The organism is Prevotella sp. P6B4, assembly GCF_000619985.1.
GTDB lineage: Bacteria > Bacteroidota > Bacteroidia > Bacteroidales > Bacteroidaceae > Prevotella.
This window is the reverse complement of record NZ_JHVE01000002.1, coordinates 1-57671: the sequence shown is the minus strand read 5'-3', so window position 1 is coordinate 57671 and position 57671 is coordinate 1. Positions and strand designations below refer to the sequence as shown.

Sequence of the window (57671 nt, the reverse complement as noted above, 5' to 3'; positions counted from 1 at the left end):
TGCTGATATTCATCCTTATCGAACATCTCGATAGGACTACCACCCATAGCCACAGCCACCACACCTACTTTGGTATCCTGAGGCAACGCAGCCACCATGGTGCGACCGAAATAGTCGCTCATACCTAACTTACCCGTAGGACTCACAATGGGGCAACTGGCTGTGTACCAATTGCCCATTGTTCTTTGAAGATTAGTAAAGTTGGTGGTAGCCAACATCTGGAAACGCGGGTCCACAACATCATCAGCCGGTGATTCCCACTGGGCATTGCCCTCCATGTTTGACTGACCAAAACAAAGATAGATATAGAAATGTGGATCCACTTCAGCCTGCACGCCCATGCCGGCGAGCATCATACAAAGTGTTATAATCGTTTTTCTCATTTTAAGTAATTCAATCTTACACCCTATTTAAACTGCCAGTAGTCCAGACGTACATCGCCACTGGTCTTACCGAAACAGAGATACAGGTCGTGAACACCTGTTGCATTCTTCACCTTGCCGCTGAAGGCACGATACTTCTCAACCGAACCGGTCTTACCGATGGTCACGGTACCTATCACGGGACCGTTGTTGCTGTCCAGACGCAGGGTGATGGTCGTGGTACCATTGGCAGCAGCTACCATCTGGAACTGCTTAGCGCCCTTACTACCGAAGTCAACACCACGCAACTTGATATACTCGCCATCGTTGATATCGAAGATATACATATTCTTCTTACCTGTCGAGGTAGGCATATCAGCCACTACACCTGTATTCTCGATACCCATCTTGGCACTCTTCAGCCCGAAGCCCCAAGCCATGGTCTCAGCCTCTACACGCTGATAAGGATTCAGCCAGTGTAGCTGTTTCATAGGCTGCTGGTCTAACCAGTAAGGAATCTCCTGGATAGTACCATCAGCATTGTAGGTAATCTCCTGAGCTGACACCGAACGACGCTCGTGGTGAACGAAAGTCTCCAGATGCATCAGGTCGTAGTTCTGCCCGAACACATACGAATGACCCTTATAATCTACGATACCAGGATGATTACCACGGTCGCGCTGGGTTGGCTTCATAATATAGCCTTTCCACTCCCAAGGACCGGTAGGACTATCGCTCATAGCATAGCCTAAAGCCTCAGGACAGCAAGTTGATGCGAAACCAAGATAATAATGACCATTACGCTTGTAGAACCAAGGACCCTCCTGATAGTTGGGGATGTGCGGCAACTGGTGTACCTCGCTGGTGAGCGAAGTCATGTCCTGACCTAACTTAGCCCAGAAGGTATGTGGGTTTCCCCAGTACATATAGGCCTGACCGTCATCGTCGGTATAAACCGATGGATCGATATCATACCAGTTCTCCTGATTCCAAACTAGTGGTTTTCCAAGGGGATCCTTGAAGGGACCGTAAGGCGAGTCTGCCTCCAGCACACCGATACCATGACCATGCAACGGGGCATAGAGGTAATATTTCCCATTACGTTCTACGGTCTGAATGGCCCAGGCTCCGTTCTCACGACCACGCCAAGGGAAATCCTTCAGCGAAGCCACAGCGCCATGCTCAGTCCAGTTCACCATATCAGTTGTGCTCCACAACAGCCAGTCATACATAAAGAAACCAGCCGAGCTCTTCTCGTTTACATCGGGGATATCCTCAGGCGAAGCATCGTGCGAAGTATAGAGGAACAAGGTGTCGCCCACTACCAGTGGTGAGGGGTCGGCGGTATACTTGGTCTGGAATAATGGCATGTTCACCTGCTCCAGTCCACGCATCTCCCACCAGTCGAAATTAAAGAGTTTCGGTCCCTTACGGCCTTTGAACACCAGATATACATCGGCTGTTGCAGGCAGATTCAAGCCAGAGATGGTACGTGTAGGAGCATCGATATCGGTAAGGGTTGAATAGTCCAGATCAACGGTAATAGTCTGCCATTTCTCCCAGCCACCTGTACCAGGCACATTCAGTGTACCCAGACATCTGCCACCGATACTATCGAGATGAATCTCAATCTGTCCGCCACGCAGTCCGCTGGCCACACGGGCCGTGAAAGTACGTGGATACTTATTGGCAAACGCCACGTTCTGCAGTTTAATATAATCGCCATTGTGTATATCGCTGACATATACGCCCACTTCGTCGTTCTGCTCAGTCTTAACGCCCTTTGAGAAAGCCATCGTCTCGGCCTCAACCTTACGATAAGGGTTAAACACAGCAACAGGCTTCACACCTGCATCGGTAGGCATGATCTTCGGGAAGCTGCCATCGGCATTGTATTTAAACTCCTCGACAGCCACACTACGACCGAATCCGCCGCCCTTGGGCAACTTACCGGTGTGGTAGAAGAAATAGCTATGCCCCTTGAAGTCGGCAACACCGCAGTGGTTAGTAAACGAGTTGGTATCGCACAATGGCATAATCTCACCGGCATACTTCCATGGTCCTAAGGGCGATGGCGCCGTGCTGTACGAGATATGCTCGGGCACACCGCCAGCAGCATACAACAGCTGATACGTGCCGTTGCGCTTGGTGAGCCAAGGGCCTTCTACATAACTATCTTTATATGTCTTACCCTTCTCGCGCTCCTTCATCATCGGACCGCCGAAGGCTTCTTCCGTCATAGGCAGTTTGCCCAATTCACCGCTATACGATATCATGTCGCGGTTCAGCTTCAGGTAGTAGCACTGTGGATTTCCCCACATCAGCCAAGCTTGTCCGTCATCATCAATCAGCACGGTGGGGTCGATATGATCCCAACTGCCGTTCTCGAACAAGGGCTTACCCAAGGCATCCTTGAAAGGACCAGTAGGACTGTCGCTCACTGCCACGCCGATGGCCATGCCATTCGATATCCTGGAATGAGCGCAGATATACCAATAGAACTTTCCATCGCGCTCGATGGTCTGCCCGGCCCAGGCACGGTCGTCGGCCCATGAGAAGGTCTCCAAGGCTAATGGCGAACCATGGTCCTGCCAGTTTACCATATCCTGAGTAGAATACACACGCCACTCCTGCATCCAGAAGAAGTCGGCGTTATCCTCATCATGCCCAGTGTACACATACATTGTTCCGTTATGTACCAATGGTGCTGGGTCGCTGGTGTACCACGTCTGCACGAAGGGGTTCTGTGCCATCGCGCTCGTAGTTAGCAGCATGGCAGCTGCTAAAGTTTTTGTTGTCTTGATCATTCTTTTTACCGTTTTATAAGTTTTCTGCTGCAAAGATACATCAAAAACACGACACTGCGTTTTGGAAATGTATCATTTTCTTTGCGAAACGTTACATTATGATATTAGGCTTACAACTGATTATCAACAAGATATACATCGGCTATAAACGTAGGGGGTTATTCCCTACGTTTATTACTTTCAATCTTTCGTCCCATCTCACGGGCATCTGTTTTCACCGGTGCCGATGTGAAATCGGGGGTATTATACGAGTACATCAAACGACGATAATACTGTTTGGGATTACGTTGCGGCAACAGGAATGGTTTAGTAAGTCGTCCCTTTTCATCGATAGACGAGAAATAAAGACGTGTGTACAAGCCATCATCGCGACGACTGGTGAACAAAAACCAGCGACTGTTTCTGCTCCAGTTATGCAGACTCTCCGAACGCATGCTGTTCACTCCCGCCATAGGGCTTGTCGCACCAGTCTGAAGATCAAGCAGATAGAGATCGGCTTCTGGGTGCCATACAGAGAAGTAGCCATAGTCCAGCTGGGTGTACATCAGGTACTTGCCATCATACGAAGGTCGAGGCCACGTCACACTCTTTCCAGTCTTGTCGGCATTCACCAGTGTATCCACCTCAGCGCCAATCTTACCGGTTTTCTCGTCAAAAGCCACACGACAAAGACTGTACTTCACCTGCTGATAGCCCTTGGGATAGTCGCCACATCGGGTAGTGGTAAAATAGAGCCACTTGCCATCGGGCGAGAAGGCTGGCGTGTTTTCCGCCCACGCCGATGTCATGATAAGCGTATCTTTGAGAACCTCATGACGCTCCATATCATAGACAAACACATCCGACGAGCTGTCGAATACTTCTATACGCTTGTTGTTGCCGGTATGAAACATCTGTGCCGTTTTATTGGTCGAGAAAGCACAATAACGGCCACTGGGATGCCAGTAGGGATAGACCATTGAGCCACCAAGACTGTCGTTACGCGCCTTGAGAAGTTCATCCTTTCCATGCTGATGAACCACGGTGGCACCATGCTCGCCTCTGACATGGAACACATACTGGTCAGGATTGCTGCGATTAGCCGTATGGCAGTTCATGCATTGGCCGTGAACCTGCGAGTTCTCCAGCATAGCGGTTTCCGTAAAGTCGGAGAGACAACGCTGATAAAGCCCCATATGTCCATAGAGTGCATAGCTGGGAGCAATACGGCGATAGGTAACGCCCCACTCATCAAGCGGATTCGGACTGACCTCGATGGTAAAGTCATGATACTGATACCATATGCCCTCTTTGCGTGCCGTCACAGATACCTGCAAACGGCTGCCCTTGTTGGCCTTCAACAGCTGATGCCACGCATCGATGTCAAAATCAGCAAAGGCACCTTCCGCATGTATCGAACCTCCTTTTTCACCTTTCACATCTACATAGATATCGGTAAAGGCATCATCAGCCATAGAGAAATTCAGCGGTGCGATATCCACAGGCACCGTTACTCCGATATAATCCGGATAGATAGCAGGCTGCTGGTTCACCTGCTGCACATGCTCAGGATGCAGACTACATGCCGACACGAGCAGTGCCAGCAAAGTCATCAAAGCCCATCTGTTTATCTTCTTCATATCACTATTCATCTAAAAGAAATTCACATCAACTGTCTGACCATAGATATCCTGCAACGGACCATAGAACGGCACCTGCTTGATTGTTTCGGGATGCGTAGCCAACTCTCTCATCTGCTTAGCCCAGTTACGATAGAACAAGGTCGACTCCAACAAAGAGATGTATTTCAACGCTACTTCATACTGCCCTGTAATCAGGCTTGTCTCTACCAGTCGCGACAGTTCACGACCGCTCATATTATAGTTCGAAGTACTCTCCAGCACCTCAAAGGCAGCACGCTGCGAGATATTCGGGAAACCCATGTGAAGATAGACATCGCTCATCATCATAGCAGCCATGCCACTGGTCAGCACCTCGTAAGTATGCAACAGATTCTCTTTCAGATCATCACTGGATATCTGCTTCAGGTAATACTTAGCCAAACGTACCACGTTTTTGCAAGCCAACGACTGCGGCTCCTGTTCGTTCGACTTCCTGACAATCCCAGTCCAGTCTTTCATACGCAGAAGACGGTCGTACACCATCTCCTCATCGATGCCATACTTGCCTCGCTGAATCATCTGGTAGTCCAACCCTTTGAACAGATTCGCCAAAGAATACGGCACGAGATATGAACTACCGATGATACATGCCAGCAACAACAGGCCCATAGCCGAAGTCTGCGCTGCAACAACTATCCTGCTGCGAGGAACGGAAAGCCATCTGAGATGATATAACGGCAGCAGTACGATGACAGGCCCTGCCAGCCAGTAGCCTATTGGCACCAGCAGACACGATACCATCAAGGCCGCCACTTTCCGATGAGGCAATAACAACATCAGCGACAATGTCAACAGAAGACCTGCAGGCAGTGTCATGGAGAAATCCAGATCGCACAACAGATAACATAGCACAACCGAGGGCAAGAATGATATGGGGAAAAGAATCTTTTCGCTGACAGCAGGCAGACAACGTTTCAGCAACACACCGAAAACCTGTTGAATGGCAACCAACAGGATAGCAGAGAGCAAGGCTCCCAGCGTTACGAAACGAAAGAACTGCACTAAGAACTCCCCAATATAACGCGCTATTCCTCCAGGTACTGCCAACCGTTCCATCAGATAATCGTCCTGATAGAGGAACAGCTGAAAAGACTCACGTTCCAACACCACTTCCGGTCGTACATACCCCCAGAAGCAGAACACCGCTATACCAAAGAGGGCTGTCAGATATAGTTTCCAATTCTTTTTCATCATGTCACTCAGTTATCTAATAGTTACTTGCTGTCGTTTGCCATCAACCACCTGTCTATGAACCAGGGTGTTGGTCAATCTTCTCCTCCTGTCCCAGATAGGTCTCTGCCTCCTCAGCCCAGCCGCTATAAAACAGACTATGCTTCAAGAGTGCCAGATGCTTCCTGGCAAGATTGTATTTACCATTGATGATATAACACTCAGCTATGCGCTGGGTGAAACGGCCGCTCTTCCGACCGTTATTGATCGACTCCTGCATATCGAACATGTAACGCTGAGCTGAATTCACCATTCCCAGACGGAAGAAAGCCTCGGCAGCAGGGATATTCGAGAAGGGGTTGCGCACCATGTTCATCAACAAGGCATCGATACCACTCTGATAGAAGTCGAACATACGGTCGGCCAACTGTCGGCGCTCTGCCAATGCCAGGTTAACACTGTTCGACCAGAATGCTGTTTCCACCGTCTTCTGCTCTGCCCGCTGAATGATATCATCCCAATGCTCGTTCCTGATCTGATAATCCTGCCAAACCAGCTCATACCGTTCGTCGGCATAGCCACGCGTTACAGCCAACCAGCCTAACACCACAACGGCAACAGCCTGAACAGGCCACTTGACAACCTGAGTAAGACGGAATCTGTCGGCCAGTACACATAACAGCACCGATAAGGGGACAATCCATAACATCGGCACCATCGACGGACTGCGATAATAGCCCATGGAGCCTATCACCGATTGCAAGGGCACCTGCGCGAGCACCGAATGCCACAGTAGCAGTTGTACGGCCAGCAACCATATAGGCAACCAAGCAAAACGCTTGTAATCCACAACGATTCGCAGTGCCACATACAGCCAAGCCATAGGACCAATCAGCCAATAAGTCAGAGGCACCAGGACCAGTTCCTTACAGATATCCAACCAACGATTAGCCAAACGGATCTTAGCCACCGCCATAGCTGCTATCATAGCGATAGGGAATGAAAGCAGCACATCCAGATCGCCCATGGCCCAAAAGAGCAGGACGGTTGGAATCATACTCATCAGGAAAGTCTCAGCCCTTAACCAGTTAGCCACCACTCGTTGATAGCCGATATAGAGGCCAGCCAGAATCATGGCGCCCAACCATGGCAGATAATAGAACTGTACGATACCCGTCTCTATCCATTCGACCAATCCAGCAGGACGACTCAGGCAATCCAGTAGATAGTCTGGTGTCCACAAAAACAGCTGATATTGCTCTGCATAGGATAGTGCATGGGGCAGATATCCTCCCCAGAACAAGAAGACAAAAGTGCCAAGAAAAACTGACAAAACCCAGTTCTTTTTGGCTACCATCTGGAGATATCTGGTGATGTATTCCGACTTCATAAAACCAATCTTTCCAAAAACCCTGCAAAATTACATATTTTTATTGAATCCACCAAGAAAAAAGCCTGGACTTTCACAAGCCCAGGCCCCATAACAATGTAAAGTTCTAAAATTATCCGCCCCACCAAACGAGGCGGATAAGATTTATTTACCACTCAAACCATCAGCAAAACCTGCATAGGTATGCTTGCGGTAATAGTCTTTATCCCACAGTCCCACTGGGCTGTTAGCACGCCAGCCGCTGTCAGCAGGGCTGTCGGTAGCGCACCACTGGGTGATACCCCACTGCTGGGCAGCAGGAACCACTGAGAGATAAGTCTTAATAATCCATGTGTAGTAAGCAGCCATAGCCTTGTGCTGCTCCTCGGTAACGAGTGCGGTAGCCACATCGTTGCCATCGGCATCAACCAAGCCCATATCAAGCTCAGAGATACGAACCAGCTTACCGCTCTCAGCCATCAGTTTGAAGGCATTCTCAACGGCTTTCTGCTTGCTCTCCTGAGTCTTTGGATCGAGGTAGTAAGAGATGTGCATCTGGGTTCCGATACCATCGATCTTAGTCACGCCATCAGCCTCCCATTCCTTGATCCACTGGATCAGGCTCTTCAGCTTAGCATTGCCATCCCAGTCACTCTCGAGGTTGTAGTCGTTGATGAACAACTTCACATCCTCAGGACCATACTTACGAGCCAGCTTAACAGCGGTACGTACATAGTCGAGGTCGCCCAGGTAGTTCTGCCAGAAGAAGTCGTTATCATTGTCGCTCTCGTGCTGCAGGTCGTACTTACCGTCACCATCCTTGTCAGCACCCGAGATAGCCTCGTTAACAACATCCCAAGCCTTCACCTTGCCATCACAAGCTTCCATCATACCAGAGATCCACTTGTCCATAGCCCAAGTCAGGGTATCCTTCTTCTCCTGATCACTTAATGGAAGGCTTGACATTGCTAATGTTTCAAGACCAAATGAAGGTCCCTGCCAGTTATTTGCCCAACCTGCAATGCTTCCAGAAGTAAAGTCGACATTAGCCATTAACTCCTTATTGGTTTCTACCTCTATACAAGAGATTGTCTGGATATAAAGTTTGCCTTTCAGCTTTCCAAAAACAAACTGCAGTTTATCATGATCGAATGCAGCGTTGAATTCCCATACATATTCAGCAAACTTGGTTCCTACTGTTTTTTCCTCAAGATACTGTACATCATTACTACCACCCCACTGGTTCTTATTAGGGCTAGCATCCCAGATAGGCCAAAGTCCAACGGCACCTCCATTCTCTGTCTGGGCAGTAATTGTTATAACATATTTACCACCCTTCTTCATTGGTGTAGGAAGCGAATAGACTGCCTGAGAATCCCAACTGTTAGCCTTACCATCTCCATTATTATAGGTCAGACATGGCACGCCAACAGGAGGAGCGACTGAAGCAATAGCAAATGATGGACCTTGCCAGTTATTTGACCATCCCTGAAGATCGCCATCAAAAGAACCATTCTCTGCCATTTCCACCTCAGAACCTTTTTCCTTAATAGACAGGTCATCAAAGGCAATCTTTCCTTTCAATTTACCAAAAACGAACTGAAGCTTATCATGAGAGAATGCAGCATCAAACTCCCAACTATATTCAGTAAAATCCGTACCTACGGTATATGTAGCAAGATACTGTACATCATTACTACCACCCCACTGGTTTTTATTAGGACTGGCTTCCCATATTGGCCACAAAGCCAAATCTCCGCCTTCATCAGACTTCACCTTAACTTTTACAACATAAGTCTTGCCTTTCACCATTGGAGTTGGAAGTGCATAAATTGCCTGAGAATCCCAAGAATTAGCCTTGCCTTCTCCATTATTATACTCCAAGAAACGATTGGCCTGACCATCAGACTCTAAAGGTCTATCCTTTATTAAGCTATTCAGCCATTTTGCGGGCTGCTGAGCGTGCCATGCCAAGGTGTGGCCATACACACTCAAACCTGCATCAGTAGCGGTATTGACATAATCTGTTACAGTTCCAAAGTCCATATCGCCATTATCCTTGACGATAGAACCCATTTTCATTGCATTCCCAGCTACTGTCTCTGTAAAGTTTGAATTAACCAGGGCATAAACAAGCCCTTTGTTCATATAATCACTGACAGTTGTACCAATACCCAGTTTGAAGTTGTCATTGGTTACATATTCTTTCAGAGGCTGGTAGTCATTGAGGTAAGCATATTCCGCTATGCGGTCAGGGCGTCCGACCTCATAGTTGTGGTCGAACTCGTCAGCACAGGAAGCCAAGAAAATGGCTCCCAATGCTGATATGATGATTTGCTTCTTCATTTTGATTCTGTTTTTAATCATTATTTAATAAACTCCTCGGTCGTTACACCGCTACGCTGCCAAACCAGCTTCTCGTGAACACTGGTCTTGATAGGATTGCCAAGCTCGTCAGTAGCGTTGAAGTCCACGGCATACTCCAGCTCCATGAGGTCGCGGTCCTTGTTGTTCCAAGAGGCCTTAGCGCCATTGTCAGTCCAAGAACCGTTACCAGTAGCTGTTGTAGCGGCATTAGCGGATGTAATCACGCACTTGTCGTCAGCACTGAAGGTGAGCTTCAGTGTGGTGGTGAAAGTCTTTGAAACGGTCTCCACCTCAGTGGTTTTGTTACCATCCTTATCACGCTTGTACTGCTTGTAGTTCTTCTCAGTGTAAGAGATAGGATACTCACAAGTAGTCATCGATGTGCAGTTGATGGTAGCTGTACCAGCCTTCTCGATGTTGTCGATGCTGGTGTTGCCATGAGTGAGGTAAGTGCCTGCATACTTGTTCTGGTACTTCACACAATAGAGCACATAGTCCATAGGCAGAACCTCCCACTGAGACTTGTCGGTACGTACCTCCTTACCACCTTCCTTGAGCTCACCAGTCAGGATCTTACCGAATCCTTTCTGTGAAGTCATCACAAGGGGAATCACATAAGTAGCCTTTGAGGCGTCGGGGTCGTTGAAGAAGGCATCAGTCAACTGGACAGTGGTCGTACCGTTGAAAGAACCTTTAAACTCCAGATTGGTGGTCGACAGTGAGTAATACTCTGTTGGCATAACCTTCACAGGACGACCGTCGCTGAAGGTCAGGCCCTCCACGAGGGTGGGGTCAACAGCCACCTGCGCACTACCATTGCTGCCACTGTAAGAGCCACCAAAGGTAGCCTTAATCAAGCACTGGTGGTTCTTGTCGAGGGTGGTGTCATACTCATCATCACCGAGGATGATGGTACGCACGGGCGACTGATAAGGGAAGTAAACCGAGGTACCACCTTCGTAGTCGGGGAAAGTAGCATCGCCGTTCTCGCAAGAGGTCAGGCTTGCGCTGACAGCACAACTAACCAGACCAAAGGCGAAGAACTTCTTCATATTTTTAATATTCATAATTCTATTGTCTTTTTAGATTTTACATTGTTGTTATTTCCAGCCGTCGTTCTGCTGCAGGGCGCTGTACTTCAGCACCTCACTGTAGGGAATAGGGCCATAGATCATATAGTCATCGTACTTTCTTGGCTCAACATCGATGGGGCTATAGGTGGTCTCACCAGTAGCAGTGGTGGTGATGCTCACACCCTTGGCACCTTCGGTGAGGTTAGCCTTCCAACGACGCAGATCCCAGAAGCGGTGGTTCTCGAAGCAGAGCTCCAGACGACGCTCGTTACGAATCAGCTCGCGCATCTTGTCCTTGTCGTTCTTGATGCTCTCCAGATATGGATCCTGCCAGCCTGCCTCGTGAACACGGGCACGGATAGCCTTGATCACATCATAGGCAGAGTAGTCGGCGCCACCCACACGGGCGGTTGGACCCTGTGCCTCGTTGGCTGCCTCTGCATAGTCGAGCAGGATCTCAGTAGTACGGATACGGGCACCAAAGTGACGCTGGTCGGTTGTACTTGATGGGTTCAGGTTCACATCGTCACGCATCAGCTTACGCATGTAGAAACCGGTAACGGTAGAACGCTGAAGCTCACGGTTCAGACCATCGAGGGTGGCAGTATTATCAGCAGCGGTGTTGATCTTGTCGTTGTTAACACCCATGGGCTCGCCGTTAACCAGGATATAGGCCTTCAGACGGGGGTCACGGTTAGCATAGGGGTTCTTGGCATCATAATCAGCAGCCTCGCTGATGGGGTAACCGCTAGCTGTTGGGAAGGCATCAACCAAGTTCTGAGTGGGGTTGATACGACCCTTACCATAGAGTGAAGGAGGATAGTTGTCTGACTCCATGCTGTGGCTGTCGCCTACAGTACCACGCCAAACAATCTCAACAGGATCGGGATCAGTGAACTTATAGTTCTTGATGAAGTCCTTATTGTTGAACCACTTCCAACCTGTTGGGTCAACAGCATTCAGACCGCCACGCAGCTTCAGGTAGTCAGCAGCCAGCTTGGCAGCCTGCTCATAGCTCATAGCGTTAGCTGAAGCATAGGCAGGAGAAGCAGCGAAGAGAGCCACCTGCGCCTTGAAGGCAGCAATGATCTCACCATCAATCTTACCACGCTGCAGGTTACCGAAAGCACGGTTGTAAGCAGCATCGTCAGCACCCAGTGTCTTGTACTTAGCAGGTACGTTGGCAGCATCTACATCACCATACTTGGCTGGCAGATACTTCAGCGCCTCGTCGAAGTCGGCCATAATCTGGTCGATACACTCCTTGAAGGTGTTACGAGGCTGATTGAAGTCAGCTTTAGAATCCTCGTAGGTGGTCTTGATGGGCACACCCATCAGCTCACCATTAACGGTACCGGCATGCGCACGCAACAGATAGAACATGTGCAGACCACGGAGAGCCAGTGCCTGACCACGATACAGATCCTGGTGCATCTGGTTCAGGGCCTCACTGGAGTAGTCCCAGTTTACACGGTCGATATTCTCCAGGAACAAGTTACAGTACTGGATAGCATGATAACGGGTCTCCCACTGGTTAATAGGGTTGGTCTGTGAGGTCCAGGTGCCACCAGCCATCTTCTTGTAGTTGTTGCTGTTATCATTGCTCACAGCATCGTCTGTAGCCACATCGCTAACAGAGTTGCCATCGTAAGGCAATACCAGGAAGGCATTGTCAACCAAACCACGGGCAAAGGTAGGATCAGCCATCTCTGTGAGATCCTGGTTGTTCTCCAATGCCGGTTCGAACAGGTCGTCGCATGAGGTCAGCGTTGCAGCCATACCGCAACCAACGACCCCAACAGCGAGATATGTTTTGAAATTCTTCATAATCATAATTTCTTTGCGCTTAATATTAGAAAGATACGGTAGCACCAATATTATAGAAGCGAGTCTGAGGTGCACTTCCTACGTTCATCTCCAGCAGTTTACGCTCCTTGGCAATGGTCAGCAGGCTGTTGCCACTGCAGTAAACAGAGAGGCCTTTAATGATGCCGTTGCCAATGATGCTCTTGGGGAAGTCGTAAGTGAGCTGTACCTTTGCCAGGTCGAAACGAGAGGTAGAATAGATCCAGAAGTCTGAAGGAGTGAAGTTGTTAGAACCACTCTCTGTGGTCAGACGTGGATAGGTAGCTGTGGCAGCTGTCTCTGGTGTCCAACGGTTGCGAACAACAGCAGAGTACTTGTCATCGCCGTTAACCCACCAGTAGTTGTTGTCCTTCATAGCATGACCACCGAAGCTACCTACACCCAGCATGAAGAGGGTGAAGTTCTTGTACTTGAAGGTCAGGTTCACACCCAGTGTGGTAGGTGCACCATACCAGCCAGCCTTACCCAGGTTAACCTGGTCCTTGCTGTCGATCACGTTATCACCATTCTGGTCCTTGTACTTCAGGTCGCCAGGACGAACGGTAGAACCGAGCTGCTGAACAGGAGCAGCATCGATGTCTGCCTGATCCTTGAAGAAACCGAGGCACTCATAACCCCAGATGGCATCCAGCGCCTTACCCTGACGATACTGATAAGCGTCAGCATAGTTGGTATCATCGCGCTTAGTAGCCTTGGTGGTATAATGAGAGAGGTTAACACCACCCTCGAAACCGAACTCACCGAAGTTCTTCTTGTAGCTGACAGCCAGGTCGAAACCTGTGCGCTGGTCCTCATTGAAGTTGATATAAGGCAGGAACGAAGACTCAGGATAGTAAACACGGAAGTAGCTGGGCAGCTGGTTAGTAGCCTGAATGATACCACCAGTGATCTTGTTGGTGAAGAACGAAGCATCTACCGACAGTGAACGCTGAAGCAGCTCAGCATGGATGCTGGCAGACAGCTCCTTACGGTGCAGGTAGTTGAAGTCATCGTTACCACCACGCTTTGACTGAACAGCATCGTGACCCGTCTCACCGTTCCAGTCCCACCAGCCACCACGCTGATAGGTGGCGAGATACATGTAGTAGTTGTCGATACCCATATCGGTCTTCAGGTCGCTATAGCTGGCGCTGATCTTCAGGTCATCAAAGATGCCACCCTCAAGGAAGCTCTCCTTGGCCAGGTTCCAACCCAGTGTGACTGAAGGTGAGAACGCAGCACGCTTTCCCTCTGGCAGACGAGCTGACCATGGTGTAGCCAGTGCCAGGTCGGCATAGTACTTATGCGCATAGTTATAAGACACCTGTGCACCCAGGTTGGCATTGCTCAGCTTATGGTAGATCTTCGAAACAGTCTGCTGATAGCCGTTGGCAACGAGCAGGGCGCTGAGGTTGTGTACCTCGTTGAAGGTACGGTTATAATCGAAATGGGCATTGAAAGCAACCGTCTGGTTATCGGTAGAGCCAGAGATGTTCTGCACACCCGACTTCTTATCCACTGTACCATTGTTGTTCAGAGCCACAATCACATCCTGACCATTGTAGTTGCTCCAAGTGGGCTGGTAGGTAGCGTAACTGTTGTTGAAAGCGGTAGAATAAGACGTAGCATAGTCTACACCTACCATGGCATGGAAGCTCAGACCTTTCAGCACAGCATCCAGATCCACGTTGACACCGGCATCGAACTGGAACTGACGGCTGGTCCAAGTGTTGTAACCTGCTGCATAGACATCAGCAATGGCATTGGTGAGGTCCGTGCTTGAACCACCCAGGAAACGACCACCGAAGATATTGGTGGTGTTTTGAATCTGTGTGAGTGCAGACAGCGCATTAGGATCGATATAGCTGACAGGGATCAGCGGACTGATACGGTTTGGACGCAGACTTGCTGCCGCATTCCAGAAGTTCGTACCATTGGTAGAACGAGAGTTGTAGTAGGTAGCGTTGGCATTCACATACGAAGTGATGAAGTTGTTGATACGCATATCTACGTTACCACGTACATTGAAACGATCGGTATAGTTCTTCTTGGCCTCCGAGAAATTCATGAAGCTGCCCTCACGATAGTAGCTCACGTTGGCATAGAACTTGGCACGATGGTTTCCACCCTCAATCTCTGCAGTCACATCCGAACGGTTATAAGCCTTCTTGATGAAATCCTTAGAGTAGAAATCCACATCGGGATAACGGAAAGGATTGGTTCCCAGTGAGGTGTTATAGATCTGCTCAGGGGTATAGAGGGTCTCCATACCATCGTTGACACGGGCCTCGTTATAGAGTGTCATGTACTCAGCAGCACCCAGATACTCGGGATATCTTTTTGCCACGTTCCAACCGGTGTTGGCACGAACATTCACACTCAGACCATCATTCACATGACCACGCTTGGTGGTGATCAGGGTGACACCCTTGGCAGCACGGCTACCATAGAGTACAACAGCCTGTGCACCTTTCAGGAAGGTGATAGACTCGATCTCATCGGGCTTCACATTGTTAGCGGCACGGGGCACACCATCAATCAATACCAGCATTCCATTGGGCACCTTGATATTGTTATCACCATCAATGGTATATTCAGAAGAACCTTCGAAACCCCACATACCGTTGCCGTTGAAACCAGCCACATAGCCCTGCATGTTGTCAAGGCTGTAGGTGTTATAGTTCTTATTCATCAGCTCTCGGTAGTTCACTGAAGAGACACCACCCAACACGTCTTCCTTAGCCACCTTACGGAAAGCGACACTGACGGTAGAATCAGCAGAAGTCTCAATCTGAGCTGCAGCAGGCGTCGCTGCCGAAGCTACCAAGAGAGCTGAGATATATAATAGCTTTTGTTTCATAAAACTTATTCTCTTTTTACTTACTTATTTATAACTTCAGAGATTACCATCCGGGGTTCTGACGATACTGATCATTGAGGTAAACCTCAGACTCCTTCAGAGGCAGCAGATAGTGCTTCTTACCGAAGGGACGCTCAAGGATCTGAGTCTCAGACCAACCAGAGACCTCTTCATCACGAGGATCTTTCTTTGCGAAGTCGTAGTTAGGATCCACACGCTTGAACTCCTGACGGGTCTTCACATTGTAGGGAGCCTCGGTGAGCAGCAACCAGCGCTGCAGGTCGTTCCAGCGGAAGCCCTCGAAGGCCAGCTCACAAGCACGCTCACGACGAACCTCGTCGATGAACTTCTTTTGATCACCAACAAATGCAGCAGCCACATGACCGGCACCAACACGATCGCGGAGCACGTTGATAGCATCCTCAGCAGTACGCGCACACTTGCTGCTCTTATAAGCAGCACCCTGAGCGGCAGCACCGGCCTCGGCATACATCAGATAGACATCTGCTACACGCAGGTAAGGCAGATAGGTCTGAAGGGCACCACCCCAGTTGTACATACCGTCATACTTATTAGCCTGGTGAGGTACCAGCTTCTGACAGAAGTAACCGGTACGGCTACCATTGGCAGAACGGGCAGGATCACCTGTTGGAACCATGTTACCACCGGTAAACATCTCCAAGAACTGGAAAGGCTTGTCATCAGCTGATGGTGTGGTGTTCAGGAACTTGAAACCATCGAACATGATATCGTGGTAGAAACGTGGGTCACGATCCTTGAAAGGATGAGCAGGGTCGAAACCTGAGTTGGGATTGAGAGTACCATCAGCCAGAACGATAGGCTCACCATTAGCCATACCATAAGCATAGTTCACATAGTTGGCTGTTGGCATGTGGATGATAGCATCGTGCTCAACGAGGTTGTTCACCTTGGGACCCCACAGCTTGGTGAAGTTCCAGTTTGAACCGTTGATATCAGGCTGAGGACCACGCAGGATAGCCTCGGTGCTACCAGGCATCTTCCAACTCTGTCCAGTGGTATAGAAGATATCAGAGAAGCAAGAGTTAGCGCTCTTAGAGGCAACGTGGTTATAAACATCATCATACTTGAACTCTGCCAGGGCATAAGGTGTCTTACCGCTCTCAATGTCGGCAATGGCCTCTGCCAGGGCGTCAGCAGCCTGAGCAGCCAGGGCAGCATCGTACTGATAGGTCACACCACTCTTCAGGGCACCTGTCTGTGCACCATGCACGTTCAGAGGTGAAGCAGCCCACAACAGCGCCTTACCCTCATAAGCCAGGGCAGCCACACGGGTGAGACGCAGGTCGTTCTTACCCAGGGTACGACGACCGGCATTGGTGTTATCCCAGTTATTGGGCAGCAGCTCAGCAGCCGCAGCGAAATCCTCAGCACAACGCTTGGCGCAATCCTGGAAGCTGAGACGGGGCAGGTCGAAAGGACCATCAGCAGCGATGACATGATCCACATAGGGCAGGCCACCAAACCAGATGATCTGCTCGAAATGCCACCAGGCACGCATGAACAGCAGCTGACCCTTGATGAGGTTCTTCTCCTCGGTAGTCGCGTTTGTCAACTTCTCGAGATTCTCCAGACCCAGGTTCATCTTACGGATCACATACCAGGCATGCTCCAGTGAGTGAGCAAACTTATCATTGGAGGTAGGATTCAGACTACCACCACCTCTGTGCAGATAGCTCTGGTCGTTGTTATACCAGTCGCGATAGTCACCCAGATCGAAGTGAGCGGTCACATGTGAGTCACCACCACCTGTATTCATGAGCTCATCCTCACCCCAGTTAAAGGAGCAGCACCAGAAGTTTGACTCTATATTAGGAATACAGTTGTAAGCCTCCTCCACAAAACCCTGGAAGTTCTGGAAGTTCACGAACGCCATCTCCGGGTTTACATCAGAGTCGGGTGTCTTGTCAAGATAGTCGGTACAAGAAGTGCCGCCCATAGCCATAGACAAAGCGCCTACACCTAATAGTATATATTGCTTAATTGTTTTTTCCATTGTCTTTATCAAATTAAAGATTGAACTTTACACCGAAGTTGACACGCTTCATCGTTGGGTAAGCACCTGTGGCACCACCATTACTTGAGAAGTTCGACTCACGGTCGTCTGGCATACGTGTCCAAAGCCAGAGGTTGTTACCGCTTACATAAACCTTCAGGTCCTTCAAGCCCATCTTCTTTACCCAAGGCTGAGTGAAGGTATAGGCCACCTCAACATTCTTCAGACGGATATAGCTTCCGTCGCACAGATACTGAGTACCATAATAGTAAGTAGGCTTCGAATTGAAACGTGGGGTGATCACATCAGCATGCTGATGGTTCTCGCTCCACCAGGTTCCCTGATCATACACGTTTGCCAGCATAGGATCGCTCAGGCTGACCATGGTCACATCACGGGTCACGTTAGTCACACCATAGAACTGGGCAAAGCAAGAGAAGCCCCTCCACTCGAATCCGAGTGTAGCGTTATAGGTGTTCTGAGGTGTACCAGAATAACCATAAGGTACATTATCATTGGTGTTGTCAACCACACCATCACCGTTGAAGTCAACGATATAGTAGTCGCCAGGCAGCTTCTGACCATCGCTGGTGTCGTGTTTTGGAGAACCGTAGATGTCATCATAGGTCTGCATCATACCCTTATCGATAAAGGCATGAGTCTGACCGATGGCATAGCCGGCAGCCTTACGATAGCTGGGCAACAGCTCGGGGTCGTCACGCTTCACAATCTTATTGGTGGCATGTGTCATGGCCAGGTTTGCCCACAAACGCATCTTGTTGTTGAGCACCTTGTTGAAACGCACCTCAATCTCATAACCGTTGGTCTTTACCTCACCGAGGTTCACCATGGCTGGGCTCTGACCAAAGTAAGAAGGAACGAGCTGAGAGTTGCCTACCAACACGTCTACACGCTTGTCGCGGAAAATCTCGACAGCACCGGCAAGCAGACCACCAAACAGGCCGTAGTCAATACCCACATTGAACTTCTTCACGGTCTCCCAGTGTACGTTGGGGTTACCAACGGTTGACTCGCGATAGAAGACATATGGAGAACCAGGTTTTGACATATCATTGGCGTTGAAGCCGTTACCAGAGGTCACATCCAGAACGGTACGACCACCGTAAGCCCACTGTGTCATATACATGAAACGTGCACCAACGTTGTCATCACCAATCTCACCATAAGAGGCACGGAGCTTCAACATATCGATGATGTTGTTCTCGCGCAGCTTCTTCATGAAGGGCTCCTCACTGATCAACCAACCGATAGCACCCGACTGGAAGAAAGCGAAACGGTTGTCCTTAGAGAACTTCTCAGAACCGTTATAAGCACCGTTATACTCGAAGAAGTAACGACCCAGGTAATCGTAGGTGGTACGGAATACCCAGTCCTCACGATAAGAAGGAATCATGCTACCAGTAGCATACTCCTGACGGCCAAAGTTACCCATGGCTGTCACGTTGTGGTCACCGAACTGACGCCCCCAGTTCAACTGTACCTGATAGTTCAGGTTACGCTGGGTGCTCCAGTCGTTCACGCTACCACCCTGTGTGCTCCACTTGTTACCCATGGTGTAGTCGAAACGGTCATAAGCCTCGTAAGGCTGCTTATAGGTAACAGCACCTGTCTCAGGATCAATCCACTTGAGCTGTGGATCATTATACAGGTCGGCAATACCACGACGATCCTCACGGAACACGTTATCCCAGGCGATCATACCACGAAGCGCCAGGCCCTTGGTGATGAAGTCGAGCTTCTGCTCCAGGATGAAGTCGGTATTGATACGGGTCGTAGTAATGGTCTGCACACCACCGATAGAAGAGGTCTGAGCAGAGTTACTAACGTTAGTAGAACCAGGCAGGTAACCCCATGATCCATCGCTGTACTGTGGCAGGAAGGCATCAGGAGAGATATTATAGACACCAGCCCACATCTGTGACATCTGCCAACCCAGACTTGAACCGCTATCCCACTCGTGACCACGCTCCCAAGGAGAAGTCTGCTTACCGTTAGAACCGGCAATGTTCACCTTGAAAGTGGTTGACTTGGTGACAGCAAAGTCGAGGTTAGAGCGTACGTTCACGCGATTAAAAGAGATGTCACGGTTATAGTGACGACCGGTGGGGAATGTCTTGAACAGGTCGCTCTCGCTAACAAAGTCAACAGAAGCGAAGTATTTCACGAACTTGGTACCACCAGAGACGTTCAAGTTAGCATTATAAGACATGGTATAATCCTTGAACATCGCACGCTGCCAGTCCACATTCGGATAGCGCTCGCGCTGCTCCACGGTGGTCTGGTTACGATAGTTCTGGATAAAGTTCAGAGGCTTCATGTAAGCAAAACTCTCAGGATTGAGGTTCAGCTCATGCTCTACAGCCATGTTACGAGCCACCATGGCATCGTAAGAGTCATACTTGTCGGGCAACATAGAAGGGATCTTCATGATGGCATTGGCTGTCACACCAATCTGTGCCTTACCCTCAGCACCACGCTTGGTGGTAATCAGGATCACACCATTAGCACCCTTCACACCATAAACGGCAGTAGCAGAGGCATCCTTCAGGACTGAAATGGTAGCTACCGACTGGATGTCAACACTCGACATCGGACGCTCGATACCATCTACCAACACCAGAGGTGCAGAGTTGTTCCATGAAGAAGCACCACGAATCACAATCTGTGGATCCTCCTCACCAGGAATACCAGAAGAGGCTGTGGTTACCACACCAGGCAGGTTACCTGTCAGGGCAGCACCGATATCAGTGATACCGGCAGCACGCTCCAAGACCTCACCTGTAGTCTGCGTGATGGCACCTACCACAGAGGCCTTCTTCTGCTGACCGAAACCGACGACAACGACCTCAGTCAACTGAGTATTGTCTGTTAGCACCACATTGAAAGTGCGCTCACTGCCCACCTTCAACTCTTTCGTGTTCATTCCAACGTAGCTCACGACCAGAATCGCTTTCTCCGATGGAACTTTCAACTGGAAATTACCGTCAAAGTCCGTTACCGTACCTTGACCAGCATTTCCCTTCAAAACAACCGATGCGCCAATCAGAGGCTCACCTGCATTGTCCACGACCGAACCTTTAACATTGATCCCGCCTCCCTGCGCCTGCGCAAAGGCAGAGCAGAAAAGCAGAAGCAAAGTAGGAACAGCGCGTTTCAAAAGACTTGTTAGCTGTTTCATTTTGATTGATTTTGATACATAATTTGACTATAGTTAATTGATAAAGTGTTCCGACTTCTCATCGTAAAACGGCGGCAAAGATACATTATTTAATATAATTATTCACTTTTTATTAGTGACACAAAGTTTTTAAAGAGTAACAATTACACTTATTTGTTACTTATAATAAAGTTTGTGATACTATTGATAAAAAAGAGGCCGCAAATGCGACCTCTTAGTTTTAAAATTTTTTATAAGTTTTCGGCGATTCTTTGCCAAAAAGATACTGCGGTTGATAGCCGCCCAGGTCTATCACCACCTTTTCGAAGACGATTCCAGGATCCTGCGGATGAATGGTCAAGCTGTGCACCTCCGCCTTGTCGTCGAGTGACAGTTCCACCACTTGTTCCACCACGCGCTTAGCAACCGTTGGATAATAGACCGAGTAGATATTCTCAGGCTTCTCATTCAGGTCTTTATTGAAATTCACCGGAACGGGCTCCTGACCATCTATCGATACCTCATAGACCAAGCCACCTTTATCCAGATAGTCGAGTGTTGATTTGGTAACCACATGCACCTTGGCAGTCTTCACACCGGAAGAAGTGAAGCGGTAAGTCAACTGTGCCTGATCGGTAGCAGCGGTATAAGGCATCAAGGCAACACCACTCAGCGTACGCCCCATATAGGGAATCACCGTCCACTGGGCTTTGGTAGCATCCTGGCGACTGTAGGTATGCTCAGCCTCTATGCTCACATAGCCATCACACGGCGAGAATACAGGGCCATGTTCAGGTTGCGGCACAGCAATCAGACGTGGACACACATCAGCAGGGAAGTTATCATTCCACATCCGGTAACCGATATGCTTCTGAATCATCATACCATCCCATTTCCCACCACTCATCACCTTATTATAATAAGCACAGAGCAGCGAGTCGCGCTTGAAAGCCTGCCGACAACGCTCAGCCCACAGGTTGGCATCAGGATCACCCTGCTTAGCCAGCTGCAGGTTCATCGCCTGGGCATAGTACATCTCATAGATATTACCCATGGCCTGCACAGGGAAGAGGATGAGCTGGCGATAAGCATCCTGACATGCAGGATTGAGTTCCAGGAACAAGCGGAGTGCCCGTGTTTCTAGTGCCCGATACTCGTTCACCACCTGTTCAAACTCCTCACAGGTATAGGTTCTGGCATCCAGCATCTCTGCTGTGATACGTCCATTGTACTTGCTGACTAAGTTCAGCAGCGAAGCGGCCTCATCGGCATGCGCCTCACCAAAACTCTCGGCACAGAACTGTCGGGGATGATCCAACAGGTTATCCACACGATACTTCGACGGATTCCACGCCATGTCCATAAACAGCTGAATGGGATATTCCATAGGCTTCAGATCGCCCACATTCAGGATCCAGAGTTTCTGGATACCACCATTGTAAGCCAACTGCAACTGCTCCCACATATTCTGGATAGGTGTCACGTTAATCCACTTAGAGTTGCGGGGCGCACCAACATAGTCCACGTGGTAATAGAGGCCCCACCCGCCTTTGCGTTTCTGCTCTTCTGCAGTAGGAATGCGACGCACATTACCCCAGTTATCGTCACACAACAGGATAGTGACATCATCGGGCACACGCAAACCGGCATCATAATAGTCCTGCACCTCTTTATATAAGGCCCAGATCTGCGGTGTTTCCTTGGCAGGACGTTTGGTCACCTCTTTGATAATCCGGCGCTGATTCTGGATGATATTCTCCAGCAATCGGGTATCAGTACCGTTACCCATCGCTTCATCACCATCACCACGCATGCCGATGGTTACAATATCATCAGTATGCTTCATCCGCTCTATGCCCTCACGGAAGAAACGATCCAGGTTCTGCTTGTTGGTCGCGTAATTCCAGGCGCCCCACTCTTTTCGATGACGGGCATACTCCTGATGGTTGCGCGCCATAGGCTCATGGTGCGAAGTACCCATCATCACACCCATACGGTCGGCAGTCTTCAGATTTTCGGGATCATCGGCATAGAAAGCCCATCCCCACATGGCAGGCCACAGATAGTTACCCTTCAAACGGAGAATCAACTCGAACACCTTCTCATAGAACAGATGCCCACCGTAATCAGTACCAAAGGTATTCTTGACCCATGTAGTCAGACAAGGCGCCTCATCATTCAGAAACAGACCACGATAACGCACGGCAGGCTCGCCATCAGTGAATACACCTTTCTTTATATAGAGAGTAGCATGTTTTTCCACAGGCACATCAGCCCAATAATACCAAGGCGACACGCCCAGCTGCTTGGAGAGTTCATAAACGCCATATACCGTACCACGCTTATCACTACCGGCAATCACCAGTTGCTGACCGATGGTCTTGATGATATACTTCTCGGTCTTACCTTTCAAATCACGCAACTCTCCCTGCTTCACCCATTGGTCAATCTGCGGATTCACGCCAACGGTACCTACCAGAATTTCGGCAGCATCAGAAAGCGTAGCAGCCTTACCCGTCACCTTGCCGAAATCCGACAAGAGATTACCAACCGCCAACTGCACACAACTATGCTCCTTCTGACTCACCGAAACAGTGTACTGTCTCAGTTGCCACATCTCAGAAGAGGGTTGGAAGAACACAAACTGATCGGTTGCCTTAACACACAAAACATATGCCCAAAAAGCAAAAACCATCAGTGATTTTAACAAAAAATGTCGTTGAATCATATGCGCTAATGTTACAAATTATATATATCCGATGCAAAGGTAGGCCTTTTTAGGCACTAAAATTACTATAAATGTATCAAAAAGTTTAATATTTGTAACATTTGTTTGTTACAAAACGAAAAATACCTTATCTTTGCAACATATAACAAAATTAAAGCAACTAACGATCAATAAAATACTAACAAAACAATGCGAGTTAAGTTTCTACTGTTACTAACTTCATTTATCTTCTCAACGAGTGCTTTCGCCCAAAGGGGAAAGTTCTTTAGTACGGACAATCAATTATTGTCGAGCAGTTTCGTCACCCAAGTGTACCTTGACAACGAAGGATTTATCTGGGCAACCACCCGTAATGGCATCAATCGCTATGATGGTTACCAGTTCCGCGTTTTCAGAAAAGAGAATCTGCACGACCGTTCGCTGGCCAGCAACTATGTGAACAGCATGATGCAGGACAGCAAAGGTACATTCTATTTCGGTATGTACGGTGGTCTGCAGACCTGGGATGGCAACCAGTTCCATCAAGTGGTCATGCTGGACAAGGACGGCAACAAAGGCCACTGTTTCCCCAACTGTTTCTTAGAGCGCAAGAATGGTGATATCCTGACTGGAACCTCTGGACTGGGTATCCTGAAATTCAAGAACCAGCATACCGCCATACAGGAGAAAGGCCCTCTGGCTACCATCCATACCGTAAACGGCATGATTGAAGACAGAAGAGGTACGCTGTGGATAGCTACCGACCACATGGGTCTCATCTCATACGACGGCAAGACCATGAAACGCCACCTGACAGACAAGGCCGACCAGGTATTCGTATGTCTGGCCGAAGGTAAGGATGGCGTCATCTATGCCGGCACCGTGAATAGTGGCGCCTACCGCATGCAGGGCGACACCTTTGTACATATTGAAGAAACCGGCAACAACTCGGTTTCCGCCCTCTATTGCGACCACGATGGCATGATTGTGATTGGTTACGACGGAAAAGGTGTTGCCCTTTTCGACCCCCGCACCAAGGAACTCATCAACAACCCGTTCTTCTCGCTTGAGGTCGACCTCACTATCAGTAAGGTCTATTCCATCACAGAAGACAAGAGCGGCAACCTGTGGTTAGGACTGCTTCAGAAGGGTATCTTCATGCAGCCCATCAACTTCAAAGGCTTCAACTACATGGGGCATAAGTTAGGTGCCCGTAACATCCTGGGCTCGTCCTGCGTGGTCAGCGTTTGCATGGACAGCAAGCAACGTATCTGGGTAGGTACCGACAAGGATGGTGTGTATTGCTACGATTACAACACCAAGGCTGTCAAACACCTGAAGGACCAGTTCCCATCGGTGGTGATGGCATTAGCTGAAGGATTAGACGGACGCATCTGGGTAGGCAGCTACCGCGAAGGCATCGGCTGGATCGACCCTGTCAGCTTCCAGTATCACCGTATTCCGTTCCCCCAGGATCCGCATCTGATTGTGATGGACGTCGCCGTCAGCAACGATGGTTATCTGTGGTTGGCCACCATGAGGCACGGTGTGGTCAAGATGGATGCTAAAGACGGCCGTATCGTCGCCACCTATAAGATGAAAAACGGCGCCGACAAGGACAGAAAGATGAACTGTATCAGCAACGACTATATCTCACAGGTTCATCTGTCGCCCGACGGCAAACGTATATATGCCTCAACCACAATGGGACTGTGCTGTCTGGACCTGATTGAGAACAGCTGGACCAAGACTTTTGGCACCAACTGTCTGAACTACAGCATGCCCATCAGAGTGACACGCGAATATGATGGTAAACTCTGGTACGGTACGAACGAAGGTCTGTATTGCTATGATCTGGTAAGCCACAAGACCAAGCGATATACACGTGAGGACGGACTGGCCGATAATGGTATCGCCACCATCGAATGCGACCCACAAGGCCGACTCTGGATAGGAACCGACCATGGCCTGAGCTGTTTCTCCCCGAAAACCAACATCTGGCAGAACTATTTTGCTGACGACGGTCTTCAAAGCAACGAGTTCAGCGACGGTGCATCCTTTATTTCCGCCAGCGGCATACTGGCCATGGGCGGAACGGCTGGCGTCTCTTGGTTCGACTCTAACCGTATCACCCCCAGCAAATGGGAAGCAGAGGTTAAACTGACCTCCTTTGCCATCAACGGCCAGCAAGTGAACAGAGCCACCCGTTCAGGCAACTATCTGGTTACCGATACGGCCATCATCGCCAGCAACCGTTTTGAACTGAGCTACAGCGATAATACGTTCTCTATCCAGTTCTCAACGCTGACCTACGAGAATCCCGAACACATTTCCTATTTATACAGCATCAACGGCGAGCCATTCAACCGTCTGCAACCAGGCGAGAACATCCTGACCCTGTCGCACCTGCCACAAGGCACCTACCGTTTCAGAGTGAAGGCCGAACGTAACAACATCGAGACGCCGCTCAGAGAGTTCACCGTGGTCATCCACAGTCCTTGGTACCGTTCGGCATGGGCCTATTTCTTCTATGCCATCGTGATCGGACTCTTCATCTGGCAATACCTGGCTTATCGCCGTCATAAGGAACAGGACCGGCTGCGCCTGCAGGCCCATATCCATGCCGAAGAGATGGGCGAGGCCAAGCTACGCTTCTTCATGAACATGAGTCACGAGATCCGTACGCCTATGACGCTGATTATCACGCCATTGCTCTCGCTAATCAAGAACGATGACGATCCCAACCGAAAAGGTGTCTACGAGACCATCAGACGTAACGCAGAACGTATTCTCAGTCTGATCAACCAGATGATGGACCTGCGTAAGATTGACAAGGGACAGATGCAGATGCGCATGCGTGAAACCAACCTGGTCAGCTTCGCAAAGGATATCTACAACCTATTCGATAGTCAGGCGAAATCCAAGCAGATTAAGTTCCTCTTCAATTTCGACGAGGAGAAGATTCCCGTTTGGATAGACCGTCAGAACTTCGACAAGGTCTTTATGAACGTGCTGTCAAACGCCTTCAAATACACGCCTACCGGTGGTGAGATCGGCATCAACCTGACTCACAACAGCCAGTCGGCTACCATTGCCATCTACGACAATGGCGAATCCATCCCCGAAGACAAGCTCAACAAGATCTTCGACCGCTTCTACCAGACTCCGAATTCAATCAACGACCGCTATGTAGGTACCGGTATCGGTCTCGACCTGACACGTTCGCTCGTTGAGCTCCACCACGGTACCATCACCGTCCACAACCTGGAGAAAGGCTGTGAGTTTGTCATCAACATCCCGATGGGCAACAGTCACCTGTCTCCTGAGGAGATCATACTGGCAGAAGAAGAAGAGAATACCGACACCATCACACCGGAACAGTTGCTGGAAGAGGTACAGGAGAGCGAGGAGCCAACACCTATCCAGGAGTTGAAGCCCGCTAACAGCAAGATGACACTGGTGATTGCCGAGGATGATGAAGAGATCCGTAACTATCTGGATAGAGAACTCTCGACCGACTACGATGTCCATATCTGCACCAACGGTCGTGAGGCCTTAGGCGAAATCATCCGTTGCAAGCCCGACCTGGTGATGAGTGATATCATGATGCCGGAGATGGATGGTAACGCGCTCTGTTCACGTTTGAAGACTAACCCGAGCACCAACTCTATCCCTGTCGTCCTGCTGACAGCCAAGAACCGCGACGAGGATAAGCTGGAGGGCTTGGAGGCAGGTGCCGACGCCTATATCGTCAAGCCATTCAATATGGATATCCTGCGCCGCACTATCATCAACCTGATCAATAAGAACCGTATGCTGCGCCTGAAATACGAGCGTAACGACGATCTGGAAGAGCAGGTTGACGAGATTCGTCTCAAATCGCCCGATGAGAAGTTGTTGGAGCGTATCATGGAGTGTATCAACAAGAATCTGAACAACTCCGACCTGAGTGTGGACATGATTGCCGACACCGTTGGTATCAGCCGTGTACACCTGCACCGTAAGATGAAAGACCTGACGGGCCAGACCCCCCACGATTTCATCCGTAACATCCGCCTGAAGAAGGCAGCGCAGCTGCTGGCTAATCAGGGCATGAACGTCACCGAGGTGATGTATGCCTGCGGATTTGCCAACTCGGCTTCGTTCTCTACTGTATTCAAGAAGTTCTATGGTATGTCACCACGTGACTACATGAAGGAACACGAACAACGCTAATCGTGAAAAGTAGGAGGTCATAATGAGAAGAATAGCGACCATCGTTCTTGCCTTATGCTGCTTGCTGGGCCTGCAAGCCCAGAATAATCGCCAGGAGGTACTCAGGGTGTATAACTGGGGTGATTATATCGGCGAAGGGGTTATCGACATGTTCGAGAAATGGTACCAGGATGTCACTGGCCATCCCATCAAAGTGGAATATATAACCTATGACTATCCAGAGGACTGTTTCACACAGATCCTGTGCGGTCAGGCCCAGGTCGATGTCTTCTGTCCTCCCGATTATCTCGCCGAGCGTATGATGAAACACAAGATGCTGCATCGCATCGACACCAGCTTTGTAGAGAAGGGTATCCCCAACTGGATGAATGGCACCTCGCCTTTCATCGACGATCTCTTGCAGCATATCGGCGAGGCCCAGGGCATTGTCGCCAAGGACTACACCATAGGTTATCTGTGGGGCAACACCGGCGTGCTCATCAACACCAAATACGTAAACCCCGAGGATGTCTATAGCTGGAAATTCCTGTTCGACCCCAAATTCCGCGGTAAGGTCATCATGAAGGACTCGTTCAGCGACATCTATAATATCTTCATCAACTACGCCTTCTACGACGATATCAAGGCTGGCACCACCAACCGCAACCTACTGGCAGCCTATCTGACCAACCGCAACATCGCCATCGTAGAAGACCTGCTGAAGCAAGCCCGACCACAGATGAAGAGCTTTGCCGTAGAAGACGACAAACGTCAGATGCAGGATGGCAAGGAATGGATGACCTTGACCTGGAACGGTGATGCCAAGTGGGCCATCGACGAGGCCGGCGACAAGCTGCAGCTGCAGTATATCGTACCGATAGAAGGCAGCGACTGCTGGGCCGACTGCTGGGTCATCCCCACCAGTTGCCAGAATGTGCAGGCCGCCAGCTATTGGCTGAACTTCATGTGCCGTCCCGACATTGCCCTGCTCTGCATGGCAGAGACCGGCTACAGCTCGGCCATTGCCACACCAGAGATTCTGGAGGCCGTCACCGACAACAGCCTCCAGCACACCATCGACCTCAGCTATTTCTTCGGTCCTGAGGCCACAGCGGTCCATGTGGACAGCATCATGTATCCGGATAAGGATGTCATCAGCCGATGCAGTTTCCTCCGCGACAGCGGCGACCGTCAGGAGGTGTTACGCGAGATATGGGAAAAGGTGAAGGATACGTCTGTTGACAATTTCTGGAGTTATGCCACAATAGTCGGTATAGCACTCCTATTGATCATAGCAGCCATCTTATTGATTCATAGAAAAATGACCACCACTAAAAAGTGATGGCCATTTTTTTCAGGTCTTGATCCAGCGAGCTGGTACCGTAGAGTATCTCATACTGTCCGGGCTTGGTTCGCATGGTATTGGTCTCTGCATCCCAGAACTCAAAGCTCTTCGGTGTCAGTGTCAGCTTGGCTGTTGCTGTCTGACCGGCTTTTACTTCTACACGCTGGAAGGCGCGCAGCGACTTCAGCGGACCATCCTGGTCGCTCAGGTCGCGGATATACAGCTGTACCACCTCTGTACCGTTCTTCTTACCGGTATTGGTCACGGGGATAGTCACCTCGTAGTTTCCTTTCTCACCAGTCAACTGGGCCTCGCCCACCTCGAAGGCGGTATAGCTCAGACCATAGCCGAAGGCAAAAAGCGGATCATTGAAATAACGATAGGTACGCCCCTTCATCGAGTAGTCCTCATAGTCGGGCAGCTGCTGGGTATTCTTATAGAAGGTAACAGAAAGCTTGCCTGAGGGGTTGTAATCGCCAAAGAGCACGTCGGCAACGGCTGTACCACCCTCCTGACCGGCATACCAGGCCTGCACGATGGCATCGCAGCTCTCGGTCTCCGGCTGCAATGCAACTGCCGAACCCGAACAGTTCACAAAGATCACCTGCTTACCGGCAGCCTTCAGCGCCTTCAGGAACTCACGCTGCACCTTCGGCAACTCGATATTGGTACGGTCGCCGCCCTTGAAGCCCTCGATATTGACAGGCATCTCCTCACCTTCCAGGCTGGGTGCGATACCACCGCAGAAGATCACCTTGTGGATCCCCTTCAGCTGAGCGATGGTCTGCTGATAGTCGATAGGCAGTTCACGGGCCACGTCAATCTTCATCGAGGCGCCCCAGGTCTTCACGGTCTGGAAGCGTACCTCAATCTTAAATGCCTGTCCCTTCTCGGCCTTCAGGACGGTACGGGTAGGTGTGGCACGCCAGATATGATGTGTGAACTTCTTCTCGCCGTTGACATAGAGTTCGAAATGACCGGTACTCTCCACGTTCACCACATATTCGCCAGCCTCCTTGGGGGTAAAGGTGGTCTCGTACTTAGCCGAGAAATCCTCGATAGGCAGGTTGGGTGCAAACACATGCATACCGGCAGTGGTCACATTCACAGGCTTGGTATAGTATTCGGTGGTAAAGGGCTTACCCTTCATCTCGGTATTGTTCCAGAAGGTACCCTTCAGTCCCTTCTTACCGTCGGGTGCGGTACACTCCGAGGCGATATGGCACTCCATCACGCGGTCGTTGGTCAGGTCACAACCCGGCAGGTACAGCAGTTTCTTCTGCTTACCCTTGATACCATCGAGGATGGTGATGGTATGGTTTGGTGTTCCGTTATAGTTACCCCACATCATCGGTTCGTTATGGGCATTAGGACCTATCACGGCAATCTTCTCGGCATTCTTCTTCAGTGGCAGGATACCATCCTTGTTCTGCAACAGCACGATGGTCTGACGCGCCATATCGAGCGCTACCTGTGCCGAAGCCTTGGTCGACATGGCAGAATAAGGAATCTTCGACCACTCTACCAGTGCAGGATCATCCATCTCACCCAGGTCGAAACGACCTTCGAGCAGACGGATCACGTGCTTATCAACCTCAGCCTCTGTAATCAAACCACGACGTACAGCCTCGGGAATACTACGATAGGCATAGCCATAGCCGCACTCCACATCCGTTCCTGCCAGGGTAGCCTTGGCCGAAGCGGTCACCGGCGACGAACTGCTCTTATGCGAGGTATAGAAGTCACTCACAGCACCACAGTCGCTCACCACGAGGTACTTGAATCCCCACTCATCGCGGAGAATCTGCTGCAGCAAACGGTTAGAGCCGCAACAAGGGTCATCGTCCAGGCGCTGGTAGGCACACATCACCTCACGCACATTGGCATCCTGTACCAGGGTCTTGAAAGCAGGCATATAGGTCTCCCAGAAATCACGGACAGGCACATCGGTCAGATTGGCCGAGTGACGGGTATATTCCGGTCCGCTATGAACGGCATAGTGCTTGGCACAGGCCCAGAGCTTACGGTACTTCGCATCCTCAGGTCCCTGCAGACCTCTGACCACCTGCACACCCATCACACTGGTGAGATAGGGGTCCTCGCCATAGGTTTCCTGTCCACGTCCCCAACGGGGGTCACGGAAGATGTTCACGTTCGGTGTCCATACCGAGAGGCTACGCATCTTCATGTCCTCACCTTTCAGGTCGTACATACGGTGGTTGTACTGGGCACGGAATTCGGTACTGGCAATGTCGAACACCTTGTACAGCAGGTCGGGGTTAAACGAGGCTGCCATCCCCACCGGCTCAGGGAAATTAGTCACATTTCCCATGTTAGCGGCACCATGCAGTGCCTCACTCCACCAGAAGAACTTCTTGATACCCAGACGGGGGATAGACGGACTCTCGTCGAGCATCAGCTGGGCTTTTTCTTCAAGGGTCAGTCTGCCGCATAGATCTACGGCTCTCTCCTTAGCAGAAAGGTTAGGATTCTGATAAGGCCATGTCTGTGCCGAGGCCGAAACGCCTGCACAGAACATCATTGTTAGGAATAGTTGATACTTCATTGATATGTATATTAATTGGTCAATTCTCGCTGTACACCTTATATATATTACCAGGCGCGGTATGGATGTCATACTCATACACCTGCTTGACAGGCCGCAGCTGGAAGTCCTTCAGTTCTGGCGACTTCAACGGCTCACGGATCACAGCCGACCTCAACAGGTCGTTATCGCACGCTCCTTGGGCTGGTGTCAGTCCGACTCCCTTCAGAGGCACGTAAGAACGCAGTCGCAGGGTGCCGCCGATCTTCGAGACGATGGTAGCCTCTGTGAGTGTGCCCTGCGCCCATTTCATGTCAACCGTAAAGGCGCCTCGGGCCTGCAGGCCTTTCACCTCTCCTTCCTTCCAGGCGTCGGGCAGTGCCGGCAACAGATGTACAGCACCGTCATGGCTCTGCAGCAACATCTCACAGATACCAGCCGAGCAACCGAAGTTACCGTCAATCTGGAAAGGCGGATGGGCATCAAACAGGTTGGGATAGGTACGTCCATCAGGGAATTCGCCGGCCTTGCTGTCATCGGGCAGCAGATGGAGCATATTCTTGATAATCTGGAAGGCATGGTTGCCATCGAGCATACGCGCCCAGAAATTGATTTTCCATCCTAAGCTCCAGCCCGTAGCCATGTCGCCACGCTGGTTCAGCGTGTTGGCAGCTGCGGTAAAAAGTTCCGGATGTGTAAAAGGTGAAATCTGATTCGAAGGATAGAGTCCATACAGATGTGAGATATGACGATGCTCGTCCTTGGGGTCATCAGCATCAATCAGCCACTCCTGCAACTGTCCATGCTTACCTATCTGCATCGGTGCCAACTTTTCAATAGCGCGTCCGAGCATGGTGGTATAGACCACATTCTGGTAGCCTAATATCTGATGAGCTCTCAGCGTGCTGGTCAGCACATCAAACACAATCTGGTTGTCCATGGTCGAGCCAGCCGTCACTGTGGTTCCCTTACCCATCGGTCCATGTTCCGGCGACACCGTAGGCACGGTAACCAACCAGCCTGCAGCCTGTTTCACCTCACCGTTCTTCGGGTATTCCTGCAGATACGACAACAGGAAATCAGCAGCACCTTTCATCACTGGGAAGAAAGCCTCTAAGAAGCGTTTGTCGCCAGTAAACAGATAGTGCTGCCACAGATGGGTGGTCAGCCAGGCGCCTCCCGTTGGGAACATGCCCCATGTGGTACCATCCACAGGTCCGGCAATACGCCAGAGGTCGGTATTATGGTGCGCCACCCATCCCGGACAATCATACATGGTCCTGGCAGTCTTGGCACCCGTCACACTCAGATCACGGATCATCGAGAACAGAGGCTCCTGGGTCTCTGCCAGATTACCCACTAATGCCGGCCAGTAGTTCATCTCGGTATTGATATTAATGGTATATTTCGAATCCCATGGGGCATTCTGCTTGTCGTTCCACACGCCCTGCAGATTGGCAGGCTGTCCACCAGGCTGCGACGACGAGATCAGCAGATAGCGGCCATACTGCATCATGAGCGACACCATGTCGAGGTCGCTACCGTCGAACGCAGCCAGACGCTTGTCGGTCTCCATCTCTGATTGAGCCGACTGGGGGAACGACAGCGATACACGGTTGTACTGTTCCTGATATCTCTGCAGATGACGCTTCAGCAGCTGTCGGTAGCTCTTGCCATGAAGCGACTGCATCGTGAGATTGTTCTTATAGATGGGATCGCCACTGATATCCTTATAATTCACGTAGTTGGTAGCTGCCGTGATCAGAATGGTGGCAGTAGTAGCCCTACGCACCTGCATGGTATTATCGGTATCCACCACGCTGCCATCCGCCAGCACTTTTACACGCACCTCAGCTTTCAGTTTGCCAGGAATACCCTCGTGGTCTACATTCTGAATCAGGTAGCCATGCTCGTTCTTGGCCACAGCGCCACCTTCTGCCACCTGATTGTCGCGGGTATATGACACCTCGAAGTTCAAGGCCTTTTTCTTGTCAGCCGTCACACGGATGATGATGGCATTATCGGCCTGCGAGGCAAAGACCGTACGCTCATACTTCACCCCATCCACCTCATAGGTCGTGGTGTTCAGCGCATCGGTCAGACTCAGCTCACGACGATAGTTAGTTGGTGCAGCTTGTCCCTGAAAATCGAATACCAGCTTCAGTCCCCCCATGGGCAGGTATTTCTGCCCGTGAGGCCCTTTAAAGAAAGTACGCTCTATTACGTTATGCGCCTCTTTCTCCTTACCTTCGAAAATCAGCTTGCGCACCTCCTGAAGCCTGTTCTTCGCCGCAGGACTGTTGTTGTTGTGCGGCGAGCCACTCCAGAAGGTCTCTTCGTTCAACTGTATCTGCTCTACATCAGTACCGCCAAAGACCATGGCGCCTAAGTGAGAATTACCCACAGGCAGGGCCTCGAGCCAGTGACTGGCAGGCTTGCTATACCACAACTTATGTTGCTGAGCACTCGCTACGATTGCAAGACAAAATGCAATCAAAATGGTTACTAATCGTTTCATTCTGTTACTATAGGTTTGTTTTTGGGCACAAAGATACAAATAAGTAAGTAGAATACCAAATATTATTTCACTTTTTATATTTTAAAGAAAAACCCTGGGACAAGAAACGCTTTTCTTGGGTCCCAGGGAAGGAAAAACTACTAACTACTAATATAACTAAAACAATTTTAACCGATTCTTCTTTTATCTGGGTGCAAAGTTAGTGCAATTTTGCGAAAGTCACTTATTGTTATGTTACAATTACTTTCTTATTTGTTTCAACCTTATAAAAACTGCACTTTTTTAGCACTTTTTCCTATTTAAAGAGGCTCTGTGCCATCTTTTCCAGGCAACGGCGCCAGGTCAGGAACTCGTGTGCTGTGCCCTCAGAAACCAGACCTTCGGCTTTGAATCCGGCAGCCTTCAGTGCCTCAACGCTCTTGTTGATACCCTCTGGGTTCTCCTTGTCGCCACATCCTTCGAAGATATACTTCACAGCCTTGGGGTCCTTGATCTCCTCGGGCATATAGGTACCGCCACTCAGCAGTCCCCAGTAACCGAACATCTCAGGACGGCGCAGAGTGATGAGCTTAGTTTCCATACCACCCATCGACAATCCGGCCATAGCACGATTCCACTTGTCGGCCTTGGTCAGGAAATTCTTATCGATAGTAGGAATCAGCTCGTCGATGAGCACCTTCTCAAACTCCTCTGCAGTAAACTTACCGATGGTACCGAACTTAAAGTCGTTGGTCAGTCCATAGGCCATTACCACGATGAATGGCTTGATTTTACCGTCGGCAATCAGGTTATCCATGATGAGTCCTGCCTTACCCTGTACAGGCCAGCTGGTTTCGTTCTCACCCCAACCATGTTGCAGATACAGAACTGGATAACGCTCCTGTGTCATCTTACCATTCTTACCTTTTACCAACTTGCCGTAACCGTAAGGCAGATAAACATTGGCAGTCTGCATCTTACCTGTGCTCTCGCTCCAGAAGGTTACCTGCTGGATGTTACCATGGTTGATATCCTTGCGATAAGCATAGAAGTCCTGATCCTTGGCAGGAATCTCGATACCACTCTCCCAACGGCAAGAACCGAAGTAATTGTGTGTGCCGGGATCGTTGAACACGCCACCATCGATAGTCAAGTGATAGTAGTGGAATCCAGGATCCATCGGACCCTCAGTAGTACCGGTCCAAACACCATCCTTATCCTTGCGCAGTACGGTACCGCCACGGCCACCAAGACCCAGGCTGACGATGACCGACTTGGCATCGGGAGCCACCACACGGAAACGGGCATACCCCTCTGAGTTCACCATAGGATACTGCTGTCCAGGCTGATTCATGGGGTTGGGCACGAAGTCCTCTTTGGGCTTGCGGTTATCCATAGCGGCATCAAAGTCGCGGATAATCTGCAGCGAGCGCTTAGCCTTGAAGTTCTCGTCGAAAGGCAGTGGGTGGTTGTTCACACCCAGCCAAGAATCCTTATCACTCAGGTTCCAGAAGGTCACGTTCTTAATCACATCCTTGTGCTTGCGGAAGATCTTGAACAAACGGGCATACTGATCCTCCTGCAGTGTCTGCATATAAGCTGGCTGTGGTTTAGCCTCGCCACGCGAGAACATCAGCTGACCACCGCTCTCAGTATTGGTACGCAGATCCAACTCTGTAATATGGATAGTGTTTACAATCTCGCTGAAACGGTTGATAGCCTTTTCCAGCTGCTCCTCATCAGGGAAGTAGATATTGTAGTGGCCCTGCATGCCGATACCATCAATGGGCACACCAGCCTCCTTCATCTTCTTCACCATATTATATATACGCTCACGCTTGCCATTGTCGATGGTGCTGTAGTCATTGTAAATCAGCACACCTGTTGGGTCGGCCTCGCGTGCAAACTCAAAAGCCTTAGCAATAAACTCGTCGCCACACAGCTTAAAGTGACGGCTCTGACGATAAGGACTGGCTGGAACCATCTTGCCATCAACAAACTCGAATGGACGACCATCATCGGCCATAGCCTCATTAACTACGTCCCAAGCATAAACCACATCCTTATAGCGGTTAACCACGGTGTGGATATGCTCGCGCAGGCGCTGGTAGAATACCTCTTTCTTGACGGGCTTACCCTTCTTGTCGGTAAACATCCAGTCGGCAAACTGTGAGTGCCAGCACAGACAGTGACCACGCATCTTGATACCGTTTTCACGACAGAAGTTGGCGATGCTGTCGGCTAAGCCAAAGTTCCATACACCCTCTTTGGGATGAATCTCGCCTGGCTTCCAAGCATTCTCGGCAGTCACGCTATTGAACTGCTTTTTGACAATGGCAGTCTGAGCAGGATCCGAGATGTTGAACTTGTTTACAGCCACACCGATAGTGAAATAGCCTTTATAGGCATCTTTCAGTCCGGGACCCTCGCTGTAATCCACGGGACGTCCCCACTGTGCCGATGCTGTCAGGCTACCGGCGATAAGCGATAACGCTAAGAATAGTTTTTTCATATTTGCTAATTCGTTTTCTGTTATTAATTATCGGCTGCAAAGTTACGACATTTTCCCTTACCACCCTATTTCAAGTGTATCACATACTTTATTATCTGTATCATATCTCCGCATCAAGCCGTCATGACCAAAGAAAAAGGTCTGTGAATATTTGGTGGATTGGAAAATAGTTCGTACTTTTGCAGATACGATTATTTACCTATCAATTATTAATCAACAATCAAAATGAAACAAAAAGTTTTTTTAGCAATTGCATCTATGATGCTTTTAGCTGTATCCTTCGTATCTTGTAGCAAGAGTGAACATGAGAACAAAGAAGAAGTAAAAGACTGGCGTCTGATTTCCATTCAGTACAGCAACTCATCCGGCAATAGCCATCAGGATGCCTTAAGTTACGACGCTGCCGGGAAAATAGTCAAGTGGGAGCAATATCAGAATGGCAATTGCTACACAAATAACTATTCTTATGCAAACAACAAGATAACCATAGATATCGGAACCTTCCAATACGAATGTACGCTTAATAACGGGCGTATAAGTCGACAAGAAAGAATGACTCGTGAGCCCGATATTAAAGACTACGAATATGATGCCAAAGGTTACCTATCAAGAAACTATCCTCTCTCGGTGGAATGCGAATGGAATAACGAGCTTCTAACGAAAATGGCATGGGGGGCTATATCTGAATACACCTATACCAATATCCCCAACAACATTCCTTTTATCATAACCCATAGCGATGCGATTCTGGAGTGGCAAGGCTATTATGGAAAAAGAACGAAATACCTGCCATCGAAAGAAACACGATACACTTATTACAGTTCTGCAGGAGGAAGTCCTACATCAGAAAAACCACTGGTATGCTATGAGTATGTCGACTACGAATACACGGTGTCTGAGGGATTGGTAAAGGAAGTGAAATGCACAACGCACACCACCAATGACTTAGGCGGACTCACCAAAATAGGCGTTTATACCGACAACTGGAAATTCGAATACGAGCCCATCCGTTAGCATCATTCCAAGGAATGGGGTCGGAGAAAATGATCAGATTCTCCGTCCTATGACTCTCCGACCCCGTGGCTCTTAGAGAAAAAATTGACACATTATTGATCGTTTTTTGGATATCGTAGGGGTGACTGAAAAACTGCGAGTTAATTCAAACGATAAAACGAGCTGGCTCATTTTATCAATCGAATTAACTCAGCATAAAAATCGACCTAATTTACTTAAGCCAGCAACCATAATAAAAAGTTCTTACAAGCATCAGAGATAAAAATTAAACTGACCATAGACCGACATCGCTCCAGATAGCAATAATGGTAGTAATAATTTCTGTTTTATATAAAACAGTCATGGTGAAAATGTTGAATCAAAATCTCCGCAACTGCCTGATATTCAGAAACAAAAGCCACCGTTTTGATACTCTTTGAGGTGGTGATGGTGACGTGTATTACAAACTTTTTATAGAATAAAAATCTACCACTTTTTTCTCGCGCGTATGTAGGTTGTGTTTATACGTCACCATTGTCACCCTAAAAATAGTATAAATCACTATGAATCAATAAGTTAAATCATATTATTTAAAAACGTCATTTTTCTAAAAAAGAAAAAAAATGGAGGATGATGTTGTATCTTTGTACTTCTTAAGGCAAGCGAGCCGCAGATAGGTCAGTTTAGGGTTGTCCAAGCGTCATCTTCCACTCGTTCCGCAGTCATCTTCGCATCGTTCCTCAGTCAGCTTAGAGGGGGAAAGTGACTGGACTACGACCGCAAGTTGACTTGCCTTCGAACCATAGTTGCGTCATGCACGACCCATAGTTGACCCTGTCGGCGAGCAACAGAAAGAAATCAATCAAAGGGTCGGTTCTTGTGATTATTCTAATCGGGGATGGGGTCGGAGAAAGCGATTACCTTCTCCGGCCCCTTCATAGTTTCTCACTTATAAAGGAGGGGATTATTTCTTGAACAGATGGGGGATGAACTCGTGGAGGCCGCGGCGCCAGGTGAGCCATTCGTGGGCGGTGCCCTTCGACTCGTTGGCTTCGACCTTAACACCTAACTCACGGAGCTGTTTGACGATGTCGGCACTCTTGATGAAGTCCTGCTCGCCCCAGTTCATATACATGTAATGGATCTGCTTGTTGAAGGTATCGGCATTGGCAAACACACCATCGTAGGCGGTCTTCACGTCGAGACCGAAGATAGCACCACTGAAAGTGCCGAGCCAAGCGAACTTGTCGAGGTTGGTGAGCACCACGTCGAACGTCTGATGACCACCCCACGACAGACCTGCCATGGCACGGTTCTCACGATCGCTCTTGGTACGGAAGGTCTTGTCGATATAAGGAATCAGATCGTTCAACAAGACGGGATAGAACGAGGCACCATACTGCGAACGGCCCTGCTCGTTAGAGGCGCCACTGGCAAAGTTGAACGGCGCCTTGACATCGCCACTCTCCATGACCACAATCATCGGCACAGCCTCGCCCTTGGCAATGGCGTTGTCCATGATATGCTGCATGTGGCCCTGCTTGCTCCAACCGGTCTCGTCCTCACCCATGCCATGCTGCAGGTAGAGCACAGGATAGCGTTTCTTGGCATTAGCCTTGAGCTCGTATTCGGCTGGGGTATAGACCATGGCATGACGCCACGTCTGCTGTTCGTTGCTATAATAATAGATGCTGCGCACCTGACCAGCAGGCACGCCCTGCTGTGGACGGTAGTAGTCGCCCTCGGCAGCCTCAGGAATCTCGATACCACCTGCCTCGCGGTTACAACCGAAGAAGGTCTCGGTAGCAGGATCGATGAAGCGCACACCATTGATCTCCATGAAATAATAATGGAAACCGACAGGCAGTGGATCGGTCACCGCCATGAAGTTACCCTTACCGTCGGGCTGCATATCGTATTTCTTATTGCAGATATCCACAATCACCTTGCGGGCCTCGGGGGCAGCAATGCTGAAGTAGGCACGGCCCTGCTTATCGACCTTGGGGAACTCATTGCCGGGCACAGTGGTCTCGGCGATGAAAGCATCGGCAGGCACCTCGATACGCTTGGGCATCTCAATATGCGGACGCTTGGGTTCGAAACCTAAGTTACGGGCTACAGCCTCGCCATAACGACAGCCCAACTCACGATAGCCGGCAGCATCGAAATGCAGACGGTCGGGACCATTGGTACAATCGTCGGAAGAGATGACCTGTGAGGTGTGGAGCGTCAGAGGCAGCTCGTCGATCTGCTTCTTACAGCCGATGCAGACACCCTTGCCGCCAGCCTGTACGATATTGCCGGCATAGAGGGGCACATCCTCGGGCTTGAGCTGCAGGTCGCCACAGAGGTTGTCGTACACCTGCTTCACCATACCAGCCCACTTAGGATCGCCGGTATTGGTCTCGCCCTGGTGCATCAGGATACCCTTGATGACACCATCCTTCTGGGCCTTCTTGGCCAGAGTAACCAGGCGCTCGTAGGGGTTGTTGTCATAAGCTGCCAGCATGCCCTTCATCCAGTTGGGGGCTGTCTTGACATAGCTCTTTATGCTATCGGGCAGGAAGCCTTTGATGTCGATACCACCGATAGCGACATGGATGACACCAATCTTGATGTTCTCGGGCAGCGATGCCACAAGGGTACGACCGAACCAGTCGGCAGGTGTCAATCCGGTGTTTGGACGGCAGAGCGGAGCCGAAGCCTCGCACCACTCGCCCATCTTACGCCCTTTGTCGGGGAAATCGACAGCAGGCATCAGGAGGAAGCGGGGACCCGGACTGGCCAGATCCTGAGCCTCAGGACGGGCTGCACCTTCCATGTTCGACTGTCCGAAACAGAGGAAGATGTAGAAGTTCTCATCGACGGGCTTCACCTGTTCGGCGACAGCCTTCTTTTTGGGGGCGGCTTTTCGTTTCTGAGCCGACATGCTGGCAGGGAGCACCAACAGTGCAGAGGCCAGCAGGATGGTTTTGATTGTTGATTGTAACATAATACTTATGTGTTGATAAGGAGTTATTTCAAGATTTTCCTGCCGCCCACGACATAGACGCCGCGTGGCAGAGCGTCCCACTGCTGACGGGTACCTACCTTGACACCCTGCAGGGTATAGACGGTCTCGTTATCGGCAGCTCGCTCAACGGTCTGGATGCCAGTGGTGTTACTACCAGCCTTCAGGAAGTCGAAATAGGCGGGAGTATCAAACTTAGCCGATGATGCATCGTGCAGATACTTACTTGTGTACATATTCTTCAGCGTAAAGCCTTGACCTGCTACATATTTGATTTCCCAGACAGCGCCATCAGCTGCGTCCTGACCATACTGTTCATTCAGTCCGAGAATGAAACTGCAGTCGCCATAAATAGAGTAGCCGTTCAGATAGCCAGGACTACCATAAACACTATACTCACTGCCACTCAATGTCAGCAAGCGAAGCAGGTAGCAGCCACTACGACCGGAAATAGCCTCAGCTTTGAACATATAGCCATTGATAGCCTTATCATTAACTACCTGAGTGGCAAGATCGCAACCCAGATTCTGCATCGTAGAACCATAGATCATCTTCACCGTCTCCTTATTCATGATGGCAAATGGCTGGGCAGTGATATCCGACAGACTGCTCAGACTGGTTAGATCACCCAGGTCGAGACCAGTAACCGTGACGGCAAACGACTTTTTCCACTCGGTGCCCTTGATATCGGTATAAGAGACATTGAGCTGCGTCTCGCCACTGGCGAGTGCACAGAGCTGACCGTTCTTCACCGCAGCTACCGCAGGGTTATCGACCGTATAGGTTGCCACGCCCGAGATTTCCTTGGTATGTCCGTCGGCATAGAGTAACTGCAGCGACATCGGTATCTTGTCGCCAAGCATCAGGTCGAACGACTCTTGATCGGCCTTCAACGCCTGAACGGTATAGAAGTCGCCCGTCTCTGCCTCTTCGTCGTCATGAGGCCTGTTCATCTGATAATAGTCGGCATACCAGTCGAAGCAAGCCTTACCGCAGGCCTCTGGATTACCATCGAACGCAGGTGTTACTAACCCATAATTATAGAGAGCATCGAGATCCATGAAATCATGGGGATGCGTGAGGGTCATCGAGATATTGCCGAAATGATCCAGCACAGCCTTGAAAGCCTTACCCCATTTCGAGGTAGAGCCCGTGGCCCAGGTGCCCAGATTCTTATAGACGATATCGCCGAACTCATTACGTTTGATGCTGCCATCGCCATTGGTATCAGGCTCTTTCGGCTCCTTGATAGGACTCCAGTCCACCTCGCTGATCAATATCGGATTGGTATCTACAACGGGTACGGCATCATGGAAACTGGCAATCTTCTGATCAGGATCCGGATTATCGTCGCTACTGTTATACCAACCGGGATAGTCGTGCACGGCATAACCGATATTCTCGCCCTCGATAGGATGCTCTGCATAGCTACGGTAGTTTGACTGGTAGCCAGAGCCTGGAACCCAGATGATACCCGTAAAGCCATTCTCACGGATCTTGTCAACCACCGGCTGGAAGTAGTCGTGCAACGCCTTCGTATCGTCCTGATTGTTGGCGTTCCTGATATTCACAGGCTCATTAGCCAGCTCCAGACTGATCTGTCCGGGATGATCTTTCACAAACTGCTGACTCGAAACGATATCCCAGACCGTTATCAGATACTGCTGATAGTAGTCGCCTACCTTCAGATTGTGAGGACACACGCCGGGAGGGCGCATCACTACAAACAGACCATGATTCATGGCCTTGTCGGCCAGCTTCAGATATAAAGAGGTTAAGTACGTACGCAGACGGGTAGGATTGAATTTCGTGATATCGGCCTCGCCAGTCACACCTTGGGCCTGACCGTCAGAACCGGGATAAACATAAGAACTATTGGGGTCATTGGTCCAGGCTGGGTCCAGATGCAAGCGGAAGATATTGCATTTGGCCTCTTCCATGCCAGCGAACAGCGTTTCAAAATATGGCAGGCATCTCGTTGCGCCAGTAGCGTTATAATTGGTGGGATTCTCCGTCCAGGGCGATCCCCAGCGCCAACCATTAAAATACATGTTGGGCGTGTCCATCACACCGTGGAGCACCACTTGGTTACCATGTTTGTCAACAAGCCATTTTCCTTCAGTGTGGAGCGAGGGCAATGGCTTGACTCCCTGAGCTCCTGCGCCAAGTGCGCACAGAATTGTAATTAGAGTAAATATACGTCTCATGAATGTTTCAGTTTATCAGGGTGCAAAATTACACACTTTCCACCAAACAGCCTTTTTCGCAAGTTACATTTACTTTTGATGACGTATCATACCAACCCTACATACACTTTTTTACCTTGTTTTTGAGTTTATTTAAAATTCTTTTGTATCTTTGCATCCAGAAACATCAATTTCTTGAAACCGAATATGAGACAGACAAAACATTGGATATTCCTGACAATGATCATCGCACTGCTACTGACAGCCTGCGGAGAGGAACAACAGAAAGGTCAGATCAGCGAGGCCGACAAGTTGATTGAAGCCACCCAGAAGACCAGAAAATACACAGAACTGCTGCAAGTGGTTGACAGTCTGGAGACCATCGGCAGCATCACCTCCACCAAAGCATGCTACTGGCGAGGCTATGCCTACGACAAGATGAAACACCAGCGTCTGGCAGAGTACTACTGGAAGGCATCGCTCAACGCGGCTGCCGAATCGACCGATCCCGACGAGATGACCTACTACGCCAGATCGGCAAGCCGACTGGCCAACATGCTCTCCGTGAGAGGTAACTACGAGGAAGGTCTGAACATCAGCATACCGGTTGTGCAGAAACTGGAATCGCTGGATTGCGACAGTACCAGCGACTATCTGAATATCCTGATCTATATAGGCTGTTGCCAGGAAGGCTTAGGCACCAACGAAGGCAATGCTGAAGGATTCAACAAAGCCTACCAGCGACACATGGAGAATATTGAGACCTACCACAACGACCTGGTCTATAAAGACGGTATCACCGGTCTGATCAATATCACCTATAACTATATCTACGCCAAGAAATGGCAGGAGGCACTGAACTGGATCACCCGTTTCGGACAGGTGCTGAGCGAATACGAACAGCGCCTCGACGCCGATGCCGACTATATCGACCGTCAGCTGGCCCGCTATGATATCTACCAGGCCATCGCCCTCGAAGGATTAGGCCGTAGCGAAGAAGCTGCCAAGGCTTATGAGAAGTTCCTGACCACCCAGTTCAGCAACACCCCGAAAGGCCGCATCGATGCCAACGACTATCTGACGACTGCCCACCGGTGGGACGAGGCTGCCGAGAACTACAGCAGTCTGAATGCCATGATGGGCGAGACACCCCAGAACTACTCACTCGAGAATATCGAGAGTCTGGTGCTGAAGAAATACCGCACCAACCTGTTGGCAGGTCGGCGCGACTCAGCCATCCAGGTAGCCATGGATATCAGCAACGCCTTAGGACAGGCCATCACCAAGTCGAAGAACATCGAGAAAGAGGAGTTGGCGGTGATTGTGGATAACGTGGAGAAGATGACTGAGCAGGAGGCCCAGAAAAACCGCAAATACCAAACACTGATTGTCATCGGCTTTGTATGTCTGATACTCTGTATGACCGCGTTTATGGTAGTCCGTCACCGTAAAGCCAAACAGATGGAAGCCCAATACGAGGATCTGCGATACGACTACGACCGCTTGGAGGCCGACACCATCGTGAAAGAGCGCGAGGACTCGGAACTGCGCATCGGCCAGAATATCCAGCAGGTGATGCCACCCAGCCTGATGCCCAAGCACAAGCACTTCGATATGTGGAGCGCCGTCAAGCTCGGACAGATACAGGGCGGTGGCGTGATGGACTTCTGTCTGCGCAACGGCAAGCTGTTCTTCTGCGTTGGTGAGGCAACCGTTGAGGGCGTAAAGGCCTCACTGCTCACCACGCTGGTCAAAGCCCAGTTCCGCACGGCTGCTGCCTTTGAGCCCAGACCCGAGAAAATTATGATGGCCATCAACAGCGCACTGGCCAAGAACGATGAACAAGGTGTTGGCGTACGCCTGTTTGTGGGCGTGCTCGACATCAACAACGGCGTCCTCTACTTCTGTAACGCCAACCACAGTGCACCGCTGTTGGTGAGCAACGAGCTGCACCATCTGCCGGTAGAGCAGAACGTGCCCATCGGCGAGCGCCCCAACTGGAAGTTCGAGGCGCAGGAGACCACACTGTTACCAGGTACGATGCTCTTCCTCAATACCGATGGACTCATCAAAGTGAAGAATGCAGAACACCGCGTCTTCAACGAGAAACGCATGCTGGGCTCTGCCCTGCAGGCCATGAAACTGGACCCACGCCCCAAACCTTTCATCGACAATATGCTTGATGCCGTACAGCACTTTGCCGGCGATTATGAGCAGCGCGATGACATGTCGCTGCTGGCCATCCGGTATAAGGGCGGTGCGAAACTGGAACAGAAGGCTGACGAAGAGCCCGAGCCAGAGACGGAGGTTGAACCCGAGGTACAGCCCGTGGTTGAGCCACAGCAGCCTGAGCCTGAGGTGTTTGAAGCCCCACAGCCCATAGAGGAACCTAAGGTGTACGACGAGCCCGAGTTCTACGACGAACCCGAGATAACCATTGAAGATGCGGAGGCTACTGAAATCTTGTAGCCACCCGCTCCTGACCGTTCAGCTTCCTGGCCGTTTGATAACTGTCGTAGTCAACCGGCTTGGAAGTAAAGTCAGGGATATTAAACGAGTATAACATATTCTGATAATACAGCTTCGGATCACGCTGAGGCAGGAGGAACGGTTTGGCAGCCTTTCCCGTCTTATCAATCGACGCCAGGTAGATCTGGGTATAGAGTCCATTCTCCCGACGACTGGTGAACAGGAACCAACCACTGTTCACGCTCCAGTTATGCCAGCTCTCCGCCCTGTCGCTGTTCACCTCTGTCATCGGCCGCGACACGCCCGTCTGCAGATCGAGCAGCCATAAGTCGGCCTCGGGATGCCATATCGTAAAGTAGCCATAATCCGTCTGGGTGTACATCAGGTAACGCCCATCGTACGAAGGACGGGGCCACGACACACTCTTACCCGTGGCATCGGCACTGACCAGCGTATCCACCTGAGTGCCTAAGGTACCAGTCTGCGCATCGAAGCTGATACGGCACAAACTGTATTTCTCCTGATCGTAATCGGTAGGATAGACCTGACGTTTGGCAGTGGTGAAATAAAGCCACTTGCCATCGGGCGAGAAGGCAGGCGTGTTCTCCGCCCAGTATTTCTTCATGATGATGGTATCGCCCAGCACAGTATGCGTCTCGGTATCATAGACAAACACATCCGACGCGGCATCATAGACCTCAATACGCTTGTTCTTCATATTGGTATGGAACATCTGCGAGGTCTTATTGGTTGAGAACGCACAATAGCGGCCGCCCGGGTGCCAATAGGGATAGACCATCGAGCCACCCAACGAATCGTTCTTGGCTTTGAGCAGTTCGACACGCTCCTTACCCACCACCGTAGCACCATGGCTGCCACGCACATGGAACACAAACTGATCAGGATTGGTACGGTTGGCGGTATGACAGTTCAGGCACTGGTCGGGCGTCTGGGTATTCACTATCAGCGGCTCCTCATCGAAGTTGCTCAGGTTGCGCTGATAGAGTCCCATCCGGCTGTACATCTCGTAGCTGGGCGGAATACGGCGATAGGTGATACCCCAGGCTTCTAATGCCTGCTCACTGACGATCATGGTAAACGGCTGATAGCCAGTCCACTGGCCATCCTTCAGCGCACAGACGGTAAACGTCAGCGCCCCACCCTTGTTCTGCGCCAACAGCTGGTGCCACGCATCGATATCAAAGTCGGCCACATCGCCATTGGCATGCAGATAGCCGCCTTTCGAGCCTGTCACCTCCACGTCGATGGTCTCCACCGCATCGTCGGCCATCACAAAGTTCAATGGCGCAATGTCCGTAGGAATCGTCACCCCCACATAGTCGGGATAGATATCAGGCATCTGGTTCACCTGCTTCACATCGGTTGGCAGACTGCTACAAGCTGCCAGACCGATAGCCAGCAACCAACATCCGACAGCCAACAGCTTCTTAATAGAAGAACATATCATTTCCATGCTCATAAATCTCTTTTAAACGGTGATAATACGGATGATGATCCAGCTGCTGCGGTTGCTCCGCCAGCACTCTCATCCTGCTCGCCCATCCCCGGTAGAAGGTGGTCTGTTCGAGAATGGCGATATACTTCAGTGCCACATCCGTCTGACCGGTGATCAGGTTGGTCTCAACCAGACGGTGTAGCGCTCTTGCACTCTTGTTATGATTAGGGATTGCCTCCATCGCCTCGAACGCCGCACGCTGGGCGATGTTCACCATCCCGACATGCATACACACCTCGCTCATCATGAAGGCCGATGAGATACTACTGAGCGCTTTGGTAGAGAACTCGAAATGGCTGAGCATCTCCTGCTGGTCTATCTGCTGCAGCTGAAACATCGACAGCCCCACCGCATTGCGGATAGCCAACGACTCCGAGCCCTGCTCATGATAGCGGTTCACCACAGCCGACCAGCGCTGCTCACGCACCAGCATGTCGTACGTCATATCCTCGTAGGTGCCGAATTTCGTATCGTCGAGATAATAATCCACGCCTCGCGCCACCTGCTTCAGCGGATAAGGCACCACCCTGGCACTGCCCAGCACGCAAGCCACCAACCAGATGACCAATGCCATGGCGGGCACGATGTTACACCTCTTATATAATATAGGAATCAGCGTGAGCACGATGGCGGGACCGATCAGCCAATAGCCCACCGGCATCAGCACGGTGAGCACAGCCAACTGCGCCTTGCGGTTGAGCAGCTGCACACACACCGCCAGCGCCAATGCTAAAAGAACCGCTACAGTTAACGTCATCGGGAAACGGATATCCGTCCACAGATAAGTCAGCACCAACGACGGCACCAGACTCAACAGAGACAGATACCTATGCTTGGGCGAGCCTATCAACAGGAAGGAGAGCCAGGTGATGACGACAAACAACGCGCCATACCAAATGGCACCCGCCAGCGGGTTCAGGAAGAACTGCACCATCATCTCACCTAAGTACTGCGCCAGTCCACCGGGCACGACAAGCCGTTCCATCAGATAGTCGGTATTCCACAGAAACAGCTGCGCCTGTTCGCGCGCCAAGAGTAAGAACGGCAGTCTGAGCAGGAAATAGCCTGATACCGCTATCCCCAGCACCGCCACGAGCAGCCATAGCCCGTTATGCTGTATATACGTCTTTGCCTTCATCATTTAGGTTAGAAAAAGATGCTGCAAAGTTACAATTTTATTCCAACATCACCAAAGAATTTACAAAAAAAGATGCCGCATCATCACGATGCAGCATCTCCGAAAATACCAAAACAATGTGTCTAATACTAACTACTATAACTAACTTATAAAATTTAGTCAATCAGAAATTAATTTTCACCTGTGTAACCAGCATTCTGCTCACACTCAGAGTTCATGAGAATCTCGTTCTCAGGAATTGGCATAAACATCTTATCCATGCTGAAGTTGAAGCTACGGGCAGTACGCCACTCCATGATTACAGAAGGTCCGTTCTCAGGTAAAGAGTTCTTTGGATATACAGTGTTTACGTGATCCTCCAAGAAACCTGACTTGTGCATATCTGAACGCAGGTAAGGCTCTGCAGAGAACTCCTTGCGGCGCTCGATATTAACAGCAACCTTCCAAACCTCTGAGCTATAGCCATAATCATTCTTAATCTTGGTGTAGTACTCCTTAGCATCGGGAACGTTAACCTTCTCAGTATTGAATGGGAAAGGATAGCTTGTTACGTCAACAGCATCACCATGACCCTGATCGCCGTAGAAATCGGCCATCTTCTGATGGTAAGCCAGATACTTAGACAGGTCCTTACCAACCTCGAGGTTACCGAATGCACGCTCACGGATCTGCTTTACGAGATCCCAGCCTTCATTCTCCTTACCAAGACGGAAACAGCACTCTGCCTGGTCGAGCAGTACGTTAGCATAACGCTTGAAGTAGATGTGGTCGGGGAGCCAGAGCATACCTGTTGACCAGTCGCAACCACGACCGTTACGCCAGTGCTTTGTTGACCATACGGTAGGAGCGGGGTCAGAAGCCTCCCAGTGGAAACCGTCCCAACCTACATACTCCTGATTGAATGGGTTGAAGCCAATGGGGTGCAGAGGGTCATAGATACCATTGTCACCCTTTTCAGTAATCTTATAGGCATCATAGGTATCCTGATCGAATACATAGTCATCCTTGCCATCTACAGTCACCTTCTTGTATCCACGCAGGTGGCTCTTGTTGGCCTTCATCCAAGCTTCAGAGGGCTTTACACGCTGTTCCCATGTGGGATGATCCTTGCGCAACTCGTAAGGAACAGTTGCAGTTACCATTGAACCATCACGACGCTTGTCGAAAGAACCTGCATAATCTCCATCAAGATAATTCTCGAAAGAGTCATACAACTCCCAAGACATCTGGTAAGTACCCCATGCACCGTTTGATGTAGGACCAAAGTAGAAACCAGTCCAACCATGTGCGCCGGCGTGCTTAGAGTTATCCCATGAACCATATTCATCACCACAGTTCAGAAGAATCTGCCAGATACACTCCTTAGGCCATGCCTCATCAGCATCGTACAGAGTCGTGTAAGAAGGATTCAGCTCATATACGCCACTATCGATAATCTTCTTGAAAGTATCGTAAGCCAGCTGGTAGCACTCGTTAGCCTTCTCGGGAACGGTGTAAGCTTTCCACATGTAGGCGTCGCCGAGGAATGCCAGAGCCATACCCTTGGTACAACGACCATACTGACCCTGGAATGGTTCCCAGTCGAGCAGTTCAGCAGCCTCCTTAAAGTCGGCAATCACGAAGTCCCACATCTCCTCGAAATCCTTAGCCTTAGCCTTGGTGGGCGTATTGTTATAGTTCTCACCAGTGATCAAGAGGGGCACACGGCCGAAGGTATTAGCCAGACCGAAGAACTCGAAGCCACGGAGAGCCATCGCCTCACCCTGCAGATGGCGCTTTACATCATCAGAGATGTTTTCAGCGGTCTCCAAACCAGCCAGGAAGTCGTTACAACGAGATGCACAAGTGTAAGACTGGGTCCAGAAGGTCTTCAGCTGAGCCTGTGAAGATGTCCAACCCTGGGTCATGAAGTCCTTATCCCAACCAGAGGCCTGAGAGTCCATTGTGGGGTGACAGCCATTGAAGATCCAGTATTTATAAGGGTCGTCATTCGTACGAGGCAGGAGCTGGTCGTAACAACCAGTCATACCCTTAATGGCGTTGGCATCCGACTCAAACAACGCATCACCTGACAGCATCGAGTAGTGCGTAACATCGAGGAACTCATCGTTGTTGCAAGAGGTCAGGCCTAAACCCATAGCACCGCACAACGCAGCTCCGAAAATGAAATATCTTGTTTTCATATTTGTTGATTCTTTATGATTTTCTTAACTACTTAATCTACTTAACTACAAAGTTTAGAATGTAACATTAACACCGAATGAATAGGTACGTGGCATTGGATAACGACCAGTATCAAGACCAGTGTAGAGTACACTTCCCTGACCGCACTCAGGATCTCCGTACTTGTTGTAGCCAGAGATGCAGCATACATTCTGAACAGCGAGGTAAACTCGTGCATTCTGGATGAACAGCTTGCTGGCGATGTTCTTGGGGAGGGTATAACCAACCTGAATGTTAGAGATCTTCAGGAAGTCACCATTCTTAATCCAAGCGTCGCTACCGCGCATGTTGTAGTTCTCATCAAGAATTGACAGACGAGCCTCAGTTCCATTAGGATTAGAGGGTGACCATGCGTTAGCAGCAGCCTCCTTCAGGATGTTTGGAGAGGTACCATCGTCAGAGCAGAACATGTTGGTCAGACGCATAGCTGAGTAAGAGTAGATCTTCTGACCGAGTACACCGTGCATCTGCATGGTGAAGTCGAAGTTCTTATAGCTTGCACCGAGTTTCAAACCGTAGTTCAAAGTTGGGAAACCATGACCGAGGATATCCATATCACCCTCGTCGATTGTACCATTACCATCGAGATCCTTGAACATATAGTCACCCAATCGAGCTTTTTCCTGACCCTGTGCCTTAGCCTTAGCAAGCATAGTTTCGTCCTTAATGATACCCTCTACACGGTAGCCATAGAATGATCCTACAGCCTCACCTTCCTTACAGATAGAGTGGTTGCCCCAGTGATAACCATCGGCAGCACCTACAGCACCGGTGTTAGAACCGTCACCAGTTCCCTGACCAGATGAGTCTGAGTTAGTGTTGTAGATAGGATCACCCATCTTCTTAACCTTATTGCTCAGAGTAGAACCAGTCAGAGTAGCATTTACGGTCCAGTCCTTATTGATGCGCTTGTTGTAGCCAACCATGAACTCGATACCCTTGTTCTGGATCTCACCATAGTTGGTATAGATGCTTGCGAAACCTGATGAAGGACGGATGTTACGCCAAAGCAGCAGGTCCTTAGAGGTACGTACGAAGTAATCCAAACCGATAACGAGCTCGCTGTTGAAGAAAGCAGCGTCGATACCGAAGTTGAGCTGTTCGTTGGTCTCCCACTTCAGGTTAGTATCCTTCAGAACAGAGTAGTAACCCATTGTTACGTTAGGAGTACCGGTACCCATACCAAGAGCATCGTTAGCACCATAGTAAATATAACGACCATCAACGTTCAAACCGATTACAGCATTGTCGGTAGCACCACCGGCATTACCAGTCTGACCCCAACCGAAACGGAGCTTCAAGTTGTTCACCCATTTAACGTCCTTCATGAAGTCCTCCTCAGAGATACGCCAACCGGCAGCTACTGATGGGAAGGTACCCCAACGGTTACCAGCACCGAAGTTAGAAGAACCGTCGCGACGGATAGTAGCAGTCAACAGATAACGATCCATCAGGCTGTAAGCCACACGACCGAAGTAAGAGATACCGCGGCTCTCGAGGTTCAAGCCACCACTTGCATTACGCTTGGTAGGCTGAGTGGTCAGACCCAGGTCACGGTTGTTAGCAGACTCATAACCTACAGAAGAACCGCTAACCCACTGACCATACCAGCGAGAAACCTCATTACCGAGCATGACAGTCAGGTTGTGGATATCGTTGGTCCAGTTGTAAGTAGCTGTATTCTGGATGCGGAGAGTCTGGCTCTCGCTATCACCGAGGTCGAAACGATAGTCGTTGTTCTCAGCTGGGTTATAGTAAGCGTCACCATTACCCTTAGTTACGTCGATAGCCTGACCATTGATATAGTTCACGCGCTTGATACCACCATAGAAGTTCTGGTTAGAACTTGCACTGTAGTCATAAGAAATCTGAGACTTCAAAGAGAGGCCCTTGATAGGAGTGATAGTCAGGTGAGCAGTAGAAAGAGTACGGTTGTTACGGTTACGACCGTTCAGCTCCATCTGCTTAGCATACATATTACCTAAGGTAGTACCCCAGAAACCATCGTTGAAGTTCTTACCACCAGTAACATCACCATAAGTACCGTCAGGATTTACAACGTTTGGAGAAACGTATGTACCTGCAGGAATACCATGATCCTTATAAGTAACGGTACCGCTGGTAATGAAGTCCATTGAAGGACATGCGAAAGCGTAGTCACGCAGAGATGACAGGTTACCGAAGTTACCTACAGACACGTTTGAACCATGGCTGTCAGAGTGGGTCCAAGAAACATCGGCACCAAATGAGATGAATTTGTTAACCTGTGTGGTTACATTAGCGCGGGCATTGAGGCGCTGATAAGTAGTATTAACAACTACACCATCATTGCGCAGGAAGCCGATAGAAGCGTTGTACTGGGTCTTCTCGTTACCACCAGAAGCAGAAACATTGTAGTTCTGGCGCCAAGCGGCACGTGTCATCTGGTCCTGCCAGTCAATGTACTTACGCTTGCCATCATACTCCTCATCCCAAACAGGATTCCACATCAGAGCCTTACCATTATATACCTGACCGTCGTTGATACGGGCCTGGCGGAGGTTTCTGGCGTACTGGTCGCCATCACAAACATCCAGTGTAGAGCTGAGAGTCTGAATACCGAAGTCGGCTGTTACATTAATATTAGTATGACCCTTTGTACCATGCTTGGTGGTGATCATGATCACACCGTTAGCACCTGCAGCACCATAGATAGCGGTAGCAGAGGCATCCTTCAAAACGTCGATAGTCTCGATGTCGCTGGGGCTTACGAAGCTGGCGTCAGTACCAACCTGGATACCGTCAACAACATACAGAGGAGCAGCACTACCATTAATGGTAGCGACACCACGGATACGTACCTGAGCCTTAGCATCAGGAGAACCGTCCTGCATGGTAACGATTACACCAGGAGCTGCGCCCTGCAGACCCTGTGCGATGTTGATTGGAGCACGCTTCATCATGTCCTCTGTGTTTACAGAAACAACAGAACCAGTGATGTCGCTCTTCTTCATAGTACCGTAACCAACAACTACGATGTCGCTCAGTACCTGTGCATCTTCCTTCAACACGATGGTGAGATTAGATTTACCGGCTACTTTTACACTCTGAGACACATAGCCTACATAAGAGATGTTCAGGGTAGCATTAGAGGCTGCCTGAAGCTGGAAATTACCATTGAAGTCAGTGATCACACCAGTATTAGTACCTTGTACCTTTACTGAAGCACCAATGATTGGTTCACCAGCTTCATCATTCACCGTTCCCTTAACCAGACTCTGAGCCAGCGCTCCCAATGGGAACAAACAGAGCAGGAACAGTGCCATTAACGGCTTTTCGATTGATTTAAAATTCCACATAATTAATTTAATTAGTTAGATAATTGTAATATATGTTTGGCTGAATTTGTCATTCAAACCTAAAGTTTTAAGCTTGCAACAGCATTGGCGTTATTGGCCGCGTTTTCGGCTGCAAATATATATTAAAATTAACTTAAATACTTTATTTTATGTAACGCAGAGTTTATAAAATCAAAATAATGCCTTAAAATGTTACACGACACAAATTTTGTGTTACAAATTGCAAACAAACATTATTAAACGTTTAACAATAATTCTACTCATATTATTAAAAAATATGTAACTTTGCAACAGAAAGCATGACAATAATAAGTAATAAACCATCGCCAATGAAGAAAATTTGTATTTCAGTACTGATGTCTGTGCCTTTGCTGACCATGGCACAGAACCCAGTGATCCGCGACCAGTTCTCGGCCGACCCGACGGCTCGCGTGTTCAACAACAAGGTGTATCTCTATCCATCGCACGACATCCTGCCACCTGCCAACCAGCAGCGCAAGGACTGGTTCACCATGGAGGACTACCATGTATTCTCGTCGGAGAACCTGACCGACTGGACCGACCATGGTGTGATTGTTACCCAGAACAAAGTACCCTGGGTGAAGCCTAACTCCTACTCGATGTGGGCACCCGACTGTATCTACAGAAACGGGAAGTACTACTTCTATTTCCCCTCAACACCTGCTAACGGCTTCGGTTTCGGCATCGGTGTAGCCATCGCCGACAGTCCTGAAGGACCATTCGTACCAGAAGCAGAGCCCATCAAAGGCATCAGCGGCATCGACCCCTGTGTGCTCCAGGCATCTGACGGCAATGCCTATATCTTCTGGGGAGCAGGTCGTTGTGCCAAGCTCAAACCCAACATGAAGGAACTTGCCGACGATACCCCCAAGGAGAAAGTGAAATGGGGCGACCGCGAATTCGAGATGTATGGTGTGAACTGCCTGAAAGGGCTGCCTAACCGTCAGGCGGAAGGTCCATTTGCCTTTGAGTACAACGGCAACTACTACCTCACCTACCCTTACGTCAGAGAGAATACCGAAGTACTGGGCTATGCCATGAGCAAAAGCCCGATGGGGCCCTACGAATACAAAGGACTGATCATGGCCGAGCACGACAACGGCTGCTGGACCAACCACCACAGCATCGTCAACTACAAGGGCCAGTGGTATCTGTTCTATCACCGTAACCATTTCTCACCCCGCGACGACAAGCGCCGCTCGGTATGTATCGAGAAACTGAGCTTCAACCCAGACGGCACCATCCAGGAGGTGAAGCAGACCATGCGTGGTGTGGGTATCAACCAGGCCACAGAACGTATTGATATCGACCGCTACAGCGCTGCCAGTCAGGATGTGACCACTCAGCTGATCGACACCGTGAACACCTTCCGCAGCTTCCAGGCTACCCTCCCTGCCAAAGGCAGCTGGTTGCGATACAACGATGTGGATCTCGCCTGTCTGACCGACGGCTATGTCCTCATCAATGCCAAAGCCGCCAATAACACCAAGTTCTATCTCCGTGAGAAGAATGCCAAAGGCAAGATCATCGCCAAGTTCGATATGACCGTGAAGCCTGAGATGCCTGCCGGAACTCCCGCTATGTTCCGTCGCGACTTCAGTAACCAGTGGCTCACCCTCACAGCGCCATTGGAGTACACCCCCAAAGGTGTGACCGACCTGGTGATCACCGTTGAAGGCGATGCCGGCATCAGCGTGGACTGGGTACAGTTCAAGAACCGTCCTAAGTATTTCTCACGTGCTACTGCCACACCAGCAAAGCCCGATGAAGAAGGTTTCATCCGCCGTTGGCTGCTCTTAGAGCCTATCGACAAGCCCAACAGCGGCAATACAGTATTTACCGACTCTTATCTGCGTGAACATTTCAACATGCCCTATTTCAAAGGACAGCAGACTATCGTACCAAAGGATGGTCAGAAGGTGAAGGTATCCTTCAAACGCGAAGAGGTACCCGCCGGCTTCGGCCGCAGCTTCGGCCAGTCTCAGGAGCCTGCTAAGCCCAAAATAGTCAACGTTAATCAGACGCTCACCTGGCACGCCCTCGACAGCGAGAACATGAACGTGAAGCTGTTCCGCTTTGCCGAGAAATGGGGCCAGCAGGTATATGGCGTGCTCTTCTGGGCAGTAACCATTATCGACTGCGACGAGGATATCGACAATGTCCGTCTGGCCGTAGGTTCCAACTCCGCCTCGATGTGGTGGCTGAACGGCGAAGAGGCCCTGCTGCTTAGTGGCGACCGTCGCATGGTGAAGGACGATGCCATGTCGCCACGTCTGAAGCTGAAGAAAGGTCGTAACATCCTGCGTGGTGCCATCATCAACGGCCCCGGCATGAGCGACTTCTGCGTCCGTTTCCTCGACGAGAAAGGTACTCCCGTTACCAACTACAAGGTAGTTAATAATTGAAAACTGACAATTGATAATTGATAATTATGAAAAAACTTCATACAATACTGGCGACACTTGCTGTAACAGCAGCCGCTCATGCGCAGATTGGCGCTCCTTATATTCACGACCCCTCGACACTTGCTGAGTGTGATGGCAAATACTACACCTTCGGTACTGGCGGCGGTGGCCTCATCTCGGCCGACGGCTGGAGCTGGAACAGCGGTGCCGACCGCCCTGGTGGCGGCGCAGCACCCGACGTTCTGAAGATTGGCGACCGTTACCTATGTATCTATGGCGCCACGGGTGGTGGCTTAGGCGGCGGTCACGCTGGTCGTATCCTCACCATGTGGAACAAGACCCTCGACCCCAAGTCGCCCGACTTCAAATGGACAGAGGCTGTAGAGGTGTGTGCCTCTGACGGCATGGAGGATCAGGACGCCATCGACCCAGGACTCCTGTTAGACCCCACCACGGGGCGTCTGTGGGTCAGCTACGGCACGTATTTCGGTACCATCCGACTGATAGAACTCGATCCCAAGACCGGTTTCCGTAAGAAAGGCAACAAAGAGAAGGACATTGCCATCGACTGCGAGGCATCCGACCTGATGTACCGCGATGGCTGGTACTATCTGCTGGGAACCCACGGCACCTGCTGCGACGGCGTGAACTCTACCTATAATATCGTAGTAGGTCGCTCACGCAGTGTTCAGGGCCCTTATCTCGACAATGTGGGCCGCGACATGTTGCATGGTGGCGGTAAGATGGTGATTGCTGCCGAGGAGCGTGCCTGCGGTGCCGGACACTTCGGCCGTTACATCATCGACGAAGGCGTAGAGGTGATGTCGTTCCACTGGGAGGCCGACTTCGAACGGAGCGGTCGCTCGGTATTGGCCGTACGTCCTCTCGTCTGGAAGAACGGCTGGCCTGTAGCTGGTGATAACTTCAAGGGCGGCACCTTCGAGATTGAGTCGGAGCGTCGCGGTTACGCCTTAGAGCTGACCGTTGATTTCGTCCGTATGCAGCAGGAGCGTCAGGGCTGGTTCAACCGTGAGCAGATGCAGCAGCCCGTAAAACCCATTGCCAACCAGACACTTGCCGAGGTCATCGGCACCTGGCCTCAGGGTAACATCCCTGCTCGTATCGGCGACTATATGCACCGTCCGCACCAGCGCTGGACCATCACACCGGTTGATGCTGCCGGCGGCTATCTGAGCAATCCTTACTTCAAGATCACCATCGAAGGTACAGAGCGTGCCCTCGCTGCTACTGCCGACAAGGAGGTGACCACAGTTCCCGCCTATACCGGCGCCGACGAGCAGCTCTGGCGTATCGAACAGCTCACCGACGGTACCTACCGTATCATGCCGAAGGCCATCCCTGGTCAGCCCGGTGTGAACACCGAGTTCTGCCTCTATTCAGCAGGTGACTCTACGCCGACATTAGCAAAGTATGATTTCACTTCCGACAACTCGAAGTGGAACTTCAAGAACCACTAAACAATAAAGCTCCCCTCCTTATGCGGGAGGGCACTGAAAAAGCCCTCCATTTGAGGGGGCAACCTTGATTTTTATTAAAAGCAGATTGCATATAGCCGTTACATACGGATTGGCAATCTGCTTTTTTCAATTTTCAGTTTGTGGTCAGTAATACCCCCAGATGAGGTTTATACGGCTTCTTAAAGAGCTTTTTTTGAGAAATATATTCTTTGCTCAGATTAGTTTGAGGATTCTCTTGATATTTGCGGCAAAAATGGTGATAGCTCCTTGCATTTGCATGGAGTACAGGCCATATGATTCTGCCCTGTTGTAGCCATAGACGTGCTTCAGCTCTGCATTTTTTGCCTCTATCTTATATCTTTCCCTG

Annotated in this window: 28 protein-coding genes and 1 pseudogene (1 of these 29 running past the window's edge); 6 read left to right on the top strand and 23 right to left on the bottom strand. The window is 50.1% G+C overall.

The genetic code is table 11. The annotated features are described in order from the left end of the window. The 13 genes and pseudogenes from T491_RS17310 to T491_RS0101400 form a co-directional block, all read right to left on the bottom strand. Positions 1–383, bottom strand: partial view of a sialate O-acetylesterase gene (locus tag T491_RS17310; protein ID WP_081773193.1) — the 5' portion only. The gene continues 1369 nt to the left of window position 1, outside the view; only the first 383 of its 1752 coding nucleotides appear in the window; it begins with the start codon at positions 381–383; its stop codon lies beyond the left edge, outside the window. A gap of 23 nt (positions 384–406) precedes the next feature. After that, positions 407–1732 carry a family 43 glycosylhydrolase gene (locus tag T491_RS17305; RefSeq protein ID WP_081773201.1) on the bottom strand — a complete coding sequence of 442 codons (1326 nt, stop codon included), beginning with the start codon at positions 1730–1732 and terminating at the stop codon, positions 407–409. 81 nt (positions 1733–1813) lie between these two features. Then, a pseudogene (locus T491_RS15400) lies at positions 1814–3115 on the bottom strand (glycoside hydrolase family 43 protein); the annotation flags it as partial. 212 nt (positions 3116–3327) lie between these two features. Continuing rightward, entirely contained in the window at positions 3328–4788 is a 1461-nt protein-coding gene (locus tag T491_RS0101450) for a PD40 domain-containing protein (RefSeq protein WP_028902305.1), read from the bottom strand. Positions 4789–4800: 12 nt separating this feature from the next. After that, positions 4801–6024, bottom strand: coding sequence for a DUF6057 family protein (locus T491_RS0101445; protein WP_028902304.1), 1224 nt, complete (start codon positions 6022–6024; stop codon positions 4801–4803). A 52-nt stretch (positions 6025–6076) separates the two neighbouring features. Continuing rightward, positions 6077–7390 carry a DUF6057 family protein gene (locus T491_RS0101440; protein WP_028902303.1) on the bottom strand — a complete coding sequence of 438 codons (1314 nt, stop codon included), beginning with the start codon at positions 7388–7390 and terminating at the stop codon, positions 6077–6079. A 144-nt stretch (positions 7391–7534) separates the two neighbouring features. Continuing rightward, positions 7535–9715 carry an endo-1,4-beta-xylanase gene (locus T491_RS0101430; RefSeq protein ID WP_231480153.1) on the bottom strand — a complete coding sequence of 727 codons (2181 nt, stop codon included), beginning with the start codon at positions 9713–9715 and terminating at the stop codon, positions 7535–7537. A 20-nt stretch (positions 9716–9735) separates the two neighbouring features. Continuing rightward, positions 9736–10788 carry a DUF5627 domain-containing protein gene (locus T491_RS15395; protein ID WP_231480152.1) on the bottom strand — a complete coding sequence of 351 codons (1053 nt, stop codon included), beginning with the start codon at positions 10786–10788 and terminating at the stop codon, positions 9736–9738. Positions 10789–10836: 48 nt separating this feature from the next. After that, positions 10837–12636 carry a RagB/SusD family nutrient uptake outer membrane protein gene (locus T491_RS0101420; protein WP_081773200.1) on the bottom strand — a complete coding sequence of 600 codons (1800 nt, stop codon included), beginning with the start codon at positions 12634–12636 and terminating at the stop codon, positions 10837–10839. Between the two features lie 25 nt (positions 12637–12661). Further along, positions 12662–15514: a SusC/RagA family TonB-linked outer membrane protein gene (locus T491_RS0101415; RefSeq protein ID WP_028902300.1), complete on the bottom strand. Its 2853-nt coding sequence runs from the start codon at positions 15512–15514 to the stop codon at positions 12662–12664. 43 nt (positions 15515–15557) lie between these two features. Next, a complete protein-coding gene (locus T491_RS0101410) occupies positions 15558–17549 on the bottom strand; it encodes a RagB/SusD family nutrient uptake outer membrane protein (RefSeq protein ID WP_028902299.1) in 1992 nt (663 codons plus the stop codon). A gap of 13 nt (positions 17550–17562) precedes the next feature. Continuing rightward, a complete protein-coding gene (locus T491_RS0101405) occupies positions 17563–20748 on the bottom strand; it encodes a TonB-dependent receptor (RefSeq protein WP_036915082.1) in 3186 nt (1061 codons plus the stop codon). 220 nt (positions 20749–20968) lie between these two features. Continuing rightward, entirely contained in the window at positions 20969–23455 is a 2487-nt protein-coding gene (locus T491_RS0101400) for a glycosyl hydrolase 115 family protein (protein WP_028902297.1), read from the bottom strand. A gap of 189 nt (positions 23456–23644) precedes the next feature. Between T491_RS0101400 and T491_RS0101395 the strand changes: the two genes are divergently transcribed. Together T491_RS0101395 and T491_RS15390 are read left to right on the top strand one after the other, a co-directional pair. Then, entirely contained in the window at positions 23645–27649 is a 4005-nt protein-coding gene (locus tag T491_RS0101395; protein ID WP_028902296.1) for a two-component regulator propeller domain-containing protein, read from the top strand. A 22-nt stretch (positions 27650–27671) separates the two neighbouring features. Then, positions 27672–28970, top strand: coding sequence for an ABC transporter substrate-binding protein (locus T491_RS15390; protein WP_081773192.1), 1299 nt, complete (start codon positions 27672–27674; stop codon positions 28968–28970). Here the strand turns inward: T491_RS15390 and xyl3A are convergent. The 3 genes from xyl3A to xyn10D/fae1 form a co-directional block, all read right to left on the bottom strand. Further along, positions 28960–31539 carry a xylan 1,4-beta-xylosidase gene (gene xyl3A / locus T491_RS0101385; protein WP_028902295.1) on the bottom strand — a complete coding sequence of 860 codons (2580 nt, stop codon included), beginning with the start codon at positions 31537–31539 and terminating at the stop codon, positions 28960–28962. The two genes, T491_RS15390 and xyl3A, sit on opposite strands and share 11 nt — an antisense overlap. Before the next feature lie 19 nt (positions 31540–31558). Then, entirely contained in the window at positions 31559–34036 is a 2478-nt protein-coding gene (locus tag T491_RS0101380) for a glycoside hydrolase N-terminal domain-containing protein (protein WP_028902294.1), read from the bottom strand. A 295-nt stretch (positions 34037–34331) separates the two neighbouring features. Further along, positions 34332–36527 carry a bifunctional endo-1,4-beta-xylanase/feruloyl esterase gene (gene xyn10D/fae1 / locus T491_RS0101375; RefSeq protein ID WP_028902293.1) on the bottom strand — a complete coding sequence of 732 codons (2196 nt, stop codon included), beginning with the start codon at positions 36525–36527 and terminating at the stop codon, positions 34332–34334. Between the two features lie 258 nt (positions 36528–36785). On the opposite strand from xyn10D/fae1, the gene T491_RS0101370 reads away from it, so the two are divergent. Then, on the top strand, positions 36786–37541 hold the full coding sequence (locus tag T491_RS0101370; RefSeq protein WP_197018770.1) for a hypothetical protein: 756 nt from the start codon (positions 36786–36788) through the stop codon (positions 37539–37541). Between the two features lie 943 nt (positions 37542–38484). Here the strand turns inward: T491_RS0101370 and T491_RS0101365 are convergent. Beyond that, the gene (locus T491_RS0101365) at positions 38485–40512 is read right to left on the bottom strand and encodes a bifunctional carbohydrate acetyl esterase/feruloyl esterase (protein WP_028902291.1); all 2028 of its coding nucleotides are present in this window, start codon (positions 40510–40512) and stop codon (positions 38485–38487) included. 23 nt (positions 40513–40535) lie between these two features. Then, complete coding sequence (locus T491_RS15385; RefSeq protein WP_051522903.1) at positions 40536–42737, bottom strand: cellulase family glycosylhydrolase; 2202 nt, start codon at positions 42735–42737, stop codon at positions 40536–40538. A 186-nt stretch (positions 42738–42923) separates the two neighbouring features. Here T491_RS15385 and T491_RS0101355 point away from each other — a divergent pair, with 186 nt between their 5' ends. Beyond that, positions 42924–45185, top strand: a complete 2262-nt coding sequence (locus T491_RS0101355; RefSeq protein WP_028902290.1) for a SpoIIE family protein phosphatase — start codon at positions 42924–42926, stop codon at positions 45183–45185. Here T491_RS0101355 and T491_RS0101350 read toward each other — a convergent pair. The 4 genes from T491_RS0101350 to T491_RS0101335 all read right to left on the bottom strand — a co-directional run bounded on the left by T491_RS0101350 (position 45169) and on the right by T491_RS0101335 (position 53367). Further along, positions 45169–46653 (bottom strand): PD40 domain-containing protein, encoded by a 1485-nt coding sequence (locus T491_RS0101350; RefSeq protein WP_081773191.1) that lies wholly within the window; start codon positions 46651–46653, stop codon positions 45169–45171. The two genes, T491_RS0101355 and T491_RS0101350, sit on opposite strands and share 17 nt — an antisense overlap. Beyond that, positions 46634–47842 (bottom strand): DUF6057 family protein, encoded by a 1209-nt coding sequence (locus T491_RS0101345; RefSeq protein WP_028902288.1) that lies wholly within the window; start codon positions 47840–47842, stop codon positions 46634–46636. The genes T491_RS0101350 and T491_RS0101345 overlap by 20 nt, the downstream gene beginning before the upstream one ends. 167 nt (positions 47843–48009) lie before the next feature. Continuing rightward, complete coding sequence (locus tag T491_RS0101340; RefSeq protein WP_028902287.1) at positions 48010–50022, bottom strand: RagB/SusD family nutrient uptake outer membrane protein; 2013 nt, start codon at positions 50020–50022, stop codon at positions 48010–48012. A gap of 54 nt (positions 50023–50076) precedes the next feature. Further along, positions 50077–53367 carry a TonB-dependent receptor gene (locus tag T491_RS0101335; RefSeq protein WP_231480150.1) on the bottom strand — a complete coding sequence of 1097 codons (3291 nt, stop codon included), beginning with the start codon at positions 53365–53367 and terminating at the stop codon, positions 50077–50079. A 362-nt stretch (positions 53368–53729) separates the two neighbouring features. On the opposite strand from T491_RS0101335, the gene T491_RS17980 reads away from it, so the two are divergent. After that, on the top strand, positions 53730–55826 hold the full coding sequence (locus tag T491_RS17980; RefSeq protein ID WP_231480149.1) for a family 43 glycosylhydrolase: 2097 nt from the start codon (positions 53730–53732) through the stop codon (positions 55824–55826). 26 nt (positions 55827–55852) lie between these two features. Beyond that, complete coding sequence (locus T491_RS0101325) at positions 55853–57304, top strand: family 43 glycosylhydrolase (protein ID WP_028902285.1); 1452 nt, start codon at positions 55853–55855, stop codon at positions 57302–57304. A gap of 213 nt (positions 57305–57517) precedes the next feature. Here T491_RS0101325 and T491_RS17290 read toward each other — a convergent pair. Next, a partial coding sequence (locus T491_RS17290) for a transposase (RefSeq protein WP_197018769.1) occupies positions 57518–57671 on the bottom strand: 154 nt, incomplete at its 5' end.

Excerpts from the sequence above, each read along its gene's own strand:
- T491_RS17305 (WP_081773201.1), bottom strand. The coding sequence starts at position 1,732 with ATGCCATTATTCCAGACCAAGTATACCGCCGACCCCTCACCACTGGTA.
- T491_RS0101450 (WP_028902305.1), bottom strand. The coding sequence starts at position 4,788 with ATGAAGAAGATAAACAGATGGGCTTTGATGACTTTGCTGGCACTGCTC.
- T491_RS0101445 (WP_028902304.1), bottom strand. The coding sequence starts at position 6,024 with ATGATGAAAAAGAATTGGAAACTATATCTGACAGCCCTCTTTGGTATA.
- T491_RS0101440 (WP_028902303.1), bottom strand. The coding sequence starts at position 7,390 with ATGAAGTCGGAATACATCACCAGATATCTCCAGATGGTAGCCAAAAAG.
- T491_RS0101430 (WP_231480153.1), bottom strand. The coding sequence starts at position 9,715 with ATGAAGAAGCAAATCATCATATCAGCATTGGGAGCCATTTTCTTGGCT.
- T491_RS15395 (WP_231480152.1), bottom strand. The coding sequence starts at position 10,788 with ATGAAGAAGTTCTTCGCCTTTGGTCTGGTTAGTTGTGCTGTCAGCGCA.
- T491_RS0101420 (WP_081773200.1), bottom strand. The coding sequence starts at position 12,636 with ATGAAGAATTTCAAAACATATCTCGCTGTTGGGGTCGTTGGTTGCGGT.
- T491_RS0101415 (WP_028902300.1), bottom strand. The coding sequence starts at position 15,514 with ATGAAACAAAAGCTATTATATATCTCAGCTCTCTTGGTAGCTTCGGCA.
- T491_RS0101410 (WP_028902299.1), bottom strand. The coding sequence starts at position 17,549 with ATGGAAAAAACAATTAAGCAATATATACTATTAGGTGTAGGCGCTTTG.
- T491_RS0101405 (WP_036915082.1), bottom strand. The coding sequence starts at position 20,748 with ATGAAACAGCTAACAAGTCTTTTGAAACGCGCTGTTCCTACTTTGCTT.
- T491_RS0101400 (WP_028902297.1), bottom strand. The coding sequence starts at position 23,455 with ATGATTCAACGACATTTTTTGTTAAAATCACTGATGGTTTTTGCTTTT.
- T491_RS0101395 (WP_028902296.1), top strand. The coding sequence starts at position 23,645 with ATGCGAGTTAAGTTTCTACTGTTACTAACTTCATTTATCTTCTCAACG.
- T491_RS15390 (WP_081773192.1), top strand. The coding sequence starts at position 27,672 with ATGAGAAGAATAGCGACCATCGTTCTTGCCTTATGCTGCTTGCTGGGC.
- xyl3A (WP_028902295.1), bottom strand. The coding sequence starts at position 31,539 with ATGAAGTATCAACTATTCCTAACAATGATGTTCTGTGCAGGCGTTTCG.
- T491_RS0101380 (WP_028902294.1), bottom strand. The coding sequence starts at position 34,036 with ATGAAACGATTAGTAACCATTTTGATTGCATTTTGTCTTGCAATCGTA.
- xyn10D/fae1 (WP_028902293.1), bottom strand. The coding sequence starts at position 36,527 with ATGAAAAAACTATTCTTAGCGTTATCGCTTATCGCCGGTAGCCTGACA.
- T491_RS0101370 (WP_197018770.1), top strand. The coding sequence starts at position 36,786 with ATGATGCTTTTAGCTGTATCCTTCGTATCTTGTAGCAAGAGTGAACAT.
- T491_RS0101365 (WP_028902291.1), bottom strand. The coding sequence starts at position 40,512 with ATGTTACAATCAACAATCAAAACCATCCTGCTGGCCTCTGCACTGTTG.
- T491_RS15385 (WP_051522903.1), bottom strand. The coding sequence starts at position 42,737 with ATGAGACGTATATTTACTCTAATTACAATTCTGTGCGCACTTGGCGCA.
- T491_RS0101355 (WP_028902290.1), top strand. The coding sequence starts at position 42,924 with ATGAGACAGACAAAACATTGGATATTCCTGACAATGATCATCGCACTG.
- T491_RS0101350 (WP_081773191.1), bottom strand. The coding sequence starts at position 46,653 with ATGATATGTTCTTCTATTAAGAAGCTGTTGGCTGTCGGATGTTGGTTG.
- T491_RS0101345 (WP_028902288.1), bottom strand. The coding sequence starts at position 47,842 with ATGATGAAGGCAAAGACGTATATACAGCATAACGGGCTATGGCTGCTC.
- T491_RS0101340 (WP_028902287.1), bottom strand. The coding sequence starts at position 50,022 with ATGAAAACAAGATATTTCATTTTCGGAGCTGCGTTGTGCGGTGCTATG.
- T491_RS0101335 (WP_231480150.1), bottom strand. The coding sequence starts at position 53,367 with ATGGCACTGTTCCTGCTCTGTTTGTTCCCATTGGGAGCGCTGGCTCAG.
- T491_RS17980 (WP_231480149.1), top strand. The coding sequence starts at position 53,730 with ATGAAGAAAATTTGTATTTCAGTACTGATGTCTGTGCCTTTGCTGACC.
- T491_RS0101325 (WP_028902285.1), top strand. The coding sequence starts at position 55,853 with ATGAAAAAACTTCATACAATACTGGCGACACTTGCTGTAACAGCAGCC.